We start from the raw sequence: 57671 nt of genomic DNA, 5'->3' as shown, positions 1-57671 counted from the left end.
TGCACCTCATCTCATCAATGCCTGAATGGCTACGGGTACACGAGTCGTACCGGCACAGCAATACGCGGCACCAAGAGGTAGTGCATTACACCCACTAAACGGCGGCCGAAGCGCTGTTCCATGTCGACTGCATGCGACTAGTGGCGCACCGGATGGGGCTTAGCCTGAGAGCGGCGCCTTGGCGGTGCGAGGCGTACCAACCCAACGGCTGAACCAGGCTGCGACCCGCGGTGCGCTGAGCTTGATCGTGACGGCGGTCGCGGTGGCTGCCCACCAGACCAAGAGAATGATGAAGGCGCTGGTCAGGTACTCCACCGTGTTGTAGTTGGCGATCAGGATGTAGCCGGCGCCGAGGATGGCGGCGGTGAAGAAGCGAAGTACGGGTTGTCGGGTGGTAAGGCATCCGGTGGCTACGCCGAGCAGGACGGCTCCGAGGAATTGGGTCGTGCCACGGATCCAGGCCTCGCTGGGATAGAACGCCGTTGCGGCGGCGAACCGCTGCAGGCAGATGCCGGTGGTGCCGATCGCGATGAGGGTGACCGGTGGGCTGACGCGGCGCAGCCAGGTCTGGATGCGGTCGGCGGGGATGCGAGGTGCCGCGATCGCGATCAGGGCGGCGCAGGCGACGATCGGGACGGCGCCGAGCAGGGCGGTTATGAGGAACTCGTCTTTGATGAAGTTGACGGCGACGCCGGTTCCGATGCCCCACATTCCTGCCACCAGCAGACCTAGCAGAGCTGCACCGAGGAAGTTGCGGCGCAGCAGCATGCCGGTGGTCGCCGGGTCTTCGAGGCCGGCGGCCATGATCCAGGTGGTGGGGGCGAGTTGGGCTGCTGCCCAGCCGGTCAGGACCGCGAGCACGGCGGCGAGGGCCAGGTTTTCCCGTGCCCAGAAGACCTGGATGATGTCGAGTCCCCAGGTGTAAGGGTCTGCGGTGGCGATGGTCTGGAACAGCAAGGTCACCGAGCACACGGCGAGCACGGCGACCCGGGCCAGGCGGGAGATGGTGAGTTTGGTCCGGGGCAGCCGCACGGTTGCCGCGGTTTCGCCCTGCTGCGCATTCGAGGGCGTGACGAGGCGCAGCGCGCCGTTCGGGATCGCGTGCGGGTCACGCAAAGTCCGCGCCGCCGGAAGCGTCGTCGCAGCGAGAGCGGTTTCGAGGCCGGCAGTGACGGGGTCGTCGCCGACGAGGATGACGTCGCTGATGTCGGCGGTATCGAGATCAGCGTCGGCCAGTAGTTGCTTGAGGTGTTCGCCGAAGCGGGCGAGGTGAGGCTGGGCGGCGGTGCTTACCTCGGCCCGGGTGATCACGGCCGGCGGATGCGGGTCGGGCATCAAGAGCGAGACACGGGGCTGCACCGCCAGGAAGGCTCTGGCCTGCTGTGCTTCGCGGACTGTCCGCCAGTCGTGGGTGACCGGGCCGGCCGTGACGGCGGTCTGGAACAGTGCCTCGTCGATGGCTGGTGCAGCGGTGTCGCAGACTCGTGCTGTCGCGAGCTGCTGGTAGCCGCTGCTGACGTCGAGGATCGTCAGGTCTAGCGAGGCTGTGCCCACCAGCACGAACCGGCCGGTATTTCCAGCGAATGCTGCCGCTGCCGCCGCCGGGTTGACGATGCTCGGTGCGGGTAGGCCGGCGTTGGTCGCGGCCTGGCTGAGGCGTTGCCGGGCGCGATGTCCCCACGTCCGTGGGTCGATGATCGTCAGGGCGGTGATCGGGACGCCGGTCTGTGCGGAGGCGACGTTCGCGACATGCGCCAGGACGGCCGACACCGCGGCAACGGGATCCGGGGCGCTCTCCGCGTACAGCGCGCCGAGTGGATCGGGCTGATATCGATCGGGATCCGCCGTGCCCGCCGTGAGTCCGGCGGTGCCGGTGATCAGCGCTCCGGTGCCGGGATCGGTGTAGACGCCCTTGGGCAGCCCTGGATAGCCGTCGAAGAGGACGGGGTGGAATCCGCTTGCCGTGGCGGACGCCGCGGTGATCTGCCAGGCGGCGCAGTCGACGGCCAGGTGAAGATCGGTCGCAGGCATGCGGAGCAGTGTCGCAAAAGGACTGTTTGGGATGCGTGACCTTTCGAGGGTTCTTCGCATAGTGATAGACGCTTGCCTATTCGGTGGCCGCCGGGTCCGCCTAGCCGGTAGAGACAAGACCTTCTCAGCGACGGCTTCTGGGCAGGTGCGATGACCGACGGCAACAACGAGGTGCAGCGTAAGGCGGCGGCTCTGGCGCGTCAGCCGACGATCTGGGCCGCCGAAACAGCGCCGCCACGAGCTCGAGGGCGCGCCTGGCGGCGTACCCTCGCAGTGGCTCGCGCCCTGATGGGCGTCGTCGCCCTCGCGGTCGTGCCCCCGACGCTGCTCGCGTTGGTCTTCGGCTCGCCCGCCGACTTGGTGCCGTCTTGGGATGCCGTCACAGCATTCGTCGTCAGTGATCGGGGCGTGCGCGGCGATGGCGACCTGATCGTGCCGGCCGTGGTCGTGCTGCTGTGGTTGCTCTGGGCGGTGATGGCGCTACTGCTTCTCGGCAGCCTGGTGCGCGTCGTGCTCGGTCTACGGATTCCTCGGTGGGGGCTTCCCGCGTCCCTCCACCGCCTGCTGTTCGGCCTGACCGGAACGGCCGTCGTCGCGCTCGCCGCCAGCCCCGGACCGGGAACGCCACCACCGAGCGCCACCGCACCGGAGCCAGACGGCGCGGGAACGAGCGCGCTGCGGCCGGGCACCGTCACCGTGCTCGTCGGTGAAACGCGCTTCGAATACGAGGTCAAGCGTGGTGACACCCTGTCGAAGATCTCGCGGCGTTGGCTCGGCGACGCGGACCGCTGGCCGGAGATCTGCCGGCTGAATCGGCACCAGCACCAGACCGACGGGGCGCGTCTCACCGACTGCGACCTCATCTTCCCGGGCTGGAGCTTGAAGCTTCCCGACGACGCTCGGCCACCGACCGGGCTGCGGCCACCTGCGGCGTCATCGCCAATAACAAAACCCCCATTGGGTACGCCGACAGCACCGCCGAGCCCTGTTCCCGCAACGGAACGACCGATCACGACACCGCCCAGCACGTCGCCGCCGAGCAGCCCACTCCCGACTTCCACGCCTACCGCGCCTTCGCCGCCGGACGACGACAGCGACGCTGCGGCGCCCAGCGCTGAGGACGGCGTGCAACTCTCGCCGGAGAGCTGGGTGTCGTGGGCGCTCGCCGCCGCCGTCAGCGCCGCTGTCGCGATGCTCTGGCGACAGCGCCGTCGTCGATACACCGGCCAGCCCGACGATGATCCGCCGACGGAGCTGCCGCCCGCGGCCTCCGCCATACGCCGAGCCGTAGTCCGAAAACCCGAGCCGCCGCCGGCCACCAGCGAGGAACTTCCCGCGGACGTGACGTGGCCTGCGGGCGGGGTCGGTCTTGTCGGAGAAGGCGCACAAGCTGCCGCACGCGCGGCGATCGTCGCCGCCCTGGCCACCGGCGACCCCTACCGCCCCGAAGGACGCGGAGAAGTCGTGATCGACGTCGGCGCCCTGGGAGCGCTACTCGGCCTCGACGCCGGCACCCTTGGCGCGTGGCCGCGTGTGCATGTCGCGGACACCGTCGATGACGCCCTCGCCGTCATCGAGGAACGGCTGCTGCATCGTCGCCGGATCCTCGACGAGCACGACGTGACCAGCCTCGACCAGCTGCGGCGCGCTGCCCCTGATGAGGAGGCGATGCAGCCGGTGATGCTCGTCGTGGGGACGCCGCAGGCCGGAGCGCGGATGCGTACCAAAGTGGCTCTTGCCGTTGGTGAAGAGCTGGATGTGTCAGGGCTGCTGATCGGCGAATGGGCACATGGCATCACCATCGACGTGGGCGCTGGCGGCCATACTCGGATCTTCTCGGGGCAATCGACGACACCGGTACCGGTCCGGCTGCCTGTCCTCGACCAGGACGCGGCGAATCAGATCCTGATGGCGTTGCGCGAAGCCCACACCGGTGAACCGCCCGCGACCGCTCCGGAGTCGGCGCCGCCTGCTGTGGTGCCACTGCACGCCAGCCGGACACAGGCTGTTCCGGATAGCGCTCCTCCGGCAGTCCCGGCTGCCGCTGAAGTAATGCGGGTTCAGCTGCGGGTGATCGGTCCGCCTCGTATTGAGGACATCGTCGCTGAGGGCCGGCCGTTGCGGGCCAAGGCGCTGGAGCTTGCGGTCTACCTGGCGGTCCATCCGGACGGAGCCACTACGCGCGAGATCGGCGAATACCTCTATCCCGATGCTCGGCTCAGTCAGGCCGATCAGCGGGTACACACCATCGCCTCGAACCTGCGGCACGTACTCGGCCGGGCCGGCAACGTCGAGGCCAAAAGGGCCTACCTCATCATGACTGGCGGGCGGTATCGGCTGGATCCCGCAGCCGTGGACGTCGACGTCTGGACCCTTCGCAACCTCCTGCGTGACGCGACCATCGCAACCGGGGATCGTCAGCGGGAGCTGCTTATCGCCGCCTGCGAACTGAGCAGTGCGCCTCTGGCGGAACATCAGCATTACGACTGGCTCGAGCCACACCGGGAAGCAGTGCGTCGATGGGGTACGGAGGCGCGTCTCGCGTTGGCCGCCGCCCTCATGGATGCGGGCGAACCGCAGGCCGCGTCCGACCTGGTCGACGGTGCCATCGCGTTGGACCGCTACAACGAGACCCTCTACGCCGAAGGAATGCGCGCTCGCCACGCCCTCGGCGACGCCGAGGGCATCCGAGGTTTGCTTCGGGCACTGGGCAAGGCACTAGCTGATCTCGATGCTGAGCCAGGCGAATCCACGACCGCGCTAGCCAACGAACTCCGCGGCAGCTTGGCAAACGCTGATCAAGCGGCCCCCCGTCAAGTCAATGACTAGATCTGCCTGGCGGCCCAGTCAACTCGACGAAAATAGTTCCGATATCTTGTTTCAAGATCGATGCAAACCAGTACGCACTAGATTCGCTTCAATATATGGCGATTTGGTTTGTTTTCCACGTTACCAAGTCCGTGCAGGCTGCCGGAGCTTCAAGTGACGAGTTACCCTACTGCTGTGCACATCATCGAAGCGGCAGCATGGGGCGTAGCTGGCGGCGCTGTTGCTGGGATGATCAGTATTTCTACGGCTGTTGTCGCTGCAAACTTTCGCTGGCCCTGGCGTGGGCGTCGAGACGGCATTTGGCCACGATTGTTCGTCGCGGGCGCTGGGCTATTTGTCGGGGCGACGGTCTCCGCTGCCGCCCACGGCCAGATCACCGGAGAGTGGCCGGCTTTGATTATGGGTGCAGCTGCACCGTCACTCGTAAGAGGAGTGTTGTCCCGCATAGAGGTGCAAGAATCAAAGCCGGGGAGCGATACTTATGGTCAAAGCTGAAAGTGTTCTAGGGCGGATTGCGTTGGCCGCTCAAGATCGCCAACCTCGGATCCGCGTCAGTGCTCCGCGATGGCTGTATGAAATTCTCATTGCCGGAGGCGCCTCGCCCTCGACGGGGGTAGCGTCACTGCGTTCTGTTAATCTACCTTCTGCGTCAAGCAAAAATGACGAGCATGCCGGTCAGGGCGAGGCCTTGCTATACCGCCTACGCGCCGAAACGGCGGACGAAAAATTGCGTGTTGGGCGGAATTACCTAGCTGGTGGCCTGCCCCTGCTCGCTGAGCGCCTACTCCGTATGGCAATGGTCGGTCAGAAAACTGCGGAGGCGGCATACTACTGGGCGCTAGCTGTACTCAGCGACACTACAATCTACCGCCCACAGCATGTTGGCATTGAGGCGGCCGCCGAAGCCTTCGAAGCCGCCAAGGATGATGACCCTTGGCGGCCGGCGCTCTCAGTTGTACTGCAACTTAATGGGTCGGATGATAGCCGCAGGCAGGCGATCCGCGCTTTTCGGCAGCTGCCCGAAGGCCGTCGCGATGAGATCAGTAGACACCTGGACATGCTGATGGATGCCGAAGACGACGTTACATTCCGCAGATTCAAGAATGATCGCGTTCATCGAGTACCGAAATTATTTTCGACGGACTCGAGGATGGCTCGATCGGCCACCCCAACCGACAGTGAGGTTGCGAGCTGGCTTGACTTCGACAAGCTGTATTTCCGGCGAGCTCAGATGCGGCGCTTCCGATTGAAGGCTGAAGATCTCATAGCGACGGTGACGTTGGCTGAACCACTCGACGGCAGTCGCCGCGTCCGCGCACCATATGGCCCTGCGCGATACTCTGGTTATAACGTTCATAATTTCTTGTTCGCGACCGACGGTGTCCGGCACGGTAGAGCAGCGCTTGACTTTGCAAGCGGAGATTACCGATATGAGGAGCGAATTAATTTCCGCCATGATGCCGTCTCTTCAGTAGATCTGACACACCGAGGGAATGGCCTTTCCCTGCGTGTTGGCTTATTAAACAAAACAGAGATAGTTGTAGCTCTGGGTGATGGGATACCGGAGCTCGGGGATGTTGGGGGTGACGCATCCGGCCTCGCGCGATCCGCGCTTGAATCCATCGCAAGCGAAGGAATAAATCGACCGGCCCTGCCCTACTTCGATGAGGATGGGCGGGCCAGGACGGACGATGTCGATAATACATAGATCGGTCGATGCGAGTGGCCAATAGGGGTTCCTCGATCGAGATCGAGTCCTAGGCGCATCAGTTGATCTGACGGGATTCGTTGAATCCGGATCGGCAAGTAGCGTGCGAACTCGAAAAGCGCATGCAGCCTTTTCCGCAGGCACCACGTAGCCATGCCGCAGCGGACGGCCTGACACGAAGGCGGCCGCACGCGACTTTGCCGACCGCCTTCACGCTATGCCCTGCCGGCGCCCGTTCCCGGCAGGGCATAGCCACTCCCCGGAGATGTCTGATACGGCGTCGTGTAAACACGCTGGCAGCCTGCAGCACGAAACAGGAGCAGCTCCTGCGTGGATCCAGATTGGCATTTCGGCATCGAGCGTTCAGGAGGAGACTGAATTGGTGCATTTTGATCAACGCCAGCTGACGGCGCGACTGGGTGTCGCCCTCGTCGACCAGTTCGTGCATGAGCACCTTCAATGGATCTTCCGGGAGCTTCCGGTTAGTGATGTTGGCATCGATGCGATCATCGAGCAGCGCGCCGGCGATAGGGCGACAGGGCGTTTGATGGGGGTGCAGATCAAGAGTGGGGCATCGTTTTTTGGTGAGCGGGTACCCGACGGGTGGATTTACCGGGGGGTCCGCGACCACCTTGACTACTGGTTGGGGTACGAGCTGCCGGTTCTACTTGTCCTGGTGGACGTCGAAAATAAAATCGCTTACTGGGTCCACATCGAGGCGCGGCACGTGAGTCTGACCTCGATTGGCTGGAAGATCGTCATCCCGGATCGGCAACGGCTGGATGTGACGGCCTGTGGTCCCCTGAGTGCGATCTGCGCCAGAACCCGCCAACCGATTCGCCCCATCACCAACCCGCTGCAGGCCCCATCTCAGGTGACTGCTGCAAGTACCGCAGCTCAGTCGGCTTCCGCAGGTCCTAGGAACCCACCGTTGCCAGCGGGCCAGCGGATGGCTTTGCTAACACTGATGTCTATCGGCGGAGGGTCAGCCAGCAGCCGGGAGCTACGGGACCGTTACGGACTCACCATCCTGAAGTGGGATCGTGATGCTCTCACCAAGCTCGGTTTCATCAACGTACGCAAGAGCGGTCCTAGGTTGCTTCTTGAACTAACCGATCGAGGGTGGGCATGGTGCGCTCAGGAGCTCGGAGCACCGCAAGAGTCGACATTGAGAAACACGAATGCCGCCCTGTCGGCGATGACCACCGGCATTGATCGTTACATGCGAAGAAATAGGCTCACGCTAGCAGACGTGTTCGCAGACCATGATCGGACAAACGAGGAGTTCGGTACTCAAGATTAGCCCTTGATAGTTCGAATCTGGTCAGTGCACGCTGATGTGGATGTGGTTAGTGTGCCAGCCGCATGGGTCGTCGCCCCCGAACGGATTGTTGTAGGAATGCCAGCCTTCGTCGTCAGTCCAAATCTCGTAGAACCAGATGATGTATCGGATGCCGAGCCGGGCGGCATTCGTGGCCGCCCAGGCGGCCATCGCGTCGCCGTGGGCGCGTTGCATGCCGGTTGCTGCGGTGCCGGAGGTCATCTTCCAGTCGCAGGCCTGGCCTGAGGGGTGCTCACCGTGGTCGTCCATGCGATAGCACGAGGGCTTCGGGAAGCCGGCGGCATTTGCTTGCCCGACGAGGTGGAGAAGCCGAGGCGTGATGCAGCCGGCGCCGGTGGTTGGATCAGGACGGATGTCGCACTGCTCCTGCGGCCAGGATCCGTCGGGGTTTCGCGGAGCGGGTTCAGCTGTGCCGAGCATTGAGCATGGGAGCGCGGCGCCGCTGAGGGCGTCGACGAGACGGGTGGCCTCTGCCTCCCACTTCGCGTATGCGTCGGGGAAGGCCGAGATCTGGACCGCCTGCGCGGCCTGAGTGAGTGGCAGGGTGTCCCAGCCCGGGACTTCGAGGAGCTCTTCGTAGAAGCGTTCGGCCTGGTAGGTGGGCTGTGAGAGTTGTTCAGTGGTGCCCCAGCCTTGGCTCGGACGTTGCTGGAAGACGCCGATGGAGTCGTGGTCGTTGCGGCTTCCTAGGTGCGGCAGGTTGCGCAGGCCGGACTCCTGCATCGCTACGGCGAGGGCGATGGACCAGCCCCGCGGGGAGACCTTCTTGGCTGCTCCGACAGCGATGATCGTCTGAGCGATGGACACCTGGTCGGCATCCCAGAGAGGCGTGGTCCCCGTCGCCTCGGAAGGAGCAACACCGGGTGCGGAGAATTCGGCACAGGCGCCAGAGTCGCTGCCACCGATCGAGGACAGCAGCACCGTTGGGAGGCCGAGGACGACGGCGATGACGGTTACGACGATGCCGATGACGGCTTTGGTCATGGGCGGCCTTTCAGGCGAAGACGAAAAGGGCTGGCGCCATGCAGTTGGCCGGCCGAAGGCCCCTCTTCAGAGGCGGTGGACCAGTGGAAGCACGCTTTCGTGCGCGTCGGTGAGGAGCCGCGTCAGTAGAGCCCGATGCGGGTACAGCGGGTGGCCGACACCGACCGGCAAGGCAGTGCACCAGTCCCAATGGCCTGGTTGAAGCCCGCGCACGATCCACAGGCCGTTCTCTTGGTCGAGGAATATTGCGCTGTTGAGCTGCGGGGCGAGCAACGTCAGAGGCTGGCTGGAGCATGTGATCAAGCAGTGGCATGCGGGATCGTTGTAGATCCGGCGGCGTCTGTCATTGTGTTTGGGACATCGGCAGTCGCAGGGGTGTTCGTGCGCGTTTTGATAGTGACGGTACGTAGCTGTCTCCTTGTCGCAGAACCCAAAAAGGCCGGTGGGCCGCCCACCTGAGCGGCCCACCGTGTGGTGTACGCCGATTGATCCTGGCGGCGGCTTAGACGGATCTACCCGTGCAGCAGTCCACGGACGACTGCTGGAAGTACCCCGGCCGCCATAGCGATGGCTATGGCTTGAATGAGGGTGTCGTCCGGATCAGATTCATAGGCTCGTTCGATTGCCAGCTGTGCCAGCAGGCTGTCTCCCTGCTGCACTGCGGCAAGCGCGAGGAGGGTGGCTGGAGCCGCGGCGTGAAGATCGTCGGCGCGGCGGGTCAGGTCTGTCCACATGCGAACGTCGATGTCTTCGCCGGCGAGCCGCTCGATCGCGCAGTTTTCCAGTTCGGGATCAGTGAGTAGGGCGAGTATGAGGGCCACCCGGTCGTCGGGGAGGTGGCGGTGTTGTTGGTAGGTAGCGAGTGCTTCGTTGATGAGTTCCTCGACGAGGTCGTGCCAGCGAGTGCGGCTCCCCGCGGTGACGCTTTCGATCTCAGCGATTTGCTTGTGGGCGTCCGCTAGGGCGATACGCATCGCTTCTCGCTCGGCTCCGGTGATCGGGGTGAGCCGAGCGACAGCGTCCCCGCTGTCGGCTGCGGTCCAGCCCAGGTAGGTCGCGTGGGCGGCAGCAGCAGTGATGTGGGGATCGAACGGGATGCCGTCGGCCGGCGATTCAAGGGCGTCGTGATCGATGTACCAAAGCCGGTCGTCGTGAATCCGCAGCATCGCGGGGATGGCGATGCCATCTGCGTTGAGCGCCGCTCTGGTGAGCGCCAAGACGTTGGTGACCGCCTCGTGTGTGCCATACCCGATAAGGATGACGCCGTCGCATTTGTGCGCCGCGACAAGTTTTGCGGTCGTGGCTGCACTTTCGGCGGTGTAGGCCGAGTTGCTCGTGGTCGTGGCGGCGGCAGTGATGATGTGTCTTCCACGGAGCAGGACGATGACGAGCTGATCGTGAGGGTAGAATCTGAGCATGTAGGGCACGAGGGCTGCCGTCTCGGCGGGCTGGTCCGGGTCGAATTGGTCGATGCTGGTCATGGATATCCCCAGATTTGTCGGTGCCAGGGAACCCTTCGCCTACGTGTGACCCGATTTCGCCGGGGACGCGCTTGGGGTTCCCGGCTCGGGCTGACGTGGAAGTTGTTGGTGGTGGCGACTTCAGCTCGCCTGGATCTCTCGCGAGGGGCACGTTGACTGCGTGCCCCAATAGATGTTGAGGCGAGCAACCATGCCTTACGGCAGATTGATGTCGTGTTCGGCCATCACCGCGTGGATTCGGGCGACGACGTGCTCGGGGCGAGCGGTGATGAGCAGTTCGTGCTCGTGGTGGGTCGACCTGCCGTGCTGGTCGAGGATGCCGATCATCCAGCGCATGTAGCCGTCTCCGGCGAGGTGTGGGCTGACGCCGACACGGCGGCCGTCGGGCAGGTCGAGCCACGTGACGTAGTCGCCGCCAGGTGACTCGGACTCTAGATACCAGGGTCGCCCGAGTTGGTTCGCTACCGGCGCCTGGAGTACGGGGCTGTGTTCATGGCCGGGGTCAGTGGGGTCGTTTCCCGTCGGCCAGGAGTAGTCCCAACGAGCATTTATTGCTTCTCCGTCGTATAGCGGCAGGACAACTCGTTCGTCGCGGCGCTCTACGATGCCCGCGGTTTCAAGCAAGCGAAGCCGATGCAGTACCAGACACAGAGGTAGCCCTGTCAGCTTGGAGAGTTCCTCTGGGGTGCCGATCCCATATGCGGAGATCGCGCGCACTATCTGAGCGGATTCACGATCGAGTCGGTCGGGTGGTCGCTTACTGGCCTCGATTTCGCCGGCAACCTCGTCATGGAAATCGGTCACAGCCGCCTTACCTCCTTCACCCGGCGAAGGCTTGAAGCACACGCCCGGGCCGGGTGAAAACGAAATGGATGTGGACGCATATCTTCAATAAGATCGGCGGCATCAACTGCCGGGTGTTAGCACCCGGACGCGAGCGAGGGCGCTCACGGCCGCTCCCTACAAAGATGCGGACGCGTGCCCCGGGCTCGGCTGGCGGACCCGGGGCATGCGTCGCTGCTCGGAGTGTGCGTCAGACCGAATACGCCGCAACGGTGATGGCGCCGTCCGGTCCGAGGCTGACCTCGTGCCTGACAGCGAGGGTCTCCTCGACGGTGAGCAGGTGGGCCGGCAGCTCGGGCACCTTCTCACGCCAGGCTCGGTAGAGCCGGTGTGTGCCGTCGATGAGCAGTGGCGCGGCCTGATGCTCGACGAGGAGTTGGCCGACGATCACCGGGTTGGTGAGGTCGGTCGTCATGGCGTACTCCCGGTCCAGGCCGTCGCTGGTGGGTCCGATGAGCGCGGCTGCGGACCTTCTCGGGTCGTCGAGATGCTTGAGCCCGTAGAAGGCAGCCCATGCCGCGACAGGAAGCGGCTGGGTGGGGCGAGGTTCCGCGGTGATCGCCGCCTCGGCGGCGTCGATGGAGAACACCCACGGGCCGAATTGGAAGAACTGGCTCATTCGGCGCCTCCGTCGGCCAAAACGGCGGGGATGAGGTTGAGGGCAGTAGGCCGCTGGATTGGATGGGGCACGGATCTTTCCCTTCCGACAGCGCCGGGGCCGAGCACCTGAGCTCGGCCCCGGCGGGGATTGGACGATGCAGTTCAGGACTGTTCGGTCTCGGCCGGAGGCTCGTCGTCCTCGTTGGCCTGCCCGGCGTTACCGGCCTCGTCGTCCACCGAGGGTTCGCTGGTCTGCGCCTTCGGGAAGAGGAAGGTCAGCGGCGTCTCGGCGACCAGCACGAGACGACCGGCGGCGGCGAGTTTGGTGCAGTTGTTGCGCACCGCGCCGGAGCTGACCGCGCGGCCGTGCTGCGCGCTGATCACGGTGGCGACGTCCTGGGGCGTCATCGGCCTGCCCGGTGCGGCTTCCAGGACGGCAAGGGTCAGTCTCTCCAGCTCGCCGCGCGCGAACGGCTGGTTGCCGTCGCCGTTGGCGCCTGCCGTGTTGCTGCGAGCTCCGGTGCTCGTCGCACGCGGCGCAAGCGGCGGTGTGCCCTTGGACAGCTTGATCGTGTGGATCTCACCGTCGGAGCCGATGATGCTCAGCGTGCCGTCCGGGTCAGCGAGTGCCAGGAGGGCTGCGATCGAGGCCGGCATCGTGGTCGTGCCGCGGATGACCTGCGTGCAGAGAGGGCAGCGCGGCGGCTTCGGGTCCGGGTCGACTTCGCTGGCCTTGGTCGGGCCGGGCACCCACCGCCGCGTGTCGTCGGGCTTGCGGCGAGCGGCGTCTACCCGCTCCATCGCGTCGAGCAACCGGCTGGCGGTCGGGTGGCTCATGCCCGTTTCGGCGACGATCTGATCGAGCGTTGCTCCGTCGTCGCCGAACTCAGCAAGCACGCCTTTGACCGACATGACTCTGCGGTCCGCGAACCGGGGGTTCTGCCTCCTGGCGCCTGCCGACGAACTCGGTGCTGTGCCGGTGGCGCTGGCGTCCACCCCAGTGGATCCGACCGAGTCGGTGTCCTGCCCGTCCGTAGGCTCGATGCCGCCGGACGAGTCGCTCGTGCCGTCGCCCTCCGCCTCGGCGTGGTTCTCAGACGGCTCGATGCCGTCGGAGTCCGGCTCCTGTGCCGAGTCAGCGGCATCGGTGTCGTCGACTACAGCATCGTCGGTGGCGTTCGCCTTGTGGAAGTCGCCGGGGTGCAGCTCGTCGGCGGCGACCTCGGAGAGGACCCAACGTGCCGGTGCGCCCTCGTCCGCGTCCGGGTCGGCCGGGACGATCAGGCCGGCTTCGACAAGGACCTTCACGGCCCTGTCGACGGTCGACTTCGACTTACCCGTCTTGTCGACGAGTTCGGCCGCGGTGGCCGGGCCGACTTCGGCGACCGCGCGGAGTACCGCCTGGGCCGAAGGTTGCAGATTTGCGAGATCCATCGGTTTCCCTCCTCGGGAACTGTGGGGTGGAACCCGGCGCGATCGGCGCCGGGCTTTGTTGCCCGCCCGGAACATGAGGAAGGCCGGCCACAGTTATCTGTGGCCGGCCTTCGCGTTGTGGGGCGGAGTAGGGGGTTCAGTCGGCGGCGAGAGCACAGAGGCGCGTGCCGGCCTGGAGTGCGCCCAGGTAGGCGCACGCCTCGTCGAGGAACCGGAAGCGGTCAGCGTGGCTGCTGCTGGCCGCCCGCATCAGGGTTCCGTCGGTGGTGATCAGCGCGTCGCCGACGAGCGCGACCCGCCAGTAGAAGCCGACGTATGCGGACTCGCCGGCCTGATACAGCCCCAGCTCGTAGGGGTCGAGCCGCTGGTCGCCGACGTGGGCCAGCATCGCGAGGACCCGGGGCTGCTGCTCGAAACGTCGGCGCGCCTCGTCCTCACTGACGTCGTCCGGCGCGGCCCGGTGCTGAGCGAGGAAGTCCTCCCAGCACCTGGCCGTCGGTGTCTTGGCGACGACCTGCGTGTACCAATCACGCCAGCGGGCCGCGGCCCGGTCGGCACTGGCAGCCGCGGTGCGGTCGAGATCGAGGCGGCTCTTGCGTCCTCCGGCGGTCGTGGTGACCGCACCGAATCGGCGAGCGGCGCTGATCAGCCAGTAGCTCAGGAACCGCGTCAGCCAGCCGATCAATGGCCGATGCCGGACGTGGAACCGCTGCACCGGAACCCCGTTGGTCGACAGCAACTCGTCGAGCTGCTCGGAGGCGGTAAACCAGTTGGCATCGGTGTCGGGCGCGAAGCAGACGGTGACGATTCGTTTCCCAGCGAACGTGGACATGGCAGGGGTGCTCCCTTCACGAAGCGGTGAAGCGGGGGTGGGTGGTGCCACCGGAGCGCGGCGTCTGGTCTGAGACATCTGCGAACGAGGCGCGGCGCGGGATCACGAGCCGACCATGGAGGTGGGCAATGAGTGATCGCGGCGGGCGCGGGCAGATACCCCGAGCGGGGGCAGACGAGCGGCGGTGCGAACAAAAGGAATCCGCACCGTAGCTCCACCACCTGACAGCGCCACCTCTGTCAGAAACCGCGATCATGTACGTGACCTGCTCTGACAGGTTTCGGCTTCGCGCCTGTTGACAGCTGTCAGAGTTGGAAGGATCCGTCGTCGCCGTAGTTCGGGTTGGCGGCGGTGGGCGCCCCGTGGTCGCTGGGCAGCTCGATCAGGCGTACCCGGTGGATCTCACCGGCGGGCAGCCACACCGGGTCGGCCGGTTCGTGGTTCTGGGTGGCGGTCGCGACCGGGGTGATCACCGGCTGTTCGTCACGCAGGAGCCGGTGCAAGTGGTCTTCGCGCTGTTCGCTGCCGAGCCAGATCAGGACCGGGTATCGGGGGCCGCCATCGCGAACCAGGGCGGCGTAGCGGTCGAGTTTGGCGATCACACGGCCCAAAGCCTCGGTGCCGGTGTCGGCTTCCAGGAAGAACCCGGCCGTCATGCCGGCCTCGCTCCAGAGGCCGTGTCCGTCGGCGGTGACAGCCCGGAACTGGTTGCTGGTCGTCGTCTCGGACCACCAGCGATCCAGGCGCGCTTCGGGATGCCGGCGGCTGTACGCCTGGAGGCGGACGAAGAACTCATTGACCACGAGCAGGTGGTTCAGGTGCGGGTTCGTCGACAGTCTCTGTACGAGCTGATCGCTGGCTCGCGGGGTGAGCTCGGGCCGGCGGTGGACTGAGGCTTGGAACCGTCGGCCGTTGTAGCCGAGCGTCCAATGCCAGGGCTGGGTGCCTCCGCCGTCGCGGAAGAACCGGAATCGCTCGAGCAAGTCGAGGTCGGCCAGTACTCGCAGGCGTAGCTCGCAGGTGCGCCGGGCTCGAAACAGCATGCGATGGATCTGGCCGGTGGTCAGGACCTGGTGCTCGTCGAGGAGCTGGAGCAGGGTTCGGTCGCGGATGGTGATCCGTGGGTAGAGGGAGAGAAGGCTGGAAGCCATGGTGATCACCCCTGTGGGGAGAGAGACCCGTAGGGAGTCGTGACGTGTCGATCTTGGAGGTACGCCCGGCGTCGGCGATATAAGGGCAGCTCAGATGCCTGACAGGCGGTAGAAGCAGGGCTCGCCGGGGTGCTCGCCTGGCAGGCGAACCCCGGCGAGCACCCGAGCGAGGAACCCGGCGAGGACCCCCACGCACCACCGGGTCAGGTGTCGCCGGAAGCCATTCGGCGACGAAGCGCGTTGCGGGCGATCTGTTGCATCGGTGGTTCCTCGCCCGTCGGCCGGTTCGCTGCCGCGCATAGCTGCCGGATCGCGGTGGGTTCGCCGTCCTTCGGCCCCGGCGGGTTGGTGACCATGGTGAATGCCGGCAGTTCCCGGTTGCCGACCAGCAACCGTGCGGTGGCGGTGAACAGGTCGAGGTTGGCGAGGTCGTGCTCGTCGACCTGAGGTTTGGTGTGCTTGGACAGCTCGCGGGCGTCGTCCGGGTCGACGTTGAAGAAGATCTTCGACCGGGCGTTCGCTGACACGGCCGCGGCGACATCAGCCGGGAGCTGGTGCAGATCCTGATGGGCCAGGACGAGGCTGAGCCGGAACCCCCGCGCCTCGGCCAGCATGTCGCTGACGCTGTTAGGCAATGTCAGGAAGTTCTGGCACTCGTCGAGATAGAGCACCGCATCCCTGCGCTGTTCCTCAGGGACGCCGGCACGGGCGATCGCGGCCTGCCAGACCCGGGCGACGAGCAGCGAGCCGAGGATTCGTGCGGTCTCCTCGCCCAGGGTTCCCTTGGGCAGCCGGCACAGCAGTACGCCGCCGTTGAGAACCTGACCCATGTCGAAGGAGCTGTGGGCGTTGCCGATCACGTTCTTCACGAAGTCACGCAGCAGGAACGCGCGCAGCCTCGCGAGGACGGGGGCGATCACCTGGCCGCGGAATTGCTCGTTGATGCCGTCGTACCAGAGCCAGAACCCGCCGAGTCCTTCCGGATCGTCAAGCCCGTGGGTGAACCGGGCCCGGAACTGCCGATCCTGGAGCAGCGACGGCACCAGGCTCAACGTGGGTTTGGCGTGACGCATCAGGGTGAGGCAGGCGACGCGCATGGTGTCGTCCATGCGTGGCCCCCACTGGCCTTGGAAGATCTTCGCGAAGATCCCCACGAGGTTGTCCACGGCGAGGTGCGCATCGCCCTGGTCATCGAGCGGGTTGAAGCAGGCGCTGTTCTCCTGCTCCGGGTCGATGATGTGAATGCGGTCCGCGTAGCTGGCGGGGAGCCGATCGAGGATGTCGATGATCAGGTCGCCGCGTGGGTCGATGACGACCGTGCCTCGTCCGGCCCGGATGTCACCCAGGATCATGTTGAGCAGCAGCACCGACTTACCGACGCCGGTCTTCCCCACCAGATGTACGTGCTGCCGGCTGTCGACCACCCGCAGTCCGACGCTGTGGCCACCGACCTGCGAACGGCCGAGGATCCGCACGTTGCGCCCACCGGACGGCACCTGCACGGGGGCCGGTACCGCCTTGGCTCGAGCACGGTCCAAGCCGGGTACTGCCAGGTCTTGCGGCAGAGCCGCGAGCGCTGCGAGCTCGGGCACCGTGGACAGGAAGCCGCGCTGCAGCCGGCGTGCTGCGATGACCGCGACCGGGTGCGACATCTTCATGCGCCGCAGCCGGTTCGGGCCGGTGTAAGCCGCGGCTGCCGAGGCGATCGTGTGAGCAAGCCCGGCGAGGCGTTGCCGTGTCCGCTCCGCCTGCTCCGGCGTCGGCGGTGTGCGGCCGGCATCGGCGGCGACCGCGTACCTGATCGCGAGTTCGAAATGCGGCACCCGGGTGGCCTTGTCCACGAGCGTGCGCGCTTCGATCGCGGCGACCGGGTCGCGCTCGGGCCGCTGGACCGGAGCCGCTGTGTTCCGCCGATGCGGCGGGCCGGGCAGGAAGACCTCAACGAGCCAGAGCAACGGCTCGATCAGCAGTCGCACGGCGCCAAGGGCCGAGCGGGTAGCGAAATCGGGCCGTCCGCGCGGATGGTTGCTGCTCTCCGCCGCCGCTCGTCGCGCCGCGCGGACCCGCCGGGCAGTGGCCGGACGGGCGAGCACTTGAACGCAGGCGTGCTCACGGCTACGGACCTCGGCGCCGGCGGCGAGCAGCGCTCGCAGCGGATCGGCGTCGTGCTCGGAGCGCAGCGGCAGCACGTCGGTGTGCTGGGGCCAGTGCGCTCCACCCGTCTGTTCGGCGACCGTGGCCGGGATCGGTTCGGCGGCCGGTTCGGTGGTCAAGGTGGCGGCGGGCCAGGCCGCCCGGGCGGCGAATTCCACCGCGCCGGGAGGCACGGTGCCCGGAACCCAGACCCGGATCGTCAGAACGCGGCCTGTCCATGTGTACTCCCAAGCCACGTGCGAGTAGCCGTACAGTCGTCGTCGCCAGATCGATGGGGTCAGGACGCTGGCCAGGGTTGTCCAGAAAACGGCGGCAGCTTCACCGGTGACTTCCGGCGGAGCAGCGATCGTCACCCATCGGGCATCGGTCGTGTGACGGCGGTGCCGCCAGGCGTGGAGCTGATCGTGGCTGATGAGAGCCGCGACGGCCGCGGCTGCGGCGACGATGCCGAGCCACGGCCGCGCGAGAATCCATTGAGCGAGATCTTCGGGCCAGGTCGGGGCAGCCGTCATCCGGCCTCGCCGATGCCGGTGACGGCGATCTTGTGTTCGGCAGCGGAGCCGACGCTGCGGAACGGGATGCGGTTGCGGCCCGCGACGAGCAGGCCCTCCCCGCGCGGCACTGACAGCAGTAGCCGCGCCTCCCCGGCGGTGAGGGCGAATGCGGCGGTGACGGCGTCGATGGACTGGGTGGACTGGCGCATCAGCACTTGCGTTGCCGCGTTGGACACCACGGCCAGGCCGAGATCGGTCGACAGCACGTCGGCGGCGTCCTGGGAGATCACGCTCAGCCCGGCCCGCCGCTTGCGGGCGGCCTTCGCCATCCGGAACAGGAACCGGCCGCCTTCCGGGTCACGCATCAGCAGCCAGGCCTCGTCGACGACCACCAGGCTCCGCTGCCGTGACGCACCGGTGTCGGGGGTGTCAATGCTCGACCAGATCGTGTCGAGGGCCAGGAGCGTGCCGACGGTGCGCAGCTCGTCGGGCAGGTGCCGCAGCGACCACACCGTCAGATGTCCGCCTGGCGTGCTGGTGGTCGGGCCGTCGAACAGGGTGGCGAAGCTGCCCCGGGTCCACGGGGCGAGCCGTGCGGCGAGCTGCGTCGCGGCGGGATCGGTGTCGGCCGCCAGGACGGTGGCCAGATCGCGCAGCAGCGGCGCGGGCCTGGTCCAGGTCGCCGGATCGGCGTTGATCCCGGCCTGGTGGTAGGTGGCGATGATCGCCCGGTCCAGGGCGGCGCGTTCGGCCGGCGGTGGGACCGCGCCGAGCATCACCGTGATGAGTGTGTGCAGGAAGAGGCCACGCCGGGTCAGAGCGTCCGGCCGGCCGTCAGCGGGCAGATCGAGCGGGTTGAGGCGTTCCTCGGGCTGGCCCAGCCGCACCACGGTGCCGCCGACGTGCTCGGCGAGCGGGGCGTACTCGTCTTCCGGGTCGATGACCGACACGGTCGTGCCCTGATAGAGGTTGCGGAGCACGTCGAGTTTGACCAGGTAGCTCTTTCCGGCGCCGGAACGGGCCAGGACCACGCTGTTGTGGTTGTCCTGCGCCCACCGGTTCCACAGCAGCACGCCGTTGCTGGTGGTGTTCAGCCCGTACAGCACACCCTCGGGCTCGGCGACCAGACCGGGCGCCGGCGCGGGCAGGTCGGCCGAGGCGAGCGGGAACGCCGCCGCGAGCGCGGTGGTGTCGAGCACCCGGCGCATGCGCAGCGGGTCCACGCCGATCGGGAGCGTGGCGATCCAACCCTGCTGCTGGCGGAACGTCACCGGCTGCAGGTCGAGCAGCACGCTCGCTGCCGCCGCTTTCACCCCCGCGCTGACCGTGCGCAGCTCGTCGAGGTCGCGGGCGTGCACGGTGATGTAGAGGCCGGTGTCGTAAAGCTTCGCCGCGCCGCGGGCGACCCGATCGGCGAGATCGGCAGCGTCCTCGGCCGCAGCTTCCGTCATCGGGTCGTCGAGGCGTCCCTGGTCGGCGGTGAGCCGGCGCGACGACTCCAGGCGGGCGCGCTGGCGCCTGAGCATCGGCGTCGCCAGCTGCGGCGGAATGGGATCGATGTGGACCGCGACGTCGACACGGCCGGGGTAGGACAGCAACGGGTCGAGCCAGGCCGGGCCGACCTGTGCGGGGAAGCTGCACACCGCGAACGTGGCGGCGTACCCATCGCCGATGCGGACGTGCCCGGGCTCGACACACAAAACGGCCGGGGAAGGCATCTCCCCGGCCGCCGTCGACTTCTTCGTGCTGTGCAGCAACTTCATGCTGTGCTCCGCAGGGTGATCGGGATGCCCGGCACGGCACGTGGCCCGGGCACAGGAGGACAGAACGGGTCGACCGCGCCGGCCAGCGCCGCAGCGACAGCCGGGCCGTCGAGTGCGGCGGCCTCGACGCCGAGCCCGGAGAGCGCACGCACCGCGGATTCAGCCGCGTGCTCACCGGTGATGACGGCCATGACCTGCCGTCGCAACGGATCACGTCGGCTATCGAGGTCGGCCAGGAACGCGGCGTGGTCCTCGGCAGCCGCTTGCAGCGCAGGATGCGGCAGTCGCGGCGCCTGATCAGCAAGAGCCTCCGCCTGAACGCGCAGATCATGGCGTTGTGCTGCCACGACGATCTGCGCTGGTGCGGTCAGCGCATTGAGGAACCGGGCGAACCCGTCCAGCAGCGCACTCTGCTCGTTGCCGGTGCGCAGATGGATGTTCGTGGTGCCGCAGGCGATCAGCACCCGGGCGGCGCCCTCGCTGGTGAGGACTCCGGTCGGGCTGATACTCGTGACCGGCGAGCGCAACGGTGCCGGCACCTTCGGCGATCCGGCCGCCACAGCGACCGAGCTTGCCCGGGTACGGCCGGGGCTGAGCGTGCGCGGGCTGCGTGTCAGAGCGAGGCCGTGTCGCAGCCACACGTCCAATGGCAGGCCGTCACGGCGGCCGAGCACCACGACGATCGTGATCGCGGCGACCGGGGCGGCGATGGTGAGCCAGGCGGCCGGTGGCAGCACGGAACCGAAATGCGAGTAAAGCAGCCAGCCCGCGGCGGCGACCGTGCCGAGGATCGCGAGCTGGCGGAACGTCAGACCCCAGGCGATGGTGTCCGGGGCGCCGATGTCGGCGGGAACCGAGGCCTGCGGAACGTCGTCGTTGTCGATCATTGCTGGTCTCCGTTCAAGATGATCCGGCGCAGCCGCCGGTAGTGGTGATGGCTGTGCTGATGCACCGCTACCTGCGTTGCGCGCGTGGGCCGCATGCGAAGCAGGCCTCTGGTCACCGACTGCATGACGACCGCACGCACCAGGACACCCGCCGGGTTGCGCTGGACGCCCGAGTTCGTGAGGTAACGGCCGACCAGTTTCGGGATCCGAACGGTCAGCATCAGCAGGCACGTCGCAATGAACAGGTTGGCGATCTCGAAGTCGCTGCCGTCCGCGTCGGCGCCCAGCAGCTCCGGCACGCGGTAGGTCGGCCCGAGCAACAGGTTGACGCCCTCGGCGAAGAACAGCGCTTGAAGCACCGGGGTGGCCAGACAGCCAAGCAGGCTGCGCCACCACAGGCCGGCGACCGCCTGGGTCTGCGGCAGGCCGTAGCAGGCCAGCGCCGCTGGGGCGATTCCCGCCAGGACGATCAGGATGGCGACGCGCCCGAACCAGCTCACGATGAGCAGGTAGAGCAGCACGACAATGAGCACACCGAGGACGGCGGCCAGCAGAGCGACACCGGGATTGGTGAAGGCGTACATGATGCGGTTCTGAACGAACCGGACCACCTGCGGTCCGGCCGCGGTCTCGCCGGCCAGCGTGAGCGTCAGCGCATTGCCGATCTCGATCAGTGCGCCGCACAGTTCGACACCGAAGTTCGCGGCGATCAACCCGACCACCAGCCGGGGCAGCAGCTCCTTGACCTGGTATTGCGTCTGCAGAGAGCCATGGGTCATGCCCAGCAGGCCGGCGGTGATGAACGCCAGCACGTAGGCCGCGTTCACCACCAGCAGCGACCGCTCGGCCAGCTGCTGAACCTGAGGAAACACGGTGACGTCTGGCGAGAGGAACACTTCGTCGGTCAGGAACCCGACCAGGCCGGCGAGCATGCTCACCACCTGTTCGGCGAGCCACTCGACGATGCCGTCGTACAGCCAATCGATCATCGATCAGCCACCGATGATGCTTTGCAGCACGTCGAGGATCGTCGGCGACAGGACCGCCAGCGCGTAGCCGATCAGAGCGGACTTGAAGTTGCCCTTCGCCTGCTCCACCTGAGCCGGATCGCCGCCGGCTGCCGTGTAACGCAGGCCTGCGATGACCAGGAACAGTGACGCGACAAGCGCGAGGATGCCCATGATCCAGCCGGTGAGGCCGTCGATGACTTGAGGGATGGTCTTAGGCGCCGCCAGCACGTGCGGCATGGCGGCGACCTCGGAAAGAACCGAGAGAGTCGTGTGCACTGCGGCGCTCCACAAACGGTGGGGCCGCCACGGTGAGGATCAGGGCGAGAACCGAGTCCGGTGGGGGCGCTCCTCCCTCACGAGACGCGAAGGAAATGCGGTGTCAGTACGCCGCGCCAGCCATGCCGGAACAGGTTCTCCGCCACGCGAGGTGATCCCCACCGGGCGGACATGTCGTGGATGACATGCACACCTCAGAACCGCGCTGTCAGGCCGATCGAACTCACCGACGATCTGTCACCACCTGACAGAATCTAGCCTCGTGGCGGCGCTGGGCTCCGGCGCGTGCAGAAGGCCGTCGGCGCGTTGCTCGCAGTACAGTCCGCCTATGGAACGACAGACGGATCCCATCGTCGTCTCCGACGAAATGGGACAGGAGCTCGTGCCGCTCGACCTCGCCGCGCTGTTCAATGACGGGCGAGGTAAGACGTCCACTGACGGGCTTGTTGGGCGCTCTGCCCTCTCCGACTCGGGACAGGAACAAGGTCGGAAAGATCATCTTTAGGGCCTTGGTAGACCGTGACTGAGGGCTACTCCGGTCGCCGGGCGATTAACGCCCTCTCGTCGGGCTTATGAAGCCCGACGGAAGGGCACCTCGAAACCCTGGTCAAGGCGTAGGTTGACTACCGCTGTCGTATCTGATAGCCGCCCAAATGAGCAATTCGAGCGTTAATGTCGCCGTGAATCCACCACCGGCGAATCCAGCACTGACCGTGCGTGAAGCTCCGTCCGACCAGGCCAGCCACGCTGCGAGGATGGCGACGATAGCCGCGACGAGGGCGAAGCAAGTAATTGCGAGCGAGTTCTTAGACACAACTCAGATCACACATTACTTGACGTGCGCAGCGCGACAAGGGCATCAGTCTAATGAACCGGATATTTCAGGATTCTCTACTTCGTAAATCATGCTTACGGCGTACATTATTTCGGACAGCATCACCCTTTCGGGTAGCAGGCCTGCCCATCTTGTCTCAGCAGGACATCCCTCGTCGAGGAACCTGATAGTCCGCCCGCGACTGAGTCAGCCGACAAGCGCGGTGCGACCGAGGGCAGCCCCAACACCACGACGCTCGCAACCGGTTGAGCGCCGCAGGGTGGTCGGGCGAGTTCGATCCTGCGTGCGCCGCACGGCTCGTCGAGAATTTTCGCAAGGAGCGCCCGAAGACGCTGGCTGGCGAGCTACAAGACCCTGCCCGACGTGACGCCTCGCTCATCTGTCTCCGACAGCAGGTGTTGTCCGGAGCAATCTTGGACCGGCAACGGATGATGTCGTGCCGGATCATGCAGCGACAACGAGTGCTGCCGCCGAACAGACTTTGGGAGCGAAAATTCCTATTGTCGATTCTCCTTGCGCCCGTCATCATCGACGAACGTCGTTGTCGAGCTGATGGGACGGGCCGTCTTGAACACCGAAAACGCCTGCGCGCTCCTAGCTGACTACGGCCACCGGCAACCCGATCCCGCTCACGTCGACCGGGCCCTGACGTGACTTCGCCGAGACTTCCTGACTCCGTGTTGCGGCAGCTCAATGACCGGATCGCTCAGATAGTCCTGCAGATGGCCCAGCAGCTTTGCAGCGCCGACGAACAGGAACTGACCGACCGCGAGGTGAGGCTTGCGGTACTGGCCGCAGCCCACTTACTGCACACCGAGGTCGGCGCACACCGCGACGACGCGGCCGTGAGCGCCGCACAGGTCGGTGCCGACTACGCCGACATCGGTACCGCCATCGGCATGACCCGGCAAGGCGCCCGCCGACGCTGGCCCGACCTCGCTGCTGTCACTCGTGCCGCCCGCCAGCTGTGAGGCGCCCGTCGGCCGCCCTGGACACGCAACGAGGCCGCTCCGGGCTCAGTCCGGTGCGGCCTCGTCAACACGTTCGTCAGGCAGCTCTCCCGCCCGAACGGGCCGGACCCGACAGGTCTCCGCTGGTCACCGCAGCAGCAACGGTCCGCTCCGCGCGGCGCCGCCGCATCCGCAACGACGCTGGCGTCACGCCGCGCTCGACGGCGAGCTGCTCGATCATCGCGTCGCCGAACCGGGTCATGCTGATCAGCTCGGCGGCCTCGGCTGTGATCAGGCCGGCCGCGGCCGCCCGGCCCAACAGCAGGTCCGGATGCCCGTACGGCATGCGCGGGGAACGCGAACCGGTCGAGAAGTCTAGAGGCAGTTCCTCGCCGTCCTCGGCGTTGACGACGGCAGTGCCAGCCCGCCACGCCGTCCAGCACATCCGCAACCAGAGCCGGGGCGGCTTCAGATCCGTTGTGCGTAGGGCCTCGAGGAAGCCGGCCAAGACCTCGGAATCGACGTCGTCAGCGTGCCGTGGATGGTCGCGGCTGATCCTGGCCGCCAGGTGAGTCAACGCCGGAAGAGCCAGGCCGATCGCGCCGACCACCCAGGCCGGCCCCCACTCGCGAGCGTGCAGGGCGAGCTGCTGCCAGAGGCAGTCGGTCGTGTCGCTGTCATGGCGTTCGTAAACCAGCAGCGTGCGTAGCTCGTCGAGCGGCAACGTGCTGTTCGGCAGACCGGGAACCCGCCGCGCGTCGAAGACCAGCGGAGCGGGCTCGCAGGTCAGCGAGGCGAACGCCTTCTCGGCGGTGGTCAGAGCTGTCTCGTTGATGCGGGTGCGAGATGTCATCGTGTCGTCCTCGTTCGGAGTCTGGCGCTGCGCTTCGACCACGCAGCGCGCTACAGACACCGATTGAGGCAGTGCGAGCTGACACCAGAAGCACTTGTCAGACCATGACAGGGCCGGTCAGCTTTAGCCCGTAGGAACCTCCTTTGCTCCACGCGACGGTGGTTTGCTTCGATCAGCGCGCCGAAACGATCCGCGCCTCATTCGATTACATTGACACCCAGACGGTGATTCCGAATTAACAAGGGATGAATAGGTCAACAGTCGTCTCTGTCGTCTGTAATTGTTTGCTATAGCCCGTCGGAGTTTTTCGCATTTTTCGGATCTTCATGGATTATCCGGTCTTGCGAGCTTCCGAGCATCTCCAGGAGCAGGGCGCGCGTCCTGGATGCGGCCTGGATTTCTACAGTGAAGGCATCTGGTTCGGCGGCCGCTAGGGTGAGAAACAGCTCAATCGCCTCGGTGATCGCCGCGAGAGCTCGTTCGGACGGATTCTCCGTGTAGGCCGCCACGACTCCGATGTTCCACAACGACTTAGCGAGGTCGGGTAGATAGGCGTCCTGGTTACCGGCGGCCAGCATGCGGTGAAGGTCGACGGCTTCCTGAGCGGCAGTCAGTGCTTCGTCTCGCCGGCCTGCCTGTGCCAGATCGATCGGCAGGTTGCTCATTGATTTGGCGAGGCCTGGTAGATAGGCGTCGCGGTTGCCAGCGGCCAGGTCCCGGTGTAAGTCAACGGCTTCTTGGCTAGTGGCCAGCGCTTCGTCTCGTCGACCCGCCTCCGCCAAATGGATCGCGTGGTTGCTTACTAATGTCGCTAGGTCGGGTAGATAGGCGTCGCGGTTGCCAGCAGCCAGGTCCCGGTAGAGGTCGACGGCCTCCTGACTGGTAGCCAGTGCTTCGTCTCGGCGACCTGTTTCGGCCAGTCGGAGAGCGTGGTTGTTAACCGACGTCGCGAGGCCTGGTAGATAGGCGTCGCGGTTACCGTCAGCCAGCTCCCGGTAGAGGTCGACGGCCTCCTGACTGGCAGCCAGTGCTTCGTCTCGCCGACCCGCCTTCGCCAACCGGTTCGCGTGGTTATTTGCCGATGTCGCGAGGCCTGGTAGATAGACGTCGCGGTTACCAGCGACCAGGTCCCGGCGTAGGTCGACGGCTTCCTGGCTGGCAGTTAGTGCTTCATCTTGCCGACCCGCCTCCGCCAATTGGATCGCGTGGTTATTCACTGATGTCGCGAGGTCGGGCAGATAGGCATCGCGGTTGCCGGCAGCCAGGTCCCGGCGTAGGTCGACGGCTTCCTGGCTGGCAGTCAGTGCTTCGTCTCGCTGACCCGCCTCCGCTAACCGGATCGCGTGGTTGTTCACCGACGCAGCTAGATCAGGCAGATAGGTTTCGCGGTTATCGGCAGCCAGCTCCCGGTAAATGGCGACGGCTTCCTGACTGGTATCCAGCGCTTTGTCTCGCCGACCTGTCTCCGCTAACCGGATCGCGTGGTTGTTCACCGAAGCGGCTAGTTCGGGTAGATAGACGTCGCGGTTACCAGCAGTCAGGTCCCGGCGTAGGTCGACGGCTTTCTGGCTGGCAATCAGTGCCTCGTCTCGCCGACCCGCCTCCGCTAACCGGATCGCGTGAATGTTCATCCAGGTTCCACACGCAGGTGAGTCCGGCGAGCCGTGCATGTCGGCGACGATTCGAGTAGTTAAGGCCAACGCCACTCTGCCGAGTTCAAGCGATGGATAAGCGATCTGTGAGGCGATCCGCTGTGTCCACCCTGGGTCGAGGTCAGCACTGGCGAGCAAGCTGGCCATCCGTGCGCTGAAACGGCCCGGGAATTGCATCGCGACCTCCAGCACGGCCTCGGTCATCGTTGGCACTTCGACCGTGAGCGCTTCTTCGATGAATGCCTGCGCGTCAAGCTGATGCTCGCAGGCGCGAGCGAGCACCGTCAGCGCTTGGGCCGCCTGAGCCACCGTCAAGTCAGAGAACACCACCGACCGCTGGCCTGCTCTATATCCGCGCAACGCCTCCACGGCTAGCGTCTCACCCAGCAGGTCCGGCTGCACTGTGCCCAGCACTCCGGTTGCAGTCGGGTACAAGCTTCGCAGCCAGGCGACATATCGCCGTATCAGCTCGGCATCGGCACCGGTCAGCGATGGGACCCGAACCACCAGAGCCGCCACCTCAGAATCTTTATGCGCACCCAGCAGCGAGGAGATCCCAGTGACCTGCCGCAACACCACATCGGCTTCAGGGTCATCGCCGACGAGCAGCTTTGCCCGGCGGGCAGCGTGCCTCCAGTACCGGGCTTCGTGCCGTAGGACTTCATCGAGCACGTCAAAGCGATCATTACGCGGCGCGCCCAACACCGCCACCAGGGCCTCGGCATGCAACCGCAGGATCGGCGTCGCCGGATCCCGGCCGGCCTTCGGTACCAGTTCGGGCACTCGATACTTCAGCTTCCGGGCGAACGCGGTGACCGCCTCCGACACGATCTGCTGCGGGTCCCGTCCTTCGAACTCGACCGGCAACGCGATCACATGATCAGCAACGGTCAGCACATCGACTACATGTTCCTGATCCGGATAGGCGGCGGACATGGTCTCCCACCACAGACCGGCGTGCCGAGCGAGCAGAAGAACCCGCGTCCGGCTATCGGCCGAGCAAACCCGCTGCGCCGCACACATCAGCGCCGCCAGCCCCGCCCGGTCGCGTGTCTCGGCGTAGTCCACCACTAGCAACCGTCGCTGCGTGATGGAGTCCGCGGCGATCGCTTCCGCCATGGTTGCCTCGCCGCCGGGCCGGACCCAGACACAGTCCCAGCCGCTCAGCCGGGTGCCGAACTCACGTGCCAACCGGGTCTTGCCGACACCGCCGGCCCCGACCACCAGCCGAACCGCCATGGCGTCCTTCTCGGCCGCCCAGGACTCCAAGGTCTGCAGCACCCAGCCTCGACCGAAGAACGGCACCACCTGCTGATCTGCTTGCAGAAGCAATGCCACCGACGCTGGCAGATCCTGCCGCGCTCCGAGAGCCACCGCGCCACGACGTTCTGAAGCGAGCGCGCGCCCGGCTCGCAACCGCTCGAGCACCGACGGAGCGAAGGCACCGACGGGCGCTGCCACCGCAGCGGCGACCACCGCCCATGCCGGTTTGTTCTCCGCCAATGCCGTCCACGCCCCTGCCGCGCAGACCACAGCAAACGCCAGCGCCGACACCACATGCCGCCACACACCATGCCAGGACGCTCGCACCACCAACCCAACGTACTGACAACGATCACATCGTCACACCGGCGATCAGCCGATTGAGTTCCGCCTACCGGCAGATCGCGACGGTGACAGGTCCTGTCAGGTCCGGGGTGGGTTCGATCGGCCTGACAGAACGGCACTAGGGATCGTCAGTACGCCCGCCGGTCCGGGGGCCACCGCGCCCATGACCGACAACACCCGCCGCCCGGCACCGATCCCCGTCGGGGAAACCGTGTCCGGCGACCCGCCCGTGCCGATCACCGTCTGGCCCGTTCCCGCCCCGCCGCCCGACGCGACCATGTCCACCGCGATGGGCGTGCGTCTGGTCCACAACCTGACCCACCCGACGGACCTGGTCATCGATCTGGCCGCCGGTCCGCACCTGGCCCGCGCCATCATCGCGGCCCAGCGCCGCAGCCATCTTCAAGACCTCCGGAAGACCGGCTGGGGCGCCGAGCCGGCGACCCTGATCGTCACCGGCTGGCCGGCCGACGAGACCGCCACGCCGGTTGAGTTCTTCGAGCGCTGCCGGGCCGGCCTCTTGCCCGGCGGCTGCGTGGCGGTTCTGTTGCCGCACGACGCCGTCGCTCCGGTGGAAGTCGTCATCGCCGCCAAGACCGCAGGCCTGGGCTACCTCCAGCACATCGTGGCGGCCCACCGCCTGCCGCGTATGGGTCAGCGGGCCGAACTGGACATCCACACCGACGTACTCATCTTGACCCGCAACTCGCGCGAGGCAGGAGAGAACGATGACGCCTGACGAGACCATGCCGGTCACATCGGTCTGGCTGACTTGTCAGCAGCCCGCTCGCGAACAGCGTCGCGGCCGCTACGTCGCGAAGACCTCCACCCACCCCGGCAAGATGCTGCCGCACCTCGCCGCTCACGCGATCAACGCGTACACCGCACCCGGCGACCTCGTGTTCGACCCGATGTGCGGCGCCGGCACCACGCTGGTCGAGGCCATGCACCTCGGACGCCACGCGATCGGCATCGATATCGAGCCTCAGTTCACCGCGATCGCTGCCGCCAACGTCGACCTCGCGTTGACGCAGGCGGCTTTCGGCACCGCGAAGGTGATCACAGGCGACGCCACCCAACTACTCGACCTGGTCCCCGCTTCCGCGGTCGGCAAGGTCGGGCTTGTGCTCACCTCACCCCCATACGGGCGTGGCACCCACGGCATCGTCAAGATCGCTGGCACCAAGGTGCAGAAGCACAATCATCTGTACGGCGACCGCGAGCACGGCAACCTCGCCTACGGCGGTTGGACCCGTCTACTGGAAGGCTTCGCCACGATCCTGTCCGCCAGCTACCAGCTGCTCCGACCGGGTGGAACAGTCGTGATCACCTGCCGGCCGGTTCGCCGGCACCGAGACGATCTGATCGACCTGCCCGGCGAGCTGCTGTCCATCGCTCAGTCGGTGGGACTGCTGCCGGTGCAGCGGTGCGCGGCGATGCTCGCTGCGGTCCGGGACGGGCAGATCGTGCATCGCGCCAACATGTTCGGGCTGATCGCGGTCCGCCGTTCCCGCGCCGACGGTATCCCGGTGCATCTCGTGGCGCATGAGGATGTGCTGGTTCTCCGACGCTGCTGAGCCGCTGACGGTGATCACGCGGCTGTCAGGTTCGGACAGAACGCCGGATCTGACAGCCGCAGCCGCGTGCCCGGTATGCCGCCTAGCCTGGAGTTTCTCCTTATCTCCTTGTGCCGCTGATCCGCCGTCTCGCGACCGCATCGCGCCCACCGACCCCGGTCGGCCGCCGGTCGCGCTCCGGATCCTCCCGGCACTCCTGCCGCTGCCGCCGCTCGCCTGCGCGAATGGCCGCGGTAGATCAGCGGTCACCAATGGGTGGCCGCCTCCTCATCCCTGTCCTTGGGAGGACATCGTGCTCAAACCCGCTGCCTACTTGCCGGACGTCGACTGGCACCAGCTACTCGAGTCCGCGCCTCAGCCCAGTGAGCAAGCGTTGAAGACCATCTACGTCGTAGACGAGATGCTGGCTTCCTTCGAGCCGGCCAACTCGCTCGCGGCGATCGAGGTGATGCGGATCTGCGCTGAGCGCCTCGGCGAGTACATGGAGCACGCCGCCGCCAGCCATGACCTGGCCGACCTGTCACGGCTGGTCTGCGGCCTCGCCCTCATCCAGGCCAACCTGGCGCAGGCCATGGAACGCATGGTTCACAACTCTGACAAGCGCGCGTTCAAGGGCACTGCTGATATGCCCGCCAGGACCCTGCGGGCTCTCGCCTTCCACCTGCGCTGTGCCGGCGCCTGCGGAGGGATGCTCACCGGAAACCTGAGGGACGCCTATGGCGTCCTCGACGGCGGCGTTCGGTGAGCCTTTATGGCCTCACCCCGAGGCCCGGCTTCGAGCGCTACACCATCCGCGTGGGCTGGGACCCGGGGCGCACACTGTTCGCCACTGTCGCCGACTTTGACTGGGATGCCGAGGCCGAGCCCGACAACCCGCCGGACTTGGTGGAGCTCGGCCTGGTCGAGCAGGTTCTCGATCCCGCGGTGGTCGTGCGCGCTGTCGAGCCGTACGCGCTCATCCCTGACGATCTGATCGACCGGCTTGAGGACGACATGCGGGCCCTCCCGCTTCGCTGACAGGCCTGAATCAGAGACACCCACCCGGCCGCGCCCGGCCATCCGAACCTCCAGGCGCGGCCGATTGCCGTGCCCGGGATGCCATCGAAGCACGGAGGAGCACTCCATGAACAAGGCCATTCCTGGCGTCTACAGCAGTGGTCATGCTGTGACCCGGCATCTGATCGAGGTCTACCACAACCTGAACGGCAGATTCGATTCCTACACCGATGACCACGTCCTGCAGGAGGTCATCTCCCACTGGCGGTATCTGCCGGCCGCCATCACCGAGGAAGAGGTTGCCAGCTGGGCCTTCACGGTGTTCAACGCCGACCTTGAACTCCTGTCCCTTCGTCGCGGGGAACCCGGTGGCGAAGAAGACTTCCTGATCGCCGGCGTCTACCGGATGCTGAGGCGGCGCTCGCTGTCGGTCGGTGATGTCGTCGCGGTGAGCCGCAACGGCCGTACGGTCCGGCTGGCCTGTGAGGCGACCGGCTGGCGTCGTATCGGCGGGCCGCCACGCATGATCGGCGAGCCACTCACCGCCACGGCGTTCCTTCGGCACGCGTGGTGCCGGGATGCGTAAGCATCCGTGCCTGCGCCACAAACCCGGACAGCACGACGACGCCTGCTTGACCGGGCCGTGCGGATTCTGCGGCACCAGCCTGCAAACGATCGCCTCGGGCGAGTGCCGCGAGTGCCTGCGGATCATGTGCGAAAGCTGCGACACCGGATACCAGGTTGAATCCGGCCCTCTCTGCGGCCGCTGCACGCCGGTGCCGAACGACGGGATGGCCCCGCCGGGATTCGAACTGCGCCGGGATTGCCTCTTCAGTCTCGACCTGTCCTGCGGTCACGTTGTTCTGGCCTGGGTCACCGGCTTTTATCCAGTCTCGGTGCCCTGCTGCGACCGGCTCGGCGGCACCATCCGCGACGGTCGCTACGTGCCGTTCGTGTCCGCAGTCGACTATGCCCGGCTGCTGTTCGAGCACTACGAATTGCAATCGGCAGGCAGCCCTCCCGATCCCACTCAGGTCGTCGGAAGGCAGGCGCGTACAAGCGATCCGTACAGGCCGGCTGGTGAGAGTAGCTACCTCAGTACGGGGCGCTTCCCGGCCCGCGTCGGCGCCGCCCTCAGCATCGACGGCTCGATCGCCGTGACCGACATCGACTGAAGCACGACTCCGCGTTCGCGCGGTCTCCCGCCCGTGTGTCGACGGGCAGGTTGGGACCGCGTGGTCCCAACCTGTCCGCCGCTTCATGGCGGAGAAAAGGAGGGACCACCGATGGTCTCCAGACAGCAGGAACGAGATGCCTTCCTGCAGAGAGTCAAAGATGATTTCGACGCTCGGCTTGCCGCGCTGGCGTCGGACCCGGCTCGCTGGGTCGAGTTCATCGAGCAGGTCGCCGTGTTCGGCGCCCGCTACAGCCTCAGCAACCAGCTCTTGCTGATGATGCAGGCCGAGCAGCGCGGTATGGAACCGCGGTACTTCCTGTCCTATGGCAACAAAGCCGGGACCAGCGGCTGGCTCAGCCACGGCCGCAAGGTTCGTCAGGGCGAGAAGGCGTTCAAGGTGTGGGCGCCGGTCAAACGCCGGCCGACCGAGGAACAGGCCCGCGATTGGGAGTCGCAGGGGAATTCGGTCCGTCGGGATCCGTCTGGCCGGCTCGCCCGGCAGGTCGTCAGTTTCAGGCTGGCTGCCACGTTCGACGTGTCCCAGACCGACGGTGAACCGTTCGAGATCCCCACCATTCAACAGCGGCGCCGAATGCGGACGAGTGCTGCCGGGATGCCGGAACTGCTGGCCGGCGACGATGTGACCGGGGCGTTCGACGACCTGGTGTCACTGATCAAAGCAGAGGGGTACGGCTTCGACCTGGCGCCGCCGGGCAGCCGGTACCTCGGTGTCGCCAACGGGATCACCGTGGCCGGTGACCTGATGCTGGTGCGCGTCCGCGATGACGTGAGCCCCGCGCAGCGGGTCAAGACCATGCTGCACGAGCTGGCGCACATCCGCTGCGGCCATCTCGACGAGACCGGAACGAGCATGGACGCTCACCGCGGCCGCGCGGAGACCGAGGCGGAGAGCGTCGCGCACATCGTGTGCGCGACGCTCGGTCTGGACACCGCGGCCTACAGCGACGCCTACGTCCTGGGTTGGGCCGACAGTGACATGGAGCTGGTCCAGCAGTGCGCGGCCACCGTGCTGCGCGTCGCGAAAAGCATCCTCGCCGACCTGACGCCCATTGATGACCCCAATGGCGATGCCCCGACCGAGACGGGAGGGTTCCGGTGACGACCGGTCTGGAGCAGATCAGGATCGCCAGGGCGGTTCTCACCTACATCGCTGTGTGCCTTCCGAGCCGCGCCGAGAAGGTGCATGAGCTGGCTGTGACACTCGGACCGGTCGACGCGGTGGACATGCTGCTGTCTCCTGATCTGCCTGCGGAGTCGCGCGATTACTACCTCGGTGCCATTCCGGTCCAGCGGGTACGCGCCTATGCCGCCGAGGTTCTCGACGCAGCGGAGGATGCGGGTGCCAGGATCCTGATTCCTGAAGATGAGGGCTGGCCGGCGCGGCTCGATGATCTATCCCGCGTTGAATACGCGGCAGCATCCAGCTCCGCGCTGTGCCTCTGGGTTCGTGGCACCCAAGGTTCGATCACGGCCCGAACCGTCGCCCTCTGCGGGAGCCGGGCAGCGACTCCCTACGGCACCGCCATGGCCTCGGAGTTCGGCCATTCCCTCGCGAGTTCCGGATGGATCGTGGCAACGACCAGTGGCTTCGGCATCGCGCATGCCGCCCTGCGCGGCGCCCTCGCCGCTCGCGGCTCGATGGTGGTCGTCCTGGCCGGTGGAATCGACCGCCTACATCCGCCGAAGCTCACCAGCGTGCTTACCCAGGTCAGCCGCAATGGGCTTCTCGTCACCGCCTACCCGCCCGGCACCGAGCCGACGTCACGACGTGCCGCAGAGGCAGGGCGGCTGCTCGCCGGCATTTCCAGCGGAACGGTCCTGATCGAGGCCGCGCTGCGCAGCACTTCTCTCGCCTCGCTGGAGGAAGCGGTTCGGCGAGGTCGGCACGCGATGGTCATGCCCGGACCTGTCACCTCTGCCCAATCCGCCGGTGCACATCAGGCCCTGCGCAGGAACCCGCAGGCCCGCCTGATCCACAACGTCGAAGACGTTCTCACCGAACTGGCGCACGTCCGCTAACCACGGGCCACTGCCAGCCACCAACGAAACAACGGCCCGCCGGAGAGCGGGCCGTCGTCGTATCCACCGAATCCGGGGCGCCTCGCCAGCGAAACGTCGCGCCCCGGGTTCTTCAAGGAGTGGAGGAACCCAGTGTTCATCACGAACCTCGTGATCGCCACCCTGGCCGCCGCTATCGGAGCCGGCGCAACCTACCTCGCGATCCGCCCCACCATCGGACGACTACGCACCATGCTCACCGTCGCACTCTGGAAGCTGAGCCTCGATCCTCTCACCGGCCTCTACAACCGGACGGGCCTGCTTGCGACGTATCCCAGGATCACCGGCACGGACGGCGAGCAGCGCATCGCCGTCATGCTGATCGACCTCGACTACTTCAAGGACGTCAACGACACCTACGGCCACGATGCCGGCGACCATCTTCTCAAGACCGTCGCGGCCCGGTTCCGCGAACTCGCCGAATCCTGTGGAGGAATAGCCGCCCGGCTCGCCGGCGACGAGTTCGCCATTGCCATCCCTCTCAGCGATCTCGACCTTCACAGGACCGCAGATCTAGCCGGCGAGATGGCGGCGACGCCAGTCGACATTGACAGCAACGAGGGCACGACCGCCCTCACGATCACGTCGAGCATCGGTGTCGCCGTCGTGACGGGCGCCGACCCGCTCGAGGACACCGCTCTGCGCCAAGCCGACATCGCCATGTATCACGCCAAGCGCACCGGCAGAAACCAATACTCGATCTTCAGCCCCGACATGACCATGCCCGGAGGCGAAGCGCGCCGAGGCCCCCGTCTACGCGACCGCCACCGTCGCGATCAGGGCGGTGCCGCATGAACCTCGCAACCATCATGGCCTGCGCGACGTGCCACCTGGCGCTGACCGTGGACCGCGACGGAACCGGCGAGAGGTTCCGCCATCCGATAACCGAAGACGACCATGAGGTCGTACCGGTCGATGCAGACCCCGTGTCGCAGGTCTTCAACCGCTGCCACACCTGCACCAACGCCCTCCCGATCTGGGAATACCGAACCGGCCTGATAGCGATCGCGGACTTCAGCAGCGGCGCCATGAAGACCTACAACGACCAATGGCACGTCTGCTATCAATGCGCTCAGTTCATCGAGGCAGGCGACGCCGGAGCGCTGACGGCCTACTGCGCCACCTTCCTGCGGTGGCCGTCCCACAGCGACGCCCACAAGATTGTGAGCGCGGTGCATCAAGGCATCGTGCTCGGCCGTGAGGGGCGAACACTGCTCACCACCACGCGGTGGGCACCCGCGCGCATCACCGCCGCGATGCTTCCAAAGGTTCGCGACCGGCTGGCAGGGCTGCTCCGCGGTCCAGTGGCTCTGCCCGAGCCGATCAACGAGAGCGGTAAGAGGCAGGCGTGGGCCAAAGAACTCGAGCGCAACGCCATGCACTGGGTCACTCCTGAAACCGCCGAAGCGGTCAACGCGGCGACCGGGGATCAACCCCCGGCACGTCTCAGGGACGACCTTCTACCTACCCGAATCGGCCTCCTTGTCTGGCCTCGATTCGTCGGTGAGAAGCGACGGCTGGCCGCCGTCTCATGGATGCCCGAAGCCGACGGCTGGCGACTGATCGGCTACGGCAGCATCGGTGGCGGTCGCGAACAGGGCCCGGATTTGTCGACCCAGTTCCGTCACGAGATCGGATGGCTTCTGCCCATCCACACCGAACACGTCAGTCGACGCACCATCATCGATGGCAGCCATCCACTAGGCCCCTTCATCACGACCTTGCTCCTGATCAAACAGGAGTTGGCCGAGGCAGTGCCGGCGAAGCTGCCCAAGGGCATCACTAAGGCGTACGAACACCGCAAACGCGCCGCACCCGACGTCCGCGTCATACGAAACAGACCTCCCACCGCAGCGCCGTCACCGGGACCCGTGAAGGCGCGTGGCTCCGGTGAGCGGGCCAGACCCGACTACCGCTTCTGGGTATCCGGTCACGAACGTCAGCAAGCGTGTGGGCCGGGGCGAAGCCAACGCAAGAAGATCGACATCGACCCGTTCCTCAAAGGCGACCCGAGCCTGCCCATCAAACTGAGCACGACAGTGAGGGTCCACGGCAGTCGAGCAGATTCCCGCGACCCGGACAGCGCCATGGAGTGACGCAAGACGGTGGTGGGCGGCTTTGCCTGCCCACCACCGCATACATCCTGGCTTGCTCGTTCAGGTGATTTCTGATTGCCTGGAGTCCGCTGATGCCGGGCGGTTGAAGCTGTTCAAAGGGCATTCTTTGACGTCCGACAAGGCCTTTATATGTGGGGTGGATGGCACGTCCCGCCCCTTGCCTCAGGCCTAGTATCCCAGCCATGAACCCCTTCACCGTTCACCTGTCCCGCAGCCGGCGTCTGGCAGACGTCTACGACGTGCCGGACTGGGTGCTCGACGGGAGCCGCGTCGATATCTCCGGGACTCCTGACAAGTACCGGCATGTCCTCGAGGCGCAGACGCTGGCGGGGGCGGTGCTCGCTACCGCCGAGGTCCACAAGTCCGGCTGTGAGAGGTTCGGGTGCGATACCTGCGCTGCGCTGCGTGACGCGGTCGCGTTGGCGGCTCTGGTCATCCAGACGGAGGCAGGGCGTGACCTGGGGCTGCTGCCGGGCCGGTGAGTTCCGCACCGGGTCGGGTCTCGTGCACCGCGATTCCTGCCGTGAGGAGGAAGGCGGACAAGACAGCCGCCAGTGCCTCCAGGTGGTCTTCCTCGACGAAGGCGTAGCCACGCGCCGCAAACAGGTCGGCGACCTTCTCGGCGATCTCGTCGATCGGGTCGTTCATCGTCACCGCCACCACTTCAGGAATCGTTCGAACAGCTCCTCGGGCGACGCATCTTTGAGCACGTAGGAGGCCTGTTCCAGCTCGGCCCACATGCGCATGCCGAGCTGCAGCCTGTCGGGTATGTGCGCCAGCAGACGTCGTCGTGCCGGCCTACACGGCCAGGCCTTTCCGCAGCGCAGGCAGTCGTAGGTCGTCGGGTCCGGTTGGTGCGCCGCCTCCGCCATGGCTCACCGCCTCGAGTCGCCGCGCGGGAAAGAGCCGCGGGAAACAGGGATATGAACCCGGCCGCACAGCTGCGTGGTGAGGTCGGCGAGGAGCTCGTCGATCCAGGCCCGCTCGACGCCGGGCATGCAGATGATGCGGCCGGTGCGGTCGCCGCCGAGAACCCACGGCCGGGGCAGCGGCAACGGTTGGTTGAGGGTGACGGTGAACGCCTGCGGGAGTCGCTGCGCGGGCCAGCCGATGCGGTGCAGCCCTTCCAGGGTGTATTCGGCCAGGCGGCGGGACTGCTCGGCGCGGCGACGGTGTCCGTCGAGGCCGTGCTGGAACAGCGCCGCAGACAGCAGCAGCGGGGTATGCCCCGATCGGGAGCCGGTGATCGTCGTGTCCGCCGTCCCGGTGTACGAGATCGGCTGCCGGTCCTGCCCGTCAGGCCGGCGCGGATAGAGGAGAACCGCGCACGGGGTCAGCGTCGACAGGAACTTGTGCCCGGACACGACGAGGCTGGTCGCGCCGGCCCGGAAGTCGAACGCCGGCCGGTCGGCAGCGGGCAGCAGAGCCAGCGGTATCCCGGCCAGAGCGGCGTCGACATGGATGCGGCGCCGGGTGATCCCCAGGTCGTCGCAGAGCGCAGCGATCCCGGCGACGTCGTCGACGGCTTCGCGTTCAGTGGTGCCGACGGTCGCGACCACCAAGACTGCCCGCGGGCGATGCGCCGCGAGGTGCTGCCGGAGCTCGTCGAGCAGCATCCGCCCGTCCGGGTCGACACCTACCTGAACCAGCGGAGCCCGGACCAGGCGAGCGGCCTTGGCGACCGAGTAGTGTGCGGCCGCCGACGCGTAGACGACCAGGTCACGGTGAGCGGTGAACGCTTCGTCGACAGCATGCAGGGTGCCCTCGCTGGCGCCGCCGGTCACGTACCCCCAGACGTCGTCGCCGGCCCCGAACAGCTCACCGAGCCACCGCAGGACGGCGATCTCGACGCTCTTGGTGTGATTCGAGCCGTAGCCGCCCTGCCACGGGTCACCGACGTTGTTGAGCAGCGTGCCGGTCATCACGTCGGCGAGCTGCGGGAACGTAAGGTCGGTGGCGCCGGGGAACGCCAGGTTGAAGCACCGATCCGGGCCGGTCATGAGAACCCCCGCCGTCCGGCCTCAGCGGCCCGCACCTCATGGTCGAGAGCGGTCATCCAGCCGAGTAGCTGTCCGACACCGTGCTCGCGGTACAGCGTGTCGAGGCTGACCTGCGCGTAAGGCCAGCGGGACAGCAGTGCGGGCGTGCTCAGCGCCCGGTGCGACCAGATGCTGACCTTGTTGTGCCCGGCCGCGCCGCGCCGGTCCGCGACGAAGGCCCGCTGCCCGTCCGGCCCGTCGGGTGCCCCAGCGACGAACAGCATGGTCCCGGGAATCTGCAGCGCGCTGCTCGCGGTCGCACACACCTGCGTCCACGTCCCGGTGCCCGTGTCCAATAACGACATGCCCAGCCCCAGGTAGGTCGCGTCGTCAGCCACGCCGACCGCCCGGTTCGCGATCTGCTCCCGGACATCCCACGGCTTGCGCTGGTCCCGGCTGCGAGCCACTTCCACCAGCGCGCCGAGCAGATCGGCCGGATCGTCGGGTTCGGGCCCGGCCAGCCACAATTTGGTCGCCGCGGAGACCACACCTTTCAGACCAAAGACAAAGGCGATTCCGTACGGCGAAAGCGGCCGCCGATAACGCCGTTCCCAAGCGACATCACCGTGGCGCAGGTTCATCTCGTGCAGGCGCTCGACGACCCGCCACTGCAGTTCCTGGCGCCTCCGGGCCACATGAGCGGCAAACTCGTGGTCGTCGCGGGTACTGGCCCCCGTACCCGAATGGTCTGATCCTGATAGAGGGCGGCGGGCTCGGGGATGCTGAAACGGTGATCGCGGCATCGGCCAGGCGCGCTGGTTCTCGGCCATCGTTGTCATACCTCGACGTCCTCGAGCGCCGGGTCCTTGACGGTGCGCCCATCCGGCACACCCCGCCCGATCAGCGCATAGACCTGTGGCCTCGCGGCTCGTAGCCACAGCCCCGCGATGACACCGACGCCGATCGCGGCGGCGATCGGCACGGCGACCAGCCACGGCAACGGCGACCCGGACGGCGTGCCCAGCAGGGTGCCCAGGCTGGAAGTCATGAACAGCAGCACGAACACACCCAGAATCCCGCCGAGGAACGGAAACGCCTGCCGCACCCAGAAGCCTTCGCTGCCCCCATGGCCTTTATCGAAAAAGTTCAGCGCCGCCCACGACGAGCAGGTCAGCAGCAACAGGACACAGACCGCGCCGATCGTCGACAACCACGAGAAGATCGTCCGGATCGGATCAGCGCCCGCGGCGATGAACAGACCGAGAACGATCGCCGCGGTCGTCGACTGCACCACGGTGCCGCCCAGCGGCGCACCACCCCTGGCGCCAGGGCTGACCTTCGCCCACCCCGCCGGCAGCACCTGCTCCCGGGCGAGGGCGAACACGTACCGGGCCACCGTCGCGTGAAACGAGCACATCGCCGCCAAAACGCTGGTGACCAGCAACAGCGTGGCGAGGTCAGCGATCCCGACGCCATAGACGTCGCCGAGCAGCGCGAGCGGCTGCCGTGCCCCATCGGCTGCCGCGACCCGCAGCTTGTCGAAACCGACCCAGGCCCCGTACGCCCACGACGCCAGGCAGTACAGGACCCCGCACCCGCTGATCGCCACGACCGTGCCGATCACCAGGGCGCGGTGGGAGATCGCTTCCTCGGCGTAGGCGAGCAGCGTCTCCAGGCCGGCGAACGCGGCTGCCGCGTAAACCAGCAGCGTTGCCGCCGCACCGAACACGAGCAGGCTCGACGGCGCGAACACCATGCCCGCTTCGACACCGTGCGTGCGATGGGTGAAGCCCGCGGCGATGAACAGCACGACTACCGTGATCTCCAGCGCCAGGAGCACGCCGAGAACCTTCGCGCCGACCGCACCCGGGTATTGGCCGAGCAGCAACACGATCAGCCAGCCGATTAACGCCCACAACCACCACGGGCCGCCGCCGGTCAGGGCGGCGATCGTGGTCCCCAGCAGCGGATACAGGCTGATCTGCAACGCGTTGTACCCGACGAATGCCACCGCCGCACCCACCAGCCCCAGCACCGGATTACCGCCACGCGCCAGCTGGGCGTAGAACGGCGCACCGTGCCGCACATGCCGTCCCACCGCCACATAGCCGACCGCGAGAAACCCGATCACGGCCATCAGCAGCGCAAACGACAACGGAACCCCCGCCGCGCCGGTCGCTGCATAGGTCGCCGGAATACCACCGTTGAGCACCGTCTGCGGCGAGCTCGCGACCACCGCGGTGCACGCCAGTGCGGCCGGCCCCAGCGTGAACCGCGCCAACACCCTCGGTCCGCTCGTCATGCGATAACCTCCGCGATCGAGGTGGACGTCGACCATCCGACCAGGGATGCGGCCTCGTAGTCGAGCACGTAATGGCCGGGCTGGGCGTCGAAAAGCGATCCGCGCATGGCGGACTCCTCCTGAGGGGTTTGTAGTGAAACTCGATTCGAGAAAGACTGCCTCCGCCGATCTCCGGTGGAGGCCAATGCAATAGCTGCTGCGGGACAAGGGCGAGTTCGCGACGTGGGCTTCGCAGATCGTGCGTGACTGCCCAGCAGCGGAACTCACCTGCGGTTATAGGCTTTCTGCAGTGGCAGGAAGGGGTGGCCTGCCAAGCCTCGGGCCCATCAAAGGCATGGCGAATCCGCGGCGCGTGTAGTCAAATGTAAAGACCGTCGCGCCGCCGCAGAATTCGCCGCCCACCGTTTTGTGATCCGATTATTTCGGATACGGTGATCCCTGAAACGCCATAGCTGTCCGTTTCCACGTCCGGGACAGCGGGACAGTCACGCCGAACCGTTCCGGGGGCTGACAATGATCTACAAAGAAGAGAACTTCGGCGAGGCACTGCGCCGGTTGCGAACCGCACGCGGCATGTCGGTGCGGCAGCTGGCCGAGCTCGCCCGTATCTCCAAGACCAAAATTGGCGTCATGGAGCACGGCGACGGCCGCAACGTCGACCCTCGTGACGCTGAGCAACTGGATTTAGTCTTGGAATCGGGCATAACCTTGGCCACAGCCGTCCGCCGTGCCCGGACCACGGCGCTGTCGATCGCCACCTGTGCCTTGCTAACCGGCCCGAACCGCTACACCGATCTCGCCAGAATTCTGCTCACGGCGGAGATCGAATCGTCAGGAGATGACGCTGTGGAGCGACGAACCTTCCTACACGCGGGACTGATCCTGCCCGCGCTGACCCTCGAAGCGACCCGCCACGGCATCGGCGCCGCCATGACGCACCGCGATGAGGTCTCGGTCGACGAGTGGCAGGAGATCGTCTCGGAACACGGCCAGAACTACATGACCATGCCCCCTCACGACCTGCTAGAAGTCCTGATGATCGACATGGTCGCCATTCAGTACGCCGCCACACGAGTCCGCGACGCCGCCGGTGTCCGGGACCTGCAACGTGCGAGCGCGATGCTCGCCGCACTGACCGCGTTCACCGTGTCGAACCTGGGTCGGCTCCGGGAAGCCCGCCGGTGGTGGCGTACTGCGCGCACTCTCGCCGACGAGTCAACTGATCCGGTGGCCCGCAACTGGGTACGGGGCAGCGAGGTCGTGCGGGCGCTGTATGAACAACGACCTGTCGATTCCGTCGTCACCATGGCGGGCCGCTATGAGCAGGAACTCGGCGACCTCACTCGAGTGGCTACGCCGACCCTTCTCGGTGGCAAGGCCGAGGCGCTGGCGCTGGCCGGCAGAGCCCAAGAAGCCGACAGCAGCCTGATCGAGTTGGAGGAAGCCTGCGCCAATCTGCCCAAGGCCGCGGGCGCCCAGGGCGCATCTGCTCTCGAGTGGCACGACTTCAGCCTTGGCTTCACCCGCTCCTATGTTCACTCGTTCAACGGCAACTACCCCGAGGCCGAGAAGGCTCAAGATGCCGCCATCGCGCTCTATCCAGCTGGCCTCACACGGGGTCCCGCCACGATCAGGCTCCAGAGGGCGCTTTGCGTCGCTGAGGTCGGCGCCGCAGCCGAAGCCGCCCGTGATGCCCGCGCGATCTTGGAGAGCCTGCCCGCCGCCGATCACATCCGCCCGATCGTCGGGCTGTCCCACCAGGTCCTCAACGCCATCCCGGCCTCGGCCGGCAGCCTGCCCGAGGTGCGGGAGTATCGGGAGTTCCTTGCCGCCCCTCGCCAGATCGGCTGACCAGTGACCGAGCTGACTCTCCGCCACTCAAGCCCCACGGAAGCCCTTGAACTGAGCGACCACCTTATCCGGATCTATGCGGCAACCCACGCCCACCTGATCGATCAGCCGTGGTATTCGCCGGACACGTACTGGTCCCGCCTCACCGACATCTACGTCAAGACCCGTGACTTCGACCTCGTGACCGGCTGGCACGGCGACGAATGCATCGGCTACGCGTTCGGCAGCCCGCGTGACGGGGACGAGGAAACCTGGACACAGATCGCATCGGTTGTCTCCGACATCGGCGAGCCCGGTCCGATCTACATCTTCCGCGAGTTCGCCGTCGCCCCGGATCACCAACGACACGGCTACGGACGCCGCATCCACGACGAGCTGCTCCACCGGCGCCCCGAACGGATCGCCCACCTCCTCGTTCGCGGCGACAACGAACCGGCGCAGATCGCCTATGACCGGTGGGGCTGGCTCAGGATCGGCACGAAGAAGCCCTTCGAGGACTCGCCCACCTTCGACGCCATGGCGCTCGATCTGCGAACCCCAGTCAGCTGATCAGCAGCGCGGCGAAGGCTGACGCCTCGTGTCATCTGCGGCGGAAACGAAGCGACTCGCGGAGGATCATCGCCACGAAGAAGGTAGGTATCAGGGCAACGATGCCGACGAGGACGCCGATCCAGGTGAACCAGGGCCTTACCGGGGTGTCCTCACGGGCTAGTTCCCTGCGACCGCGGTGTTCGCCGACGTCGCCGATTCGAACCGCCTCGCCGATGTCGGCCGGGGTGAACACCTCGTCGGTGACGAGCCGGTCGGTGCCGCCGTCGTCCCAGCGGATGGTGGCGACGCAGCGGTGCCAGTAGCCGAAGCCTCGGTTGGTGACCGGTCCATGCTTCGTACAGTAAGTGGCGGTTGCTTGACCGGTGCGGCTTGCATCGGCGAAGTCGTACCCTGCCAGGCGAATCAGGGTCACGCAGAGGCTGATCAGCGTGGCAGCCACGAGGACGATCACGATGAAGGCGGCTGCCGAGCGCAGCTTCCCGCCCCGCTGGCGCGGGATCGCTGCCGATGCCTGAGCCTCTGCTTCTTCGCGGTCGAGTTGCCGCTCGATTTCGGCGCGTTCGGCGGCGCGTCTGGCTAACCGTTCGTCGTGGGATTCCACGGCGGATTTCCCCTTCGTCATCGCTAAGGTTCGACCCCGATGGGTGGTGGCGCCGGGTTGCCTTCGATCGTGTCGGAGGCGCCCGAGCCTGTGTTCTGCGAGGTGTTGCCCTGTGCTGCCGTACGGGCAGTGTTGACCATGACCTGGCCGACAGCGCCGTGGGCTCGTATGTGTCCCTCGCTCAGCAGTCTGTATGCGTCGGCGGTTCCGCGCCAGCCTTGCCCCGCCGTGCCGACCGCCTCGATGCGGTGTGCCTCCAGGCGCAAGACGTTGCGGCTGGACTGCCCGATCTGGCTCATCATGGCCTGCATCTGCCGGACGAAGAGACCCGTGTTCTCGATCGTCGTCATCAGCCGCTTCACCACGGTGAAGATCTTCAAGCTGGCCTTGGACACCAGCATGGAGATCTCTGCGACCATCTTGGGGATGAGTACGACGCTGACGGCTTGCATAGCCGCGGAGATACACGCGCCGACCACCTCGGCGACGATGTCGCGCACAGTATTGCGGGCGATGCCGACCATCGCGCCCAGGACTGTGGTGGCCCGGCCCATGCCGTCGGCGAGCTTGCCCATGGCCTGGATCGACTCGGCGTGCTCACGGGCCCGTTGCCGGTACGCATCAGCGGAGGCAGCCGTCCAAGCCGTGGTGGTGCGGTTGACCTCATCGACGAACAGATCGGTCGCGTCGTAGATCCGCTGTTCGATGTTCTTCCAACTCTGCGCGTGCGCGTCGATGGCCTTGGGGTCACCCATCAGCTTGTCGAGGGGCTCTCGCAGGATGGCGACGTGCTCCATCAGCCATCCCACACCAGCGGCGAACACGACCTGGAGCGGATCCATCACGGCGCCTATGGCAGCAAGGCCGGCGGCGACGCCATTGCCGGCAAAGCCCGGCACATCGCCGCGGAAACCGCTGTCCACCATGCCGCTGGCAGACTCGAAGATGCCGGTGCCCTCATAGGCCTTGGTGGGTCGCTCTCCGGCGATCAGTCCCGGCCAACCCACGTAGGCGCCATTCACGGCCCCGCCTCCCGCAACTCCCGGGCGGCCTCATCGTCGGTCAGAGCGATGTCCGCGGTGAGCGAGCGCAGCAGATCGGCGAGGTGGGAGGTGGCGTCAGTGCCACTGCGCATGTCCTGGATCGCCTGCTCTTGCGCGATGCCAAGAAACCCGGTGATGAACGGCCCCGGCCACTCGCCGTACACCTCGCTGTGCAGCTGCAGGTGACCGACCGCCGCGGTCACGGCGTCCAGCATTTCCGCGACCCCGTCGACCATCCGGGCGTGGCCCTGGACGGCGTCCACATCGAGACGGAACACGGGGTGACTCATCGCCGGCCGTACCCTGACTCGTCACCGGATTCCAGGTCGGGGAACGCTTCGGCGTAGGCGCCGGCGATGAAGTCCGTCGTCGGAGAGTCGGCGCCCGCATCCGCCGGACGAGGTCAGCGACGTTCTGCGCCAACCGGGTCTGCGCGAGCTGACTGGTAGCGACGATCAGGCGCGACAGCTCCTCAGGTTCAAGCCGCATCGCACGGTCGGCCAGCGTCAGGCCGCTCAGCCCGCCGGCATGGTCGACCGACACTCGAACATCGCCGTCGGCGGACTCTGCGGCGGCACTGACTTGCCGTAGCCGCTCGGCGAGCTCCATGCCGGCTTCCGCTACCCGCTGTGCGCTGGCCTGCCAATCCTCGAGAACGTCATCAGGGCTCAGCGGCACGGCTTCGTCCTCGTGCCGACGGCTGGGTAGCCGTTGATCGGCAGAAGCGGCTGACGTGTTCTCACAGCAAGGCCGAAGCCTGCCGAGTCGGAATGATGATCCGATGGTGTAATGCCCAGCAACCGCTTGTCCATCGACTGATCCTCCGAGCAGGAGCGGGCCGGCCAAGGCCTTGACAGGTGGCAACTACACACCTGTAAACGCCAGCCGCGCGTCCTGGGTTCAGCGGATCGATGTCTCGCTCGCCGGCTCCGTGGCGTTGATTGATGGAACAGCAACGCCGGTCAGATCCGCCGATCGGGCGCGCAGAGGTCGAAGCAGACGGCCCGTGCCGACCTCGCGGCATCCGCCCACCTGGCCCACCGCCACATTGATTCACGATGGTACATATAGGTCATGCGGTCGGCGCTTGAGATGCTTTTCTTTGCGGCAGGCACCTACATCCTCAGTTTGTCTTTCGCAGCTGGCGCGACATGCTTCGCCACGTGGATTCTGGCGAACGTGAGTGAAGACAGGCGCATCGTGGCAGTCCTGGCGCGTCAGGAGCCTCGGCCAAGCCTGTGGGGGCGCCTGTGGCTCGCCGCCCAGTCAATCGCCTACGGAGGGCGGCCGGTTTTCACAACGTTTCTCCTTCTCACGGTAGCTATTTGCTTCTCCGTAGCCATCGTAATTCCACTAGGTGCCGCTATTCCGGGAAACCGACCTGAACCGTTCTTATCTATCACGAGCGGGCTGCTGGGCCTGTCCCTCAGTGGTGCGACGTTTGCCTATGTAGTCAGCGGTGGTCGGCAATCCGGCAAGATATACCCTGCACTCGATTTGCACCCATGGGTTATCGCGAACCGGACACGCATCCGAATGGTGGCTGCAACTACTCGCCTTAGCCTCATCGACGGCATGATCGTGCCGTTTGCTTTTATGGCCGTACTGGCAGCCGCCTCGCACGTCACCACTGGGCCGAACGGAGAACTTGCCGATCCGATCGAGTTGATATACCTGGCGGGAATCGTGCCCGTCGCCGTGGTCGCATGGCTGTTCCGGCGCCTGCTGCCGTGGGCCTTTCCTCGCTGGGCCGTATTTAGACTGTTGATACAGACCACCGATCACGGCACCGCGGCGCACGGGGGTGCTCCGCTTCGCAACGCGTTGATGAGCGTGTGCCAACTCCTGGACCGGCATGCCGTCGTCGTATCTAGGAGGGAATCAGCGGCACGCATCCAGAGCCTCAACGCAGTACTGCTGCGTAGCGTGGCAGGAAACCTCCGCGCCTTTCTGTCGAACAGGATTTCGGTCGGCGCGAAGCTCGAAGACGTCCGCTCAGACCTCGTCATGCTGTCGGCGTTTCTCTGCTATCCCACCTCAACAAGGTTGTTCGAAACGATTGCGGCCCGCATGCGGGCATTTGACGAATCAGGAAACCCTCAGGAGGACTACCGCAGCGAGACACCCGGCCGATTCGCCGTTGTCACGAACAGGCTGCTCACCGGACTCGAAAGAACACATCAGGGATTCATGAGAACACTAGCGATCGTTGCCGTGCTCGCCGTCCTGGTCCTCCTCGCCACAGGGGCGATCAAGCTCCCCGACATCATTAAGGTCGTCAAGTTGTGATGAGGCGGACGCGACGCATCCAGCCAGACCTCGAACGTTGGTACAGCCGTCTCACGGTTCGAAACGATCTCGCCGGTCGTCTCCGGTTCCGTTGTCAATGAGTCCGAAGCCGGCCGACGCTGACCAGGGTCCACGCCTGCTGGTAAGTCGCGGTCATTGAGCTTTTTCCAACCTGATCTTGCAGGTCAGTCCGGTCGGTCGGGGGCCGCTGCTCGATGAGGGCGAAGCTCCAGGTAGGACAGCAAATCGACCAGAACCCAATGCCCCGACCGGGAGCATCGCCATGCTGTCCCACCCTGCCACGATCTCGCTGTCCAGCCGGACCCTGAACCACCTCGCCGATCGCATCCGAGGCCACCGCCAGCAGCGCAAATCCCGATGGCGCAAGCTGGCCCCGGGCCGGCAAGCCCTGCTTGCCCTGGCCCACCTGCGCAACGGCGACACCTACACCCGCCTCGCTGCCAGCTTCGAGATCGGCGTCGCCACCGCGTGACGCTATGCCCAAGAAGCGGTTGCCCTGCTCCGCGCTGCTTCCGAAAACCTGGCCACCGCTATGCGGCGCATCCGGCAGCTGGCGTACGCGATCCTGGACGGCACGCTGATCCCGATCGACCGGGTCGCCGACCAGAAACCGTACTACTCCGGCAAGCACAAGCGGCACGGCGTCAACGTGCAGGTCATCGCCGATGCCGCAGGGCGACTCGTGTGGGCTTCCGGCGCGCTGCCCGGAGCGACCCACGACCTGACCGCCGCGCACTCACGGCATCATCGACGCGCTGACCATCGCAGAAGTGATGACCTTCGCAGATAAGGGCTACCAAGGAGCCCCCGGCAGCGTGCGCACCCCGTTCAAGCGGCGCCGCTTCCGGCCGAAGCGGTCACGCCGACAAAAGGCGGTCAACCGGGCACACGCGAAGATCCGCGCCTGCGGTGAACGCGCGATCGCCACCCTCATGACCTGGAAGATCCTGACCAAGCTGCACTGCTGCCCGCGTCGCGCCACCGCGATCATGCAGGCCATCCTCGTCCTGCACCACGTCGAAACCGACCGCTACGCACGATGAAAAGGCTGTGACGTCGAAGACTCAGAGGCCATGCGGGGCGCAGTGTCATGGTGGCGGCGGTACGAGGACGTCACCGGTGCGGACCTCAACAAGATCACCGCCCGTACGAGCCGATGGTCCACCCTGCCGAAACACCCTGCTGATATCCGCACAGCGACATCGCCGGGTAAAAGTCGCGGCCGGACAGCGTTGTCCTCGTAGTTCTCCGAGCCGTAAACCGGCGGTTCGGGTTCGCTGCTCCGTCGCGTCCGCGCGTGGGGGGACGGAGGCCGGGATCATGCTCGTTGCACCGAGGTGCCCGAGCGCCCGCGATCGCGCTGCTGCGGCCACGTCCAGTTCGTTCTGCTGCTGCCTGCCGAGCGAGCAACGCCATGGAGGAGGCGGGCCGGCCGGACCGTCATTCTGTCGAGTGGCTGACAAATGCTCGCATCTTGCGTGAACCCGTGCTCCTCTCGAAGGAGAGCAACACTCAATCGATTCCGGGCAGTGCGCTCGCCGTCGCGTGGAGAAGCGCGGGAGCGCCCGAACGTCGCCTCGTTCCAGGCCTCATGGAACAAACACCGCCCTGTTCGTACGCCACAGCGCCCGCCCGGAGCGTGGCACCGTCCTCTCTCCAGTAGATGAGGCCCCGTTGCTCACCGCCCTCGCCATCGTCGCACTGCTCTGCCTGAAGGCGCAGCAGTCCACGAGGCAGATTCACCCAAGGCCCTCAAGTCTCGGTGCCCCTCGCCACGAGCATTCAGTGCGCGAACGAGTTGCGTTCTACGCGACCATCATCGCCGCGCTGATGTCCATGGTGTCCGCCACTACTGATGTGGTTGGGCTGCTCCAACCGGACAATCCGAGCGTGGTCGTCGTCATCGAGGTCGCTAAGCCCGTCACCTAGCTGTAGGACCCCGGCTTGGTTGGCTCTGGCGCTACCCGTACGGCGGATGCGCCAGGCCGCCAGGTTTACGACCCCGCCCCCGTTGTAGCCGACGACGCGGGCTCTGGGGTCGGCGGCTTGGCACCGTTTACCCGTGCGCGGGCTGCGGCCTGCAGATCGGCAAGGACGTCGCTTACATCGAGCTTTTTTCAACGTCGCGAGGGCCTCGCCGGCCGCGTCGGTCAACGGCCCGGCAGCCTCCGGCCCGATGCCAGGTTGAAAATTGCTCACTGGCAGCGCGGAGAGGTGGTGCCCGCTCGATGGCGGATCCCATCCCTCAGTGCGTGGCGGCGTCGATCGCGGCCTCGCGGAACCGGGCGCTGATTCCTGCGAAAACGAGGTAGCCATGGATGAGGTCGTCAACAGCCTGGTGCTGCACCGCGACGCCCGCCGTCGCGAGGCTCGGGCAAAAGCGATGCCTTCGTCGCGTAGCGGGTCGTACCCGGCAGTGGCGATGTATGTCGGCGGCAGCGGGGGCGCGAGAGGCGCGTACAGCGGCGAGAGACGCGGGTCGGTCCGATGGCTCGTCAAGGCGTAGGCGTCGTAGAGGAACGTGACGTCGCGTTCGGTCAGCATGAAGCCGTCGGCCAGGTCGCGCCGTGACGCTGACACACGGGCCAGGTCGGTCGCGGGATAGAGCAGCATCTGGAAGGCCGGCCCGGTCGTCAGGTCGTTGCACAACGCGGCGGTCAGGTTGGCCCCGGCGCTGATCCCCACCCACGGCCACCAGCCTAGGATCCACACCCCAGGACAGGCCCAAAGTCTAAAGAGGAGTTGCCATTGGCGAGCGACTCAGCCGTCGAGTCTCTGCTCCCGGGCGCCGGCCGAGATTCGGGCGTCGCGCGGTTCGTCGCCGTACCGGATCGGGTACGAATTCGTCAAACGGGGCGTGTCGATCCGCTGCCACTACTGGTTGCGAGCACGTTCGCCATGAGACAGACGAAATTCACTGGACATCGAGCACCGCTTGAAGGATTTCGACTCGGGTCCGCGACCACAACACCTCCGGAGCCACCGGCCGTTCCTGTGATCGCGGCAGGCGGGTGACGACACGTTCGGCCAGAGTTGCCGTGAATGCCGTGGCGCCTCGGCGTCGGCCGCTGCTTCGACAAGCCATGCAAGTGATCAAATCTGACAATGCCGCTGCAGCGCCGAAGCAGTCCGCGCATAGCAGATGTCGGCGGCCGACAAGATGCGCCGCTAGTTCCTCGGCCAGTGCGTCCGGACCGTTTCCTTCGTAACCCCAGGTGAAAACGCCGCGCGCGCCGGCTTCCCGATCGCGCAGGAGGAGTTTCTCGCCATTGTCGTAGGTGACGATGACGAAACTGGAGTCGTCCGCGTCGGTGACACCGTGGTAGGTCCAATCGGCGAATCCCGGCCTCTTCCGTTCGGCATTGATCACTCGCCCGAGATTCAGGGTTCCGTCACGTGAGGCGCGCAACACAGCCTTGCTAGCCGGCACGGACGCCCACGCGGCTGCTGCGTCACCGAGCCTTCCCCTCTGCTTGCCGGCGCTCTTCAGAAACGCGGCCAGCTCCAGCGCGGGCTTCTCGTCACCGTCGCGATGCGCCTGCACACTGTCCGCCCAAAGCGTAAGCAGGATAGTGGCCGACAAGGTACCAGCACCCAATGAGTATGGCCGCAGCTCTTCAACGGCTGCGCTACGCAACTCCGGAGACATCCGATGTGCTGCGCGGGCCTCGACAAGCCAGGCCGCGGCCGCCAATTCCCGTTCGTGCCCGCTCGGCTGCCAGGCTATAACCCCGAGGGTGTCCCGGGCGCTGTCCCGCTCATCTGGCTTCCACGGCAACACTCGGCGCAGCTCTTCCGACTCCTCGATAAGCCCAGCGACGACAACCGCTCCGCGAGCCGCCACGACTCGCGAGCTCGAGTGATAGATCTTCCGATTGACGAACCGATAAACGGCATCTACATAGGCCACTACCGACGCCTTGTCGCCGGCTTGCGCGGCTGCCGTGGCAAGGCTGATGAGTCGCCGCCCGGTCAGCAGCGCCCGGCGATCGTAGCCGCTCTCGAACGCGGCCATCGCCAGGTCGCTCATCACCTCAGCGAGGACGGACGCGGGGTGGGGACGTCGTTCAAAGTGCCCGCGCCGCCAGCCCGTGCGGTCGATCGGTCGTGGAGGTAGAACGTCAGCTCCAATTAGCCGGGCCGCCACCGTCTCCAGGTCGGTCTCCACGGCGTCACAGCGCGAATACGCAAAGCATCGGAACAGACGAGTTCCGAGAGCGCCGAGACGTCGGACATCGGTCGCGAACTCGGCTGCCTCCTGGTGGCTGGTAGCGGGGGCGCCGCCGGACGGGCTCATGACCGAGACCAGCCGATCGACGGTCGACTCCAGTAGCTCATAACCCGACCAATCGTCGTACCGGTGATCCGGTCGATCATGGTCGGGAAAGCACCGCTCCAGTGACTCCCACGTCAATGGCTGACTCGCCAGTTCTGCCACTCTTGCGAAATCTGCCGTTGCTGGCCGGTCAACGAAGCACTCGTCGTCCGCGGTAGCTGCCGGTTCGAACAGGTGCAGCAGCTTCTTAGGCGCGATGAGGTACTCAAGGCGCCCGGCGACTGTCTCGGTCAGTCCGTCGAGCGCCTCCCGTGCGATGTCATGCCGTCCGGCCGCGCGCGCCCGGACGGCAATTTCGAAAAGGACATCACAAACTGCTTCACTGACCTCCGACTCGTGCCGCAGCCGAAGACCGACCACGATCAGGCCGGCCACGGCCGCCCGATGAGTCGGACCGACCTCCTTGCCGAGCTCGGCCCCGATCTCGCGTACGGCCTGCCCAATCTCGCTGGCGTCTGCGCTCTTGGCTGCCTGGTTCAGCATTGCGCCAACCCATGCCGCGACTGCGAGGCGGTGTTCACCGACCGGAAGCCGGGGGTTGCTGATCAGATCGCCCAGTATTGCGGCGTAGCGGCTCGACCTGCGTCGCCTGAGAGCCCGCCTGCTCACCTGTCCGACCAGCCACTCAGGAGTGGCATGTAGCACCGCCGCTGCAGCCGCGGATCCGATAATGGCGATAGCAACGAAGAATCCGGAAAAAGCAACCCGTGTTCCGGGCGGGCTCGGGTTGACGGCCAAACCAAGTGGAAGGCAGATACCGACCAATGCGGCCGCGGCCAGGGAGATCGCAGTTCGCCAGCCCACGAGCACGCTTACGGTTTGCCACGAAAACTGTGATAGCGCCTGTGCCGTAACCGCGACTACGGCTGGCACAACCACTAGCATAGCTGCGGTGATTGCCGCAATGGCGGCATCGACAGTGGCCTGGTAGGAACCGGCATCGTCACCAGCGGCTATCGGCAAACCGGGGAACAGAACGAGAACAGCTGCCAACAGCGGCACCGCTACCCACGCTGCGGCAACAACCCACCGCAACCCGGCACGCTTCCCTCTCACGCTGAGCATCACCCCTTCCTCCAGTCTTCACAGCGGTGTCAACATGATTTCCGTTCAACCGTCCGGTGCGCCAGTCACCGGCCAACTACTGCCTACCGCTGGATGACTAGCCATTCGCGAGCGTTCCCGGCTGTTGCCCAGAGCTGTGGGTGCTCCGTACACCGAGGGTTCGGCATCGGTGAACGACCGATACCCGTAGCCGAGTTCAATGTCATGCGTGACGCGATTCTGGCGCAGGTTTCCGAGATTCACCGCCCTCGACACCGGACCACCGCATCGCTGGCCTCGCGTTTGAGCTGCACGGTCGGGAAGGAGTAGGTCGCAGAACATCGGCCGTCACGATCGGGGAACCCAGAATCTGCGGCTGCCGACACCGTCCTAGCCCAGACACGAGGAACCCGACCGAGTGAACCATTCCGGTCAGGTTCCTCGTAGACGGCCGGGTGGCCCCGGCGACGCTGCTGACCGCTCTCGGCTGGCTGCCCGGCGCCCTGTTGGACATGCGGCTCACCGGCGGCCTGATCCTGATCAGGGCCGCCGAGCAGGCGGTCTCCGGATAACGCAGGCCAGCTCCGCCTGCAGGCCCCCGTACGGCACCGCTACGGGCTGATGCCCGGCTGCCGTCTCCTGCTCGTCACCGACTCATGGGAAACCGTTCGATCGTGTGTCAGACGACTGCGCAGCACGCCATGCTCCGGCAGTTCCACACCGCGGTGCTGGGCGGTGAACCGGCATAATCCGATCGAAAGTCACCGGGCCTTGCGTTCATTGGTAGCGCTCGCGTTGGCCTGGGAGGAATCAGCACCGCCCCGGAAGGATCCATCGATCTCGCTAGGCGAAGCAAGGTCAAGTGGCCTCGGATGACCAGCGATGCCTGGGTAGATCGTTGTGTTGCCTGGACCGGCGTGTCCGGCGCCGTGCTGGTGAGACTGTCACACCGGGCGGCGGGTTGGCCTGCGGTCCGGTGGCGTGAACAAGGTGGAGCGGGAGACACCGCACGTCGATGAGGAGGAGGGTGTGCGGGTTGCCGGGGTTTCGCGGGTGTAGAGCACGACCTGGTCGCCGCCGGCGGCGAAGCCGGCGCGGTGGACCCAGCCGGTCGCCTCGTAGAGGCATTGCGTCGGCGCCGGGGTGGGTGGTGAGCCAGGCGCGGGGGTGGCCTCGGCACCGGCGCCTGGATGCTGCGGCGTCACCTGCACGGCCACTCACACTCCCACGACGGTCACGCCACCATCATCACCACCACGGTCACTACGGTCACGCGCACGGTGAGGAAAGACGACCCGGCTTGCTGCTGCTCGGCATATCCGACGGCCTGACCCCTCTCTCGCTGCATTTTTCGTGCTGGCCACTGGCTTGTTCCTCGGCCGCGGCGGCTTCGCGCTGCTGATGGTCATCACGTTCGGCATCGGCATGGCCGTCGTGCTGTTCGGCGTCAGCGTCCTCGCGGTCGCCGGCAGCTCGCTGGTGACCCGAAGCGCCCGGACGTACGCGGCGCTGCGCGCGGCCACTCGCGTGACGCCGATCTTCGCGTCGAGCGGGGTGACCCTCTTCGGCGCCGGCCTGGTGGCCGTCGCCGCCGTCCACCTGGCCGGTCTCAACTGACCGCGCGGCTCACGCCGCAGGCCCCGATCATCGGCGCTCCGTGACCCGGCACCGGACCGGAGCGCGAAGACCGCGCGGGTCCGGCACCTCGGCTGACACGGGCTTGGGCAGTTCTTCTTTGGCGCCTCTTTGGCGCCCAGCAGACTGCCTGGCTCATCGCCGCCGAACACCGTGGCGACTTCGCCTGCGCCGAACAAATACTGATAGGCGATGGGCGAGGAATCGAAAATCCACGGGCTTTACGCCGATCGCCTCCCCGCCAACGCCACCGCCGACGGGTTCGCGAAGGCGCCGTGAGGAGGGCCACGCCGGCGAATTGGATCGCGTGATCGTGCGTTGGGTGGGATCTTTGCCTGATGTTCCCGCTCCCGGACGGATTCACCTGGCTCGTGCCACTCAACGACGGCGCGCCGCTCGACCTCGACCGCCGCAAGAACGGCGACGAGTGGATCCACCTCGTCTTTCGGCGGCTGCGGGCGACGGGTTTCCAGATGTCCGGCCACGCCGCATTCCCCGGCGGACACATCTATAGACCATCGGGCACGGAGCATCGCACTGCGCTGTGGGTACTCTTCCCGACCGGCCAGGGCCCGATCTGTCTTGTACTGGGCGACGGCGACCCGTCAGAGGTAGCCGTCGAACCATGGCGTGATGCGGTGACGCATGCCATCGGCCAGATCGGGGCGGTAACTGACTTCGCCTGGTGGACGATCATCGGCTGCGATCCGAACACACCAGACGTAGTCGCCCTTCGCCTGAGCGAGCCCACTGAAGTGGCGGGCTTGAGACTCGTTCCGGCACTAGAACTCTTCTACGAGAACGTGCCGGGCAGATTCAACATCTTCCAGAGCAACGACCGGCACACCGGCCTAGTCAAGGTCACCGGTAGTTCGATGGGTTACAACAGCAACGTCGCTCACGAGGAGGCCGCGAGGCGGATCAGGCTGTTGTGTTCGCTACTGTCGGTCGCTTTTGGGATGCCCTGGATTCAGCGGAGCAGCGTGAATCCGCTGACCCGATTCAATGGCCACGGGGACACCGAACCGATGAATGTGGATGACATTCATATTCCGGCGATATCGCCGTGGGACCGCGATGACGAGGTTCCGCCAGACACGGAGGCGCTGACACAAAGCGTCGAGATCCCACGCTGGATCGGCCGGCGGTGGGAAACGATCACCAGGGACAAGAGGATGGTCGATGCCTTGCTGAATCATCACGAGGGTCAGCTCATGATGGCGCACCACCCCTCACATGCCGCGCTGGCTTTCGTGACCACAGTCGAGGCACTCGGCAACCGGAAGGTGAAGAAGCTGCCACGCTGCCGGGAATGCAGGGTGGTGACCGGCAGCGGAGATCGGTTCCGAGACGCCCTGGCACGTGTGATCCCGGCACAGGAGGCCGATGCCCTCGGCCGGAAGTTCTACAACTGGCGATCCCGCACAGCCCACGACGGTGTCCTGCACGGCACCGAGCCGGCCTTCGGTGCGTGGGCATTCTGGAGTGGCATTTCTGAGAACACCGCGCGTGATTTCGAGCGTGAACTCTATAGTCTCGCAGCCGCCGCGCAGCGCCTGCTGCTGTCCGAAGCCAGTGGCGAGGAGCTGCGGCCGACGTGAGCGAACTGGTGAGCTCATTGCCGGCGCAGCCGCCCGCCGAAGGTGCCGGCCCGCGCGGTCCCCGCGAGCCGGAATGCGGCCACGAACTGGTGGTGCGTAAAGCGAGGAACCCCGGTTGGGTGAACTGCTCCTGGCCGGGGTTCCTCGTGGGTTAATTCAATGGAATAGTAGTAGATAGCAATATGGTGTTTTGGGGATAGGTTTGTGTTGACCCTCGGACACACGTAATACACACGGCCGAAGTCGTCGCTGACGACCTCGGCCTTCAGTGTTTTCTGGCCTGCTGGTAGGTCATCCTGAGGCCGATGCGGCTGTATAGCTCGGCGCGGTCGTATGGGTCCGCCCTTGGATCAGCTTGATCAAGTCTTTGAAGGCCGCAGCGATGGCGTCGAGCTGGTCCTCGGTCATCCGCTGGGGTGGTGCGTCGGTGACGACGGCGGCGATGTCTCGCTCTGGGCTCTTGATCGTGTCGAGGAGGCGTAGCGCTTCGGGGCGGCGCTTCCACTGCAATGACCGGGAGAGCCCGATGTCGAAGAACTAGGCGACGATCTCGCCGCCGGCCGGTTCGATCAGGCCGCGGACGCGGGAAAGCTGCCAGGCCTTGGACGCTCGCGGATCCTGCTGGTCTTCGGTCGACACTCGTCCGTCGAACGCGCACCTCATGTCCGGCGAGTCATCCGGGCGCGGCTGGCAGCGGCATAGGCTGGGAGCCGCTCGTAGACCCACGTGCGTCGCATCCGATCAGGTTGATCAGCTCGGCCCGATCGGAACCGCCGCAGCAGCCGGCGTCCAGGATGCGGGGGTAGCGCGAGCGGCGACCGGCAACCCGTGGTGGGTCGACTCGCTGGACGTGGCCGACGGCGACAGCTACGAGATCGCGTTCGTCGCCAACAACCCGGGGATCCGGGCCGACCACTGCCACAGACTGGCGCACGTGGACGTCAGCACGCCGTACCGGGTGGGCGGGGAGGCGGGGAACTCGTCGGAGTAGCCAGCACGTACCACAGGTCCGCGGTGGCGGCCGCGCCGAGCTCGGCGAAGAGGCCGGCGGCCGCCCGGCGGTAGTCGCGGGCGGACGGCCGGTGCGGACGGTCACCGAGGCCGCCGAGGACGCTGAGCGCGTACGCCTCGCCGAGGCGGTGACCGCACTCGCGGTGCAGCGTGAGCGCCTGCTCGGCATGCCAGCACGCCCGGTCCCGGTGGCCGCACGCCCGGAGCAGGTCGGCGCCGGCGGTACGGGCACGGCCCTCCAGCACCCGGTAACCGGCGGTGCGGCAGAGCCGTACCGCCCGGCGCAGGCGCTGCCAGGCCTGGTCCGGGCGGCCCAGGCGGCCGGCCGCCGAACCGAGGCCGATGAGGGCGTTCGCCTCCGCGGTTCCCACGCCGTGGCGGCGGGCCAGGTGCAGGGCGCCACGGTGGTGCACGGCCGCGTCGAGATGCTCGCCCGCGCGGGCGAGCACGCCGGCGAGGGTGTTGACCGCGTGCACGACGAACCGCACGTTGTCGGTGTCCCGGGCGAGCGCCACCGCCGACCGGGCCAGCTCGGCCGCCCGGCCGAGGTCGCCCCGGTCCGCGTGCAGCTCGGCCAGGACGCGCAGCGTCTCGGTCTCCGACCCCCGGTTGCCGGTCTCCCGGCAGAGCAGCAGCGCCCGTTCCAGGTCCCGCTCGGCGTCCGCGAACCGGCCCAGGGCGTGCCGGGCCTCGCCGAGGTTGAGCAGGTCGGTTGCCTCGTTGGCGACGGCGTCCAGCTCGCGGTCGATGGCCGCCGCGGCGGCCTGGTGATCGGCGGCCTCGGCGAGGCGGCCCATCTCGAAGGAGACGAGGCCGAGCGAGCCGAGCTTCATCGCCTCCAGGTCACGACGGCCGAGGCGCCTGTCGATCACGAGGGCGCGCCGGAGGACGTCGGCGGACCGCTCCAGCTGGCCGGTCTCCCAGTACACCGAGCCCAGGTTGCCGGCGGCGGCCGACTCCCCGTCCGGCCAGCCGGCCGCACGGAACCGGTCGACGGCCCGGCAGTAGTGGCGGATCGCCTCGGCGTACCGGCTCTGGCGCAGGTCCAGCTCGGCGAGGCTCATCTCGGCGGCGCCGGCACCGCGGACGTCGCCGTCGGCGCGCGCCGCGTCGAGCGCGGTGGTGGCGGCCGTGTGCCACTCCACGATCGGGAGCCGGAGCCCGAAGTAGCCGCGCACGGTATCGGCGAGCAGCACCGCGGTGGTGCGCAGGCCGCGCTCGGCGGCCTGCCGGATCATCGCCACCAGGCCGGTGCGCTCGGTGTCGAACCAGGCCAGGGCGTCGGCGTGCCCGTCGAAGCGGGCGGTCGTCGGCGGCCGTTCGGCGGCCTGCACCGGCAGCCGGAGACGTTGCGGGTAGAGCTCCCGGGCCGCGGCGTCCGCGGAGTGCAGGTACCAGTCCGCCAGGCGCCGGATCGCCGCTTCTCGCCCGGCCGGTGCGTCGTCGCGCGCCGCCAGGTCGGCCGAGTACTGCCGGAGCAGGTCGTGCTGGGCGTACCGCTGACCGCCGGCGGATTCGACGAGTGACGCCTGCGTCAGCGACGTGAGCAGCGCCGCCGCTTCCTCGCGCGGCAGGGCGGCGAGTGCGGCCGCCGCGTCCACCGACACGTCGGGGCTGGGCAGGAGGCCGAGCAGGCGGAACAGCCGGCGGGCGGGTGCCGGGAGCGCCGAGTACGACAGGTCGAATGTGGCGCGCACGGACGCGAGGCTGTCCCCCTCCACGCCGAGCAGGTCCAGCGAGCGG

The 57671-nt window shown here is 66.5% G+C and carries 48 protein-coding genes and 3 pseudogenes (1 of these 51 cut by a window edge); 25 read left to right on the top strand and 26 right to left on the bottom strand.

The window, feature by feature from the left end:
• Positions 1-159: 159 nt before the first annotated feature.
• On the bottom strand, positions 160-2031 hold the full coding sequence (locus tag AB0G10_RS33525) for a hypothetical protein (protein ID WP_360930943.1): 1872 nt from the start codon (positions 2029-2031) through the stop codon (positions 160-162).
• A gap of 150 nt (positions 2032-2181) precedes the next feature.
• Between AB0G10_RS33525 and AB0G10_RS33520 the strand changes: the two genes are divergently transcribed.
• From AB0G10_RS33520 to AB0G10_RS33510, 3 genes are all read left to right on the top strand, one after another.
• The gene (locus tag AB0G10_RS33520) at positions 2182-4860 is read left to right on the top strand and encodes a BTAD domain-containing putative transcriptional regulator (protein WP_360930941.1); all 2679 of its coding nucleotides are present in this window, start codon (positions 2182-2184) and stop codon (positions 4858-4860) included.
• Positions 4861-5341: 481 nt separating this feature from the next.
• The gene (locus AB0G10_RS33515) at positions 5342-6568 is read left to right on the top strand and encodes a hypothetical protein (RefSeq protein ID WP_360930939.1); all 1227 of its coding nucleotides are present in this window, start codon (positions 5342-5344) and stop codon (positions 6566-6568) included.
• Positions 6569-6833: 265 nt separating this feature from the next.
• On the top strand, positions 6834-7871 hold the full coding sequence (locus AB0G10_RS33510) for a DUF4365 domain-containing protein (RefSeq protein WP_360930936.1): 1038 nt from the start codon (positions 6834-6836) through the stop codon (positions 7869-7871).
• A 21-nt stretch (positions 7872-7892) separates the two neighbouring features.
• On the opposite strand, the gene AB0G10_RS33505 is transcribed toward AB0G10_RS33510, so the two are convergent.
• From AB0G10_RS33505 to AB0G10_RS33450, 12 genes are all read right to left on the bottom strand, one after another.
• On the bottom strand, positions 7893-8894 hold the full coding sequence (locus AB0G10_RS33505) for a hypothetical protein (protein ID WP_360930933.1): 1002 nt from the start codon (positions 8892-8894) through the stop codon (positions 7893-7895).
• Positions 8895-9406: 512 nt separating this feature from the next.
• Positions 9407-10375, bottom strand: a complete 969-nt coding sequence (locus tag AB0G10_RS33500) for a DUF4192 domain-containing protein (protein ID WP_360930930.1) — start codon at positions 10373-10375, stop codon at positions 9407-9409.
• A 195-nt stretch (positions 10376-10570) separates the two neighbouring features.
• A complete protein-coding gene (locus AB0G10_RS33495) occupies positions 10571-11179 on the bottom strand; it encodes a hypothetical protein (protein WP_360930928.1) in 609 nt (202 codons plus the stop codon).
• A 229-nt stretch (positions 11180-11408) separates the two neighbouring features.
• Positions 11409-11837, bottom strand: a complete 429-nt coding sequence (locus AB0G10_RS33490) for a hypothetical protein (protein WP_360930925.1) — start codon at positions 11835-11837, stop codon at positions 11409-11411.
• A 143-nt stretch (positions 11838-11980) separates the two neighbouring features.
• Complete coding sequence (locus AB0G10_RS33485; protein ID WP_360930922.1) at positions 11981-13252, bottom strand: MarR family transcriptional regulator; 1272 nt, start codon at positions 13250-13252, stop codon at positions 11981-11983.
• Between the two features lie 136 nt (positions 13253-13388).
• Positions 13389-14084, bottom strand: coding sequence for a hypothetical protein (locus AB0G10_RS33480; protein WP_360930919.1), 696 nt, complete (start codon positions 14082-14084; stop codon positions 13389-13391).
• 305 nt (positions 14085-14389) lie between these two features.
• A complete protein-coding gene (locus tag AB0G10_RS33475; RefSeq protein WP_360930916.1) occupies positions 14390-15235 on the bottom strand; it encodes a replication-relaxation family protein in 846 nt (281 codons plus the stop codon).
• A 203-nt stretch (positions 15236-15438) separates the two neighbouring features.
• The gene (locus AB0G10_RS33470) at positions 15439-17901 is read right to left on the bottom strand and encodes a TraM recognition domain-containing protein (protein WP_360930913.1); all 2463 of its coding nucleotides are present in this window, start codon (positions 17899-17901) and stop codon (positions 15439-15441) included.
• Positions 17898-19646 (bottom strand): DUF87 domain-containing protein, encoded by a 1749-nt coding sequence (locus AB0G10_RS33465; protein WP_360930910.1) that lies wholly within the window; start codon positions 19644-19646, stop codon positions 17898-17900. Before AB0G10_RS33465 ends, AB0G10_RS33470 begins: the two co-directional genes overlap by 4 nt.
• Positions 19643-20533, bottom strand: coding sequence for a PrgI family protein (locus tag AB0G10_RS33460; RefSeq protein ID WP_360930907.1), 891 nt, complete (start codon positions 20531-20533; stop codon positions 19643-19645). The genes AB0G10_RS33465 and AB0G10_RS33460 overlap by 4 nt, the downstream gene beginning before the upstream one ends.
• Entirely contained in the window at positions 20530-21522 is a 993-nt protein-coding gene (locus tag AB0G10_RS33455; RefSeq protein WP_360930904.1) for a conjugal transfer protein TrbL family protein, read from the bottom strand. Before AB0G10_RS33455 ends, AB0G10_RS33460 begins: the two co-directional genes overlap by 4 nt.
• A 3-nt stretch (positions 21523-21525) precedes the next feature.
• Entirely contained in the window at positions 21526-21819 is a 294-nt protein-coding gene (locus tag AB0G10_RS33450; protein ID WP_360930902.1) for a pilin, read from the bottom strand.
• Between the two features lie 328 nt (positions 21820-22147).
• On the opposite strand from AB0G10_RS33450, the gene AB0G10_RS33445 reads away from it, so the two are divergent.
• Together AB0G10_RS33445 and AB0G10_RS33440 are read left to right on the top strand one after the other, a co-directional pair.
• Complete coding sequence (locus AB0G10_RS33445; RefSeq protein ID WP_360930899.1) at positions 22148-22324, top strand: hypothetical protein; 177 nt, start codon at positions 22148-22150, stop codon at positions 22322-22324.
• A gap of 1007 nt (positions 22325-23331) precedes the next feature.
• Positions 23332-23625 carry a hypothetical protein gene (locus tag AB0G10_RS33440; RefSeq protein WP_360930896.1) on the top strand — a complete coding sequence of 98 codons (294 nt, stop codon included), beginning with the start codon at positions 23332-23334 and terminating at the stop codon, positions 23623-23625.
• A 76-nt stretch (positions 23626-23701) separates the two neighbouring features.
• On the opposite strand, the gene AB0G10_RS33435 is transcribed toward AB0G10_RS33440, so the two are convergent.
• Both AB0G10_RS33435 and AB0G10_RS33430 read right to left on the bottom strand, forming a co-directional pair.
• Entirely contained in the window at positions 23702-24499 is a 798-nt protein-coding gene (locus AB0G10_RS33435) for a hypothetical protein (RefSeq protein ID WP_360930894.1), read from the bottom strand.
• Positions 24500-24744: 245 nt separating this feature from the next.
• Positions 24745-27702 carry a tetratricopeptide repeat protein gene (locus AB0G10_RS33430; RefSeq protein WP_360930891.1) on the bottom strand — a complete coding sequence of 986 codons (2958 nt, stop codon included), beginning with the start codon at positions 27700-27702 and terminating at the stop codon, positions 24745-24747.
• A gap of 178 nt (positions 27703-27880) precedes the next feature.
• Between AB0G10_RS33430 and AB0G10_RS33425 the strand changes: the two genes are divergently transcribed.
• The 11 genes from AB0G10_RS33425 (at position 27881) to AB0G10_RS33375 (ending at position 36145) form a co-directional block, all read left to right on the top strand.
• Positions 27881-28456 (top strand): hypothetical protein, encoded by a 576-nt coding sequence (locus tag AB0G10_RS33425; protein ID WP_360930888.1) that lies wholly within the window; start codon positions 27881-27883, stop codon positions 28454-28456.
• Positions 28446-29294: a DNA methyltransferase gene (locus AB0G10_RS33420; RefSeq protein ID WP_360930885.1), complete on the top strand. Its 849-nt coding sequence runs from the start codon at positions 28446-28448 to the stop codon at positions 29292-29294. Before AB0G10_RS33425 ends, AB0G10_RS33420 begins: the two co-directional genes overlap by 11 nt.
• A gap of 373 nt (positions 29295-29667) precedes the next feature.
• Complete coding sequence (locus AB0G10_RS33415; RefSeq protein WP_360930882.1) at positions 29668-30039, top strand: hypothetical protein; 372 nt, start codon at positions 29668-29670, stop codon at positions 30037-30039.
• Positions 30036-30311: a hypothetical protein gene (locus AB0G10_RS33410; protein WP_360930879.1), complete on the top strand. Its 276-nt coding sequence runs from the start codon at positions 30036-30038 to the stop codon at positions 30309-30311. The genes AB0G10_RS33415 and AB0G10_RS33410 overlap by 4 nt, the downstream gene beginning before the upstream one ends.
• A gap of 106 nt (positions 30312-30417) precedes the next feature.
• Positions 30418-30876: a hypothetical protein gene (locus AB0G10_RS33405; RefSeq protein WP_360930876.1), complete on the top strand. Its 459-nt coding sequence runs from the start codon at positions 30418-30420 to the stop codon at positions 30874-30876.
• Complete coding sequence (locus AB0G10_RS33400; RefSeq protein WP_360930873.1) at positions 30869-31465, top strand: hypothetical protein; 597 nt, start codon at positions 30869-30871, stop codon at positions 31463-31465. The genes AB0G10_RS33405 and AB0G10_RS33400 overlap by 8 nt, the downstream gene beginning before the upstream one ends.
• 111 nt (positions 31466-31576) lie before the next feature.
• On the top strand, positions 31577-32587 hold the full coding sequence (locus AB0G10_RS33395) for an ArdC-like ssDNA-binding domain-containing protein (protein ID WP_360930870.1): 1011 nt from the start codon (positions 31577-31579) through the stop codon (positions 32585-32587).
• Positions 32584-33507, top strand: a complete 924-nt coding sequence (locus tag AB0G10_RS33390) for a DNA-processing protein DprA (protein ID WP_360930867.1) — start codon at positions 32584-32586, stop codon at positions 33505-33507. The genes AB0G10_RS33395 and AB0G10_RS33390 overlap by 4 nt, the downstream gene beginning before the upstream one ends.
• 132 nt (positions 33508-33639) lie before the next feature.
• Positions 33640-34341 (top strand): GGDEF domain-containing protein, encoded by a 702-nt coding sequence (locus tag AB0G10_RS33385; protein ID WP_360930864.1) that lies wholly within the window; start codon positions 33640-33642, stop codon positions 34339-34341.
• Positions 34338-35642: a hypothetical protein gene (locus AB0G10_RS33380; RefSeq protein ID WP_360930862.1), complete on the top strand. Its 1305-nt coding sequence runs from the start codon at positions 34338-34340 to the stop codon at positions 35640-35642. Before AB0G10_RS33385 ends, AB0G10_RS33380 begins: the two co-directional genes overlap by 4 nt.
• Positions 35643-35845: 203 nt before the next feature.
• A complete protein-coding gene (locus tag AB0G10_RS33375; protein ID WP_360930859.1) occupies positions 35846-36145 on the top strand; it encodes a hypothetical protein in 300 nt (99 codons plus the stop codon).
• Here AB0G10_RS33375 and AB0G10_RS33370 read toward each other — a convergent pair.
• From AB0G10_RS33370 to AB0G10_RS33355, 4 genes are all read right to left on the bottom strand, one after another.
• Positions 36096-36317, bottom strand: a complete 222-nt coding sequence (locus AB0G10_RS33370; RefSeq protein WP_360930856.1) for a hypothetical protein — start codon at positions 36315-36317, stop codon at positions 36096-36098. The two genes, AB0G10_RS33375 and AB0G10_RS33370, sit on opposite strands and share 50 nt — an antisense overlap.
• A 221-nt stretch (positions 36318-36538) precedes the next feature.
• On the bottom strand, positions 36539-37663 hold the full coding sequence (locus AB0G10_RS33365) for a pyridoxal-dependent decarboxylase (protein ID WP_360930853.1): 1125 nt from the start codon (positions 37661-37663) through the stop codon (positions 36539-36541).
• Complete coding sequence (locus AB0G10_RS33360) at positions 37660-38472, bottom strand: hypothetical protein (RefSeq protein ID WP_360930851.1); 813 nt, start codon at positions 38470-38472, stop codon at positions 37660-37662. The genes AB0G10_RS33365 and AB0G10_RS33360 overlap by 4 nt, the downstream gene beginning before the upstream one ends.
• Before the next feature lie 5 nt (positions 38473-38477).
• Positions 38478-39944 (bottom strand): APC family permease, encoded by a 1467-nt coding sequence (locus tag AB0G10_RS33355; RefSeq protein ID WP_360930848.1) that lies wholly within the window; start codon positions 39942-39944, stop codon positions 38478-38480.
• 513 nt (positions 39945-40457) lie between these two features.
• Here AB0G10_RS33355 and AB0G10_RS33350 point away from each other — a divergent pair.
• Both AB0G10_RS33350 and AB0G10_RS33345 read left to right on the top strand, forming a co-directional pair.
• A complete protein-coding gene (locus AB0G10_RS33350) occupies positions 40458-41795 on the top strand; it encodes a helix-turn-helix transcriptional regulator (RefSeq protein WP_360930845.1) in 1338 nt (445 codons plus the stop codon).
• Between the two features lie 3 nt (positions 41796-41798).
• Positions 41799-42344 carry a GNAT family N-acetyltransferase gene (locus AB0G10_RS33345; protein ID WP_360930842.1) on the top strand — a complete coding sequence of 182 codons (546 nt, stop codon included), beginning with the start codon at positions 41799-41801 and terminating at the stop codon, positions 42342-42344.
• A 31-nt stretch (positions 42345-42375) separates the two neighbouring features.
• Here AB0G10_RS33345 and AB0G10_RS33340 read toward each other — a convergent pair whose 3' ends face one another.
• The 4 genes and pseudogenes from AB0G10_RS33340 to AB0G10_RS33325 all read right to left on the bottom strand — a co-directional run.
• Positions 42376-42948 carry a DUF6346 domain-containing protein gene (locus tag AB0G10_RS33340; protein WP_360930839.1) on the bottom strand — a complete coding sequence of 191 codons (573 nt, stop codon included), beginning with the start codon at positions 42946-42948 and terminating at the stop codon, positions 42376-42378.
• Between the two features lie 23 nt (positions 42949-42971).
• Positions 42972-43970, bottom strand: a complete 999-nt coding sequence (locus AB0G10_RS33335) for a hypothetical protein (protein WP_360930836.1) — start codon at positions 43968-43970, stop codon at positions 42972-42974.
• Positions 43967-44269, bottom strand: a complete 303-nt coding sequence (locus AB0G10_RS33330; RefSeq protein WP_360930834.1) for a type VII secretion target — start codon at positions 44267-44269, stop codon at positions 43967-43969. The genes AB0G10_RS33335 and AB0G10_RS33330 overlap by 4 nt, the downstream gene beginning before the upstream one ends.
• Positions 44270-44396: 127 nt before the next feature.
• Positions 44397-44669, bottom strand: a pseudogene (locus AB0G10_RS33325) (YbaB/EbfC family nucleoid-associated protein); the annotation flags it as partial.
• A 396-nt stretch (positions 44670-45065) separates the two neighbouring features.
• Here AB0G10_RS33325 and AB0G10_RS33320 point away from each other — a divergent pair.
• The 3 genes and pseudogenes from AB0G10_RS33320 (at position 45066) to AB0G10_RS33310 (ending at position 48230) form a co-directional block, all read left to right on the top strand.
• Positions 45066-46280 carry a hypothetical protein gene (locus tag AB0G10_RS33320; RefSeq protein WP_360930831.1) on the top strand — a complete coding sequence of 405 codons (1215 nt, stop codon included), beginning with the start codon at positions 45066-45068 and terminating at the stop codon, positions 46278-46280.
• Positions 46281-46563: 283 nt separating this feature from the next.
• A pseudogene (locus AB0G10_RS33315) lies at positions 46564-47344 on the top strand (transposase family protein).
• Positions 47345-47975: 631 nt separating this feature from the next.
• Positions 47976-48230 carry a hypothetical protein gene (locus AB0G10_RS33310; protein ID WP_360930991.1) on the top strand — a complete coding sequence of 85 codons (255 nt, stop codon included), beginning with the start codon at positions 47976-47978 and terminating at the stop codon, positions 48228-48230.
• Positions 48231-48650: 420 nt separating this feature from the next.
• On the opposite strand, the pseudogene AB0G10_RS33305 reads toward AB0G10_RS33310, so the two are convergent.
• Positions 48651-48986, bottom strand: a pseudogene (locus AB0G10_RS33305) (alpha/beta hydrolase fold domain-containing protein); the annotation flags it as partial.
• A 229-nt stretch (positions 48987-49215) separates the two neighbouring features.
• Positions 49216-51630, bottom strand: a complete 2415-nt coding sequence (locus AB0G10_RS33300; protein WP_360930828.1) for a hypothetical protein — start codon at positions 51628-51630, stop codon at positions 49216-49218.
• Between the two features lie 1404 nt (positions 51631-53034).
• On the opposite strand from AB0G10_RS33300, the gene AB0G10_RS33295 reads away from it, so the two are divergent.
• The 4 genes from AB0G10_RS33295 to AB0G10_RS33280 all read left to right on the top strand — a co-directional run bounded on the left by AB0G10_RS33295 (position 53035) and on the right by AB0G10_RS33280 (position 55908).
• On the top strand, positions 53035-53298 hold the full coding sequence (locus tag AB0G10_RS33295) for a hypothetical protein (protein WP_360930825.1): 264 nt from the start codon (positions 53035-53037) through the stop codon (positions 53296-53298).
• 356 nt (positions 53299-53654) lie between these two features.
• Complete coding sequence (locus AB0G10_RS33290) at positions 53655-54917, top strand: hypothetical protein (RefSeq protein ID WP_360930823.1); 1263 nt, start codon at positions 53655-53657, stop codon at positions 54915-54917.
• Positions 54918-55262: 345 nt separating this feature from the next.
• Positions 55263-55400, top strand: coding sequence for a hypothetical protein (locus tag AB0G10_RS33285; protein WP_360930820.1), 138 nt, complete (start codon positions 55263-55265; stop codon positions 55398-55400).
• Between the two features lie 178 nt (positions 55401-55578).
• Positions 55579-55908, top strand: a complete 330-nt coding sequence (locus tag AB0G10_RS33280; protein ID WP_360930817.1) for a multicopper oxidase domain-containing protein — start codon at positions 55579-55581, stop codon at positions 55906-55908.
• Here AB0G10_RS33280 and AB0G10_RS33275 read toward each other — a convergent pair.
• Positions 55859-57671: the 3' portion of a BTAD domain-containing putative transcriptional regulator gene (locus AB0G10_RS33275; protein ID WP_360930814.1), read on the bottom strand. Its footprint extends 1460 nt past the window's final position; only the last 1813 of its 3273 coding nucleotides appear in the window; its start codon lies beyond the right edge, outside the window; it ends in the stop codon at positions 55859-55861. The genes AB0G10_RS33280 and AB0G10_RS33275 overlap by 50 nt on opposite strands.

The sequence above is a fragment of the Actinoplanes sp. NPDC023714 genome, from assembly GCF_040639855.1.
Lineage (GTDB): Bacteria > Actinomycetota > Actinomycetes > Mycobacteriales > Micromonosporaceae > Actinoplanes.
Note: the sequence above shows the minus strand (reverse complement) of the source record. Positions and strands in the feature narration are given on the sequence as shown.

Excerpts from the sequence above, each read along its gene's own strand:
- AB0G10_RS33400 (WP_360930873.1), top strand. The coding sequence starts at position 30,869 with ATGCGTAAGCATCCGTGCCTGCGCCACAAACCCGGACAGCACGACGAC.
- AB0G10_RS33445 (WP_360930899.1), top strand. The coding sequence starts at position 22,148 with ATGGAACGACAGACGGATCCCATCGTCGTCTCCGACGAAATGGGACAG.
- AB0G10_RS33500 (WP_360930930.1), bottom strand. The coding sequence starts at position 10,375 with ATGACCAGCATCGACCAATTCGACCCGGACCAGCCCGCCGAGACGGCA.
- AB0G10_RS33460 (WP_360930907.1), bottom strand. The coding sequence starts at position 20,533 with ATGATCGACAACGACGACGTTCCGCAGGCCTCGGTTCCCGCCGACATC.
- AB0G10_RS33360 (WP_360930851.1), bottom strand. The coding sequence starts at position 38,472 with ATGGCCGAGAACCAGCGCGCCTGGCCGATGCCGCGATCACCGTTTCAG.
- AB0G10_RS33405 (WP_360930876.1), top strand. The coding sequence starts at position 30,418 with ATGAACAAGGCCATTCCTGGCGTCTACAGCAGTGGTCATGCTGTGACC.
- AB0G10_RS33475 (WP_360930916.1), bottom strand. The coding sequence starts at position 15,235 with ATGGCTTCCAGCCTTCTCTCCCTCTACCCACGGATCACCATCCGCGAC.
- AB0G10_RS33355 (WP_360930848.1), bottom strand. The coding sequence starts at position 39,944 with ATGACGAGCGGACCGAGGGTGTTGGCGCGGTTCACGCTGGGGCCGGCC.
- AB0G10_RS33350 (WP_360930845.1), top strand. The coding sequence starts at position 40,458 with ATGATCTACAAAGAAGAGAACTTCGGCGAGGCACTGCGCCGGTTGCGA.
- AB0G10_RS33290 (WP_360930823.1), top strand. The coding sequence starts at position 53,655 with ATGTTCCCGCTCCCGGACGGATTCACCTGGCTCGTGCCACTCAACGAC.
- AB0G10_RS33425 (WP_360930888.1), top strand. The coding sequence starts at position 27,881 with ATGACCGACAACACCCGCCGCCCGGCACCGATCCCCGTCGGGGAAACC.
- AB0G10_RS33520 (WP_360930941.1), top strand. The coding sequence starts at position 2,182 with ATGACCGACGGCAACAACGAGGTGCAGCGTAAGGCGGCGGCTCTGGCG.
- AB0G10_RS33455 (WP_360930904.1), bottom strand. The coding sequence starts at position 21,522 with ATGATCGATTGGCTGTACGACGGCATCGTCGAGTGGCTCGCCGAACAG.
- AB0G10_RS33510 (WP_360930936.1), top strand. The coding sequence starts at position 6,834 with ATGTCTGATACGGCGTCGTGTAAACACGCTGGCAGCCTGCAGCACGAA.
- AB0G10_RS33485 (WP_360930922.1), bottom strand. The coding sequence starts at position 13,252 with ATGGATCTCGCAAATCTGCAACCTTCGGCCCAGGCGGTACTCCGCGCG.
- AB0G10_RS33280 (WP_360930817.1), top strand. The coding sequence starts at position 55,579 with ATGTCCGGCGAGTCATCCGGGCGCGGCTGGCAGCGGCATAGGCTGGGA.
- AB0G10_RS33320 (WP_360930831.1), top strand. The coding sequence starts at position 45,066 with ATGCGGTCGGCGCTTGAGATGCTTTTCTTTGCGGCAGGCACCTACATC.
- AB0G10_RS33380 (WP_360930862.1), top strand. The coding sequence starts at position 34,338 with ATGAACCTCGCAACCATCATGGCCTGCGCGACGTGCCACCTGGCGCTG.
- AB0G10_RS33525 (WP_360930943.1), bottom strand. The coding sequence starts at position 2,031 with ATGCCTGCGACCGATCTTCACCTGGCCGTCGACTGCGCCGCCTGGCAG.
- AB0G10_RS33465 (WP_360930910.1), bottom strand. The coding sequence starts at position 19,646 with ATGAAGTTGCTGCACAGCACGAAGAAGTCGACGGCGGCCGGGGAGATG.
- AB0G10_RS33480 (WP_360930919.1), bottom strand. The coding sequence starts at position 14,084 with ATGTCCACGTTCGCTGGGAAACGAATCGTCACCGTCTGCTTCGCGCCC.
- AB0G10_RS33470 (WP_360930913.1), bottom strand. The coding sequence starts at position 17,901 with ATGACGGCTGCCCCGACCTGGCCCGAAGATCTCGCTCAATGGATTCTC.
- AB0G10_RS33395 (WP_360930870.1), top strand. The coding sequence starts at position 31,577 with ATGGTCTCCAGACAGCAGGAACGAGATGCCTTCCTGCAGAGAGTCAAA.
- AB0G10_RS33515 (WP_360930939.1), top strand. The coding sequence starts at position 5,342 with ATGGTCAAAGCTGAAAGTGTTCTAGGGCGGATTGCGTTGGCCGCTCAA.
- AB0G10_RS33490 (WP_360930925.1), bottom strand. The coding sequence starts at position 11,837 with ATGAGCCAGTTCTTCCAATTCGGCCCGTGGGTGTTCTCCATCGACGCC.
- AB0G10_RS33375 (WP_360930859.1), top strand. The coding sequence starts at position 35,846 with ATGAACCCCTTCACCGTTCACCTGTCCCGCAGCCGGCGTCTGGCAGAC.
- AB0G10_RS33420 (WP_360930885.1), top strand. The coding sequence starts at position 28,446 with ATGACGCCTGACGAGACCATGCCGGTCACATCGGTCTGGCTGACTTGT.
- AB0G10_RS33365 (WP_360930853.1), bottom strand. The coding sequence starts at position 37,663 with ATGACCGGCCCGGATCGGTGCTTCAACCTGGCGTTCCCCGGCGCCACC.
- AB0G10_RS33505 (WP_360930933.1), bottom strand. The coding sequence starts at position 8,894 with ATGACCAAAGCCGTCATCGGCATCGTCGTAACCGTCATCGCCGTCGTC.